Source organism: Polaromonas sp. P3_A5, from assembly GCF_056403055.1.
Window position 1 is genome coordinate 500,563 of sequence record NZ_JBFUGF010000001.1, and the last position, 55,859, is coordinate 556,421.

Below are 55,859 nucleotides of genomic sequence, written 5' to 3' on the forward strand. Positions count from 1 at the left end.
GTGTCCGCAACGACCGAATTGGCGAACGAGTCGAAGCCTTCAAGACGAAGCCGCTGGCTGCTGACATCCCACAGTCCCTTGCGATTAATGACCAAGTTGTTCAGATCATTTAGCGCAACATTTCTTGCGAGCATTCCTGATTGTTCGGGACTGGGCTCAAAACAATGAACCTGACGGTCTTCTTTCTGCAGTTGGCGAGCCAATAAAATGGCATGATCGCCAAAATATGCGCCACCGATCAGAACATCGCCGTCACTGTGGGCGGACAGGTGTTGCAGTAATCTTGTCGTTTGAGGTTCCCAGACATGAGTAGGATTTTCCCGCTCCGAAAGCATGAAATCCCTCGCAATTTTTGTTCGGTAGAGAAACTCAAAGCGTGTTCCATCCTGCAGTGTCTTTTCATATCGGTCGTCTTCGGTGTGAAGCGCATCGATAATCGGGCCCGTAATGTCATCGCGAACCGAACCTTGATAGGCGAAGGTTTTTTCTGCTTCCTTCAACCAGTCAATCAGACGTCTGCGCAACAAGGCATCGCGTCCAAGCGTCGAAAGTGCTCGTTGCAATTTTTGACCGTTTAGGTCACGAGGGTCGTTTGACATTGTTTTCTCCAGAGACGAAAGATTTTGGCAAAAGCCGAATTGGTGTTGACGCGCTACGCACGCATTAAGGTACTAATTTTCAGTGTGAATTGCGAACTGGATCGAACGGTTGAAGCATGCTTAATTCACGCCATGATTTTCAGTTCGGGAACCGCAACCACAAAATTGCCGCCCCAAGTTCGCACGTGGGCTTGCTGTTGCATGACTTCGGCAGCGATATTCCACGGCAGGATCACCACCACGTCCGGGCGGTGTTCGGCCATTGCCGATGGTGGGAGGATTGGAATGTGATTGCCAGGCAGGTATTTGCCCTGCTTGGATGGAGCGGCGTCGCAAACATATGCCAGCAGGTCTGGCCTGACACCCGCATAGTTCAACAGGGTATTTCCCTTGGCAGCCGCGCCGTAGGCCGCGACCTTTTTGCCGGCGTTCTTTTGCTCGATCAGAAAGGTAAGTAACTTGTTTTTGACCCGGTCGGCCTTCGGCTGAAAATTCAGATATGTGTTCAAGTCACGGAGACCGTGGCGCTGTTCGTCTTCGAGAATACGCGCGACCGCGCCGGTACTCTCGCGCGTGTCCTCGCGGTGGCAACCGTAGACGCGCAGGCTGCCACCATGGGTGCTGAGTTCCTCAACGTCCCACACACGCAGGCCGGCCTGGTCGAAGATACGGCTGACGCTTTGCAGCGACAGGTAAGAGAAATGCTCGTGGTAAACCGTATCGAACTGGTTGTGCTCGATCAGTTGCATAAGGTGCGGGAATTCGAGCGTGATCACGCCAGTAGGCTTGAGTACCGACTTGAGGCCACGTGTGAAGTCGTTGATATCCGGTACGTGCGCATAGACGTTGTTACCGATGATGAGATCGGCCTGCTTGCCCTCAGCTGTCAGGCGTTTGGCCAACGCATCACCGAAAAACTCGCGTAGTACCGGAATGCCGAGATTCTCTGCGGCTTTGGCCGTACCTTCTGTGGGTTCGATGCCGAGGCAGGGGATTCCGGGCGGTAGAAAGTTGCGAAGCAGATAACCGTCATTGGAGGCAACTTCGATCACGAAACTCTCGGAACCGAGTCCGAAGCGTTTGGTGATCGCTGTGGTGTAGCGTGCGGCGTGATCGAGCCAACTGATCGAGGTCGACGAGTAGTACGCATAGTCATAGCGGAACAGCTCGTCGGCTTGCGTGAAGTCCTCGGTTTGCACCAGCCAGCAGTGGTCACAGACAAACAGTTTCAGCGGGAGGTGAACCTCGGGCTGCGTGAGCTGCGCCTTGGTCAGATATGCATTGGAGGGCGGCGCAAACCCCAAATCGAGAAATACATGCTGCAGGGGAGTGTTGCAATGGCGGCAGTTCATGCGGCAAGTCCTGTGAAATCGTGATTAATGTGCTGGCGGCCACGATCACCTTCCGAGACATCGGTCGCGGGAAGGGGCCAAGTGATAGCCAGTTTTGGGTCGTTATAGGCAAGGCCGCCTTCGGCCTCAGGTTTGTAAAAGGCGGTATGCAGATACAACATTTCGCTGTTTTCTTCGAGCACCTGAAAACCGTGTGCGCAGCCCTCGGGAACGACCAGCATGCGGCCATTTTCAGGTGTAAGTTCTTCGGCATGCCAGTGTAAAAAGGTCGGTGAGCCTTGCCTTAGATCGACCGCGACATCCCACACCTTGCCCCGGATGCAGCGTATGAGCTTCATTTCGGCGTGTGGCGGGCGCTGGTAATGCAAACCGCGAATCGCACCTTTTGACTGTGTGCGCGAGTGATTGATCTGCAAGATGCGGCGCTCTCCGGTCACCCCGGCAAGCTCACGCTCGCAGAAGAGGCGGCTGAAGGCGCCCCGCAGGTCCGAGAATCGCGTGGTTTCAACCACCAGCACATCAGGCAGGGTGGTATTGTGGATGGTCATCGTGCTCATGGAGAAGCCTGCGCGAGTTGTCGGAAGCTCGCGCTGTGTGTCAGCAGCTCGTCGTAGCTGCCTTGCGCAGCGACTTTTCCGTGTTCTAGTTCAATGATGACGTCACAATTCATGACGGTCGTCAGGCGGTGTGCGATAAGAAGGATCGTGAGGCCGCGATCCAGTCCATCAATCGCCGTCATGACCGATTGCTCGGTCGCGTTGTCGAGGGCACTTGTCGCTTCGTCGAATATCAGCACACTGGCCCTCTTGTAGAGGGCTCGCGCGATGCCGATGCGCTGGCGTTGACCGCCCGATAACTGGATGCCGCGTTCACCGACATGCGCGTTGTAGCCGCCGGTACGGCTCTCGATGAACTCGGCAATCTGTGCCTGTTGCGCGGCTTCGCGGACGCGCGACATATCGATCAGCTGCCTTGGCACGCCAAAGGCGATGTTTTCAGCGAGACTGGTGTCGGCCAGATAGATGCTCTGCGGTACATGGGCGATGGTGCGCTGCCAAGCACGCAGATGGTCGCCGCGAACCGGCTTGCCATCCACCAGCAGTTGTCCCTCGGTTGGCAGCAACAAGCCCATCATGAGGTCGAGTGTTGTACTTTTACCGCTACCCGTGCTGCCGACAAAACCGACGCGGGTTCCCTTGGTGATTGTCAGATCGAGACCATCAAGCACCCACGGCGTTGTGTCCGAATAGCGAAAGCGCACCTGGTCAAAATGAATATGGTTTTTGAAATCCAGCGGTGCAGCCGGTGGTTGGAATGCTTCGGGTGGGAGCGGCTGATCGAGCAGCGCCAGCGTTTCGGCGAGCGAGGCCTGACAGCTCACGATCGTGGCCCAGGCCCCGAAACTTTGTTGCAAGGCCGGGAGCAGGCGCTGCGCGCCGAGCGCGAGTGCGCCGAGCACCGGTAATGCGCCCGCAACGCCGCCGTTTTGCTGGCTGAGTGCATAAGCCAGCGCAGCGATCAGCACCATGCCGACCGCTTCCATCGCGTAGCGCGGGCTGATATTGATGAATTGGCTGTCGCTTTGGGCGCGGCGCAGCGGATGATCGGCCTTGCGGTAGATCTCGCAATACAGCGGCTGCGCATTGTCTAACAGCACATCGCGGATGCCACCGAGACCTTCTTGCAGCGCCTTGACGACCTGCGTCTGTTCGCGTGCCACCAGCTCACTGTTGTGCCGGAGCCTGCTTCTGGTTATGGCGGCAATGATCGTGTAGCTAGCGCCGAAGCCCAGCGCAGCGACGATCGCGGCAAATGGGTCGATGGCGACAAGAACGGCAACAACGGACGCGAGCAGGATGACGGAGCTCAGCAGCACAAGTACCGGCTGCAGCACGCCGAAAGCTATGCTGTTGACCTTTTGCGTGATGCCGGCGATGACCTCACTGCTGTTGCGTGAGACATGTACCTGATAGGGCTGGTAGAGGGTGCGCCGATAGAGTTCGGTGCTGAGATCGGAACCGCTGGTCAAACCCAGGCGCATGCCAGCCCAGAGTAGCAACATGCGCAAGGCCCCGGCCAGAAGCGCTGCTGCCGCAAAAATAATCGTCAGCGGCAGGATTAATCCTTGTGCTGAAGCGATACCCCATGCCTGCGCGACCTGCGTAACGAGTGGGTAGGCCAACAGCCGTTCCGGTGCGGTCAGCACCGCGAGAAAAGGCAGTACGGCGCCCAAACTCATCACCTCGGCGAACGCACTGACCAGCGTCAGGGCCAGCAAACCCGCGAACTGGCGCCGACGGCGCAGGCTCAAATGCAGCCAGAGCCGACGCAACAGTTGTGGGAGTTCCTGCTTCAAGGCCATAACTCAGTGTTTGGACGGCTTGCCAGCGAGAAAGGTCTCGACGCTTTGTCGCACGCTCGGCAAGTCGAGCCCATGCTCATGCAGCAGGTAATCCCAGGTGCCGCAGAGCGACGAGAAGCGGTCCTTGATGCCAATGCGGAAGACCGGCAGCGCCCGGTAGGCGGTAACTTCTTCGGTGATGCAGGCACCTAGCCCGCCCATGACCGAATGTTCCTCCAGGGTCACGATGGCGTCGACCCTGTCGATAATCGAGTGCAGGCACTCGCGATCCAGCGGTTTGATCGACGGCACGCTCCAGGCTTCTGCGTCGAGGCCCTGCTTGATGAGTTCGAGTGCGGTCTTCACCATGGATCCGGTTGCAAGCAGGGCGATGCGTTTCCCTCTCGGACTCACCGGTAGCATGTCGCCAGCTTGCAGTTTGACTGGACCGTCGTGCACGTCACCGCGATCACTTTTGCCGACGCGCATATAGACCGGCGATTCGAGCCGCAGTGCAAGCTGCATGGTTGCGGTCATTTCAAAGCGGTCAGCTGGAGACAACACGGTCAATGCCGGTACCGCGCGCGTGCAGGCGATGTCTTCGGTGCACTGGTGGCTGCTGCCGAGATGGCTGTAAACGAGCCCGGCGCCATCACCTATCAGGATCACAGGCAGGTTTTCGTAGCAGACGTCGATCTTGATCTGCTCAAGCACACGCATCGGTACAAATGCCGCGAGGCCATAAACGATGGGCTTGAAGCCGGCTTTGGCCAGACCCGCTGCCACGCCCACCATATTTTGCTCAGCGATGCCGCAGTTGATGTATTGGTTCGGCCTGGCCTTGCGGAAAGCGTCGAACAGTGCATAGCCGTGGTCGCCTGTGAGAAGCAATACCTTTGGGTCGGCCAGCGCTGCAGCGACCAGCGCGTCGGAGAATGCGTTTCTCATGCTGTGCCTCTGAGTTCGGCGATCGCAGCCGCGTGGGTCTCGGCGGTCAGCCGTGTGTAGTGCCAGATGTTGTTGTGCTCCATGAACGAGACGCCCTTGCCCTTGATGCTGGTCGCGACGATTGCTTTCGGCTTTCCGTTGCGGCCGGCGCGCGCGTCGCGGTAGGCCGCGTCAATAGCGGCTTCATCATGGCCGTCAATGGTGACTGCGTCGAAACCGAAGGCCCGGAATTTCTCCTCGATGTTGCCGAGTGCAATGACCTCGTCGGTCGGCCCCATTGCCTGAAAGCCGTTTTTGTCAACGATCACGACGAGATTGTCGAGCTTGAAATGCGTGGCGAACAGCGCTGCTTCCCAGATCGCGCCTTCGTTGAGCTCGCCATCCCCGACCAGCGCATAGCAGATTTGGTCTGTCTGGCTGAGCTTTGCACCCATGGCCAGACCTGTTGCTACCGAAAGCCCGTGCCCCAAAGAGCCGGCCGTTGCTTCGACGCCGGGAACATGTGCGTCGGCCAATCCCTTAAGCCGGCTGCCGTCCTTGAAGTACTGGCTGATGTCGTTATCGTCAAGCCAGCCGATTTCGTGCAGGCAGGCATACTGCGCCATCACGCCGTGGCCTTTGCTGAGCACCATGTAGTCCCGATCGGGCGACTCAGGATTCGCGGGATCAAACCTGAGATGACTCCGGTAAAGCACGGCGAGCAGTTCGACGATCGAAAATGCGCAGCCGATATGCACAGTCGCGCCCGAATAGGCCATATCAAGGACAGTTTTGCGGATGCGGGTGGCGTTGAATTTGTTCATGATGTGATCGATGAACGACTCCAGTTGAATGTTTTGCGCAGCGCCGCGTCAAGCCCCGTGATTTCCGCAAGACCGAGTTCTTCCCGCGCCTTGCGCGTGTCGGGCAGGTAGCGTGGCGCCGGTTCGGCGGCAGGCGGTGCTTCGATCTTCACTTCAAGCCCGGCCCCCGAGGCTCGAACGATATGCTGCGCGAGCTCGGCGATACTTATCGCACTTTCCGAGCCCACGTTATAGGCTTGGCCCGGCTTGCCGGTGCCGAGAATGCGTAATAGCCAGACGCAGAGGTCCGCCATGTACAAAAATGATCGCAGAGGCCGGCCGTCACCCCTGACTTCAATGGGCCGTCCAGCGAGCGCGTCGCGGATGAAATTCCCGGCTGCGAATGGCCCGTTCAGCGGCAGGCCTGGGCCGATCAGCGCATAAATGCGTGCGATGCAGGCACCAAGCCCGAACTGCGCGGCATAGGTGCACGCGAGCCATTCGGCCGCGCGTTTACCGTTGCCGTACGCAGCAGCCGGTTGCAGCAGATCGGGCGCGCATGCATAGGTCTCTGGCATTCGTTCGATTGAAGCAGGTTGGGCACCATAAATCGCGCCGCTGGACGTCAACAAAAAGCGCGATGCACCGCTTGCATCGGCGAGGTCGAGCGCGCGCCGCGTTCCCTGCATGATCGAATCAAATACCGCCAGCGGGTCGGCCGCCCGGTGCGGATCGCCGACATCAGCGGCTGCGTGAACCATCAGGTCAAGCTTGCCGGCCGGTACGGTGAAATCGAGCATGCTCCCCGCGACCAGCCGGGTGTCGCGGCGATTGAACATGTGCGGTGACTCTTTCTGTGCGCGTTCGGGATCTCGGCTCAGCACAATGAGTTCAAGACGGCTGCCGAGCGTGTCGTTCGCCCGCTGCAGCGACTGCAGCAGCCAGCTGCCGATGAAACCGGTGCCACCTGTCATGAACAGCCTGGCCCCGCCAAAGCGTGACCAGAACTCCGGTGTCAGAGACAACACCAGATCCAGATCATCGGCAGGAAAGGCAGCTTGCATGATGGTTTTTAGAAATTCACACCGAGATATGTCTCAATCTTGCGTGCGGCGAATTCAAGCATCGCCGGTGTCAGCGAGGGCTGCACACCGATCCAGAAGGTGTTGTTCATCACGTTGTCGGTGTTGGTCAGATCACCACTGATGCGGTAGTTGCAGCCGCTCATGTAGGGCTGGCGCGTCAGGTTGCCGGCAAACAGCAGCCGCGTGCCGACCTTGTTCTGGTCGAGGTAGGTCAGCAGATCGAGCCGGGTGACCGGGCAATTTTCTTTCAGCGTGATCGGGAAGCCAAACCATGACGGATCAGAGTGCTCAGTCGGCTCGGGCAGGTTGACGAATTCCTCGCAGGCCTTCAGGCGCTCCTTGAGAAACGCGAAGTTGTCCTTGCGCGCCTGGATGAACTGCGGAGCCTTGTCGAGTTGCGCCAAACCGCAGGCCGCCTGCATATCGGTGATCTTGAGGTTGTAGCCGAGGTGGCTGTAGGTGTATTTATGGTCGTAACCTTCGGGCAGTTCACCGAGCTTCCAGCAGAAACGTTTACCGCAGGTGTTGTCCTTGCCGGGCGGGCAATAGCAGTCGCGGCCCCAATCGCGGAAGCTTTCGGCGATGACTTTGAGTTCGTCATTGTTGGTGAAGACCGCGCCGCCTTCGCCCATTGTGATGTGGTGGGCCGGGTAAAAGCTCAACGTGGCAATGTCGCCGAAGGTGCCGACCATCTGGCCACGGTAGGTGGTACCGAGTGCATCGCAGCAGTCTTCAACGAGCCACAGGTTGTGCTTTTTGCAAAGCGCAGTCACGACGTCAAGATTGAATGCGTTGCCGAGCGAATGTGCCAGCATGATCGCTTTGGTCTTGGGGCCAATCGCCGCTTCAATCTTGCCCGCATCAATGTTGTGCGTGAGGCGGTCGACATCAACGAAAACCGGGATCGCACCGAACTGGATGATCGGATTAACGGTAGTCGGAAAACCCGCGGCCACGCCAATGACTTCATCGCCACGCTTGATTGCACGCTCGCCGAGTTTCGGCGAGGTCAAGGTGCTGAATGCTACGAGGTTCGCCGACGAGCCCGAGTTGACCGTGATGAGGTGCTTGACGCCAATGAACGCAGCGAGCTTCTTCTCAAATTCGGCGTTGAAGCGTCCGGTCGTTAGCCAGCCGTCGAGAGACGCTTCAACCATGTTCTTGAGTTCAGCGGCATCGAGTAATTTGCCGGACGGCGGCACCACGCTCACACCGGGCAAGAAGGGTTCGGGAGCCAATGCGACTGCGGCGTACTGTTCTACCAGCGCAGAGATTTGCTCGCGAAGGGCTTGGGTTTTGGCGTTTTGCATAACTTGAAATCTGCCGATTCTGATGTTGTATAAAGCGGGGCTGATCAACGTTCGCGGGTCAATCGAGCCGACGTCAGCGAGCACTTTCTTTGACTTGCGCGAGGTAATCTGCAACCGCTGGTAGCGTGTCGCGGAAATTCAGGCCGTCCAGCGCCGGCGTACGCTCGAACAAAAATTCATAGTTGTCGTTGACTGGTCCGGGCAAGGCGCCGATTTTCAGCAGATCGAGACGATCTTGCGCCTCAAAAATGTAGGTGGCCAGGTTTTTCAGCATGACCGGCATGCCATGGCTTAGCTCGACCGAGCCGCTGGCGTGCGAATCTGCGAGCCGGAAGATTGCCGCAACTTCGTCATCAATATGATGGTACTCCCGTAACTGCATGCCGGGCGTCATCCTGAATTCGGCGTTCCTGTCGATAGCCTGCAGGATTTGACCGAGAAACATGAAGGGGTCCGGCGCCCGCCCCCCAAACAAGGTATGCAGGCGTATGTGCAAGCCGAACCGGCTCGTCGCGCAAAATTCCTCGACAAAACGACCTAGTTTCGTTTTACTCCAATAGTAGGGATTAAGCCCTTTGTCGTCGACCACTTTTTCCATGACCGTACCGAAGGTAATGACTCGCGCCCCGGTTCGTGTTGCACCCTGAACCACATTTTTCGCCAGTGAAAAATTGATGCGTTCGTGCTCGTCATGTGGGCGACCAGGATCAATGATGCCTGTGGCAACGTAGACCACGCTGTCTTCGGCGGCGTGCCGGCTTTCGAAAAAGCGCGCGGCCTCGTCAGCGCCGTCGTCGCGCCACCACTCCGAGTAAATCGAATGATCGGGCGCTTCGACGCGGGCCGGGTCTTGCGAGGCGTGTATAGCGTGGCCAAGGCGACCCCGGGCTCCCAGGATAAAAATCATCGGATTTGCGCTTCCTGACATCGCATGTTGGTTTTGAGATTTCGCATCGTTCGATCAGTGCCGGATCATTGTTTGATAGTGGTCGATTTGCGCCAGAGTGGTTTCGCGGATGTCCGCGCCTTCACCGCGCCGCCGGGCCCAGACGACAATCATGTGCAGGGCCGTCTCGAGATTGAGCAATGGACGCCAGCTCAGCCGACCGACTGCTTTGGAAATGTCGAGCTTGAGATAATTGGCTTCGTGAGGCTGCTCGGTTGCGTCAATCTTCCAACGTGCGTTGCCACCCCAGAGTTCGGCCATGCAGCTTACGATCACGCCGACCGGCCGCGCGTCTTCATCTTTCGGGCCAAAATTCCAGGCCTCGGCGCAGGCGGGACCGTTGTCGTAAAGACGTTCGGCGAGCGTTAGGTAGCCGCGCAGCGGTTCAAGCACGTGCTGCCACGGACGTATGGCGTTCGGGTTGCGGATATCGACGACCCGGCCCTGTTCGAACGCAGCAAGAATGTCGGGAATCAGGCGATCCTTGGCCCAGTCACCGCCGCCAATGACATTGCCGGCGCGCGCTGTGGCCAGCGCAACGCCATGCTGGGCATGGGTCTGCGCGCTGAAGAACGATGCCCGATAGGACGCGCTGACAAGTTCAGCGCAACCCTTGCTGTTGCTATAGGGGTCATGCCCACCCATCGGCTCGTTCTCACGGTAGCCCCAGAGCCATTCCCTGTTCTCGTAGCATTTGTCGGTCGTTATGTTGACGACGGCCTTGACGCCAGGCGTGTGGCGCACGGCTTCAAGCAGATTCACGGTTCCCATCACATTGACAGCGTAGGTTTCGACGGGTTCAACGTACGAGTGACGCACCAGCGACTGTGCCGCCATGTGGATCACGATCTGCGGGGCGGCCAGACGCATTGCCTCGCGTAGCGCGACGAGGTCGCGCACGTCACCGTGCAACGATGTCATGCCGTCGGCAACGCGAGCCGCCTCAAACAGGCTTGGCTCGGTCGGCGGCGCCAGTGAATAGCCAGTGACTTCGGCGCCCAGGCGCTGTAGCCACAAGGACAGCCAGCTCCCCTTGAAGCCGGTATGACCGGTCAGAAAGACACGCTTGCCGCGCCAGAATTCGGGCGTCATTTCCACACCTTCCAGGGAGCCTTGCCTGAGGCCCAGAGTTCCTCAAGGTAATTCTTGTCGCGAAGGGTGTCCATTGGCTGCCAGAAGCCGCCATGCTGGAACGCTGCAAGTTGCCCTTCGTCAGCAAGCGACTCGAGCGGCTGCCGCTCCCAGGTGCAATTGTCGCCGTCGAGATAGTCGAGAACGGCTGGCGACAGCACAAAAAAGCCGCCGTTAATCATGCCACCGTCGCCCTTGGGCTTTTCCTTGAAGCTGCGCACCTTGTCGCCCTCGAAGTCAAGCGCGCCGAACCGTCCTGGCGGCAGGGTTGCGGTCAGGGTCGCCTTGACGCCTTGCTCCTTATGAAACGCGAGCAGCGCGGTGATGTCGACATCGCCGACACCGTCGCCGTAGGTGAAGCAGAAGGCTTCTTCGTCCTTGACATACGATGCGACCCGGCCGAGCCGGCCGCCGGTCATGGTGTCTTCGCCGGTGTCGATCAGGGTAACGCGCCAGGGTTCGGCACTGCGCTGATGCACTTCCATGCTGTTCTTGCTCATGTCGAAGGTGACGTCGGACATGTGCAGGAAGTAATTCGCGAAGTACTCCTTGATCATGTAGCCTTTGTAACCGCAGCAGATCACGAAATCGTTCACGCCATGGGCGGAATAAATCTTCAGGATGTGCCAGAGGATGGGTTTGCCGCCGATCTCGATCATGGGTTTCGGCCGCGAAGATGTTTCCTCGGAAATGCGCGTTCCTAGGCCGCCGGCAAGAATGACTGCTTTCATGTTTTTCCTTGGGTTCGGTTATCCAAAGGCGCCATCTTGGAAGTGACGTCGTTTGCGAAAAAAGCGATCAAGACAGCCGGACCGTGCGAAGGGTCTCCGGCTTGCACGGACGGCCACTCTGAGTGGCACAAGATTTGAAGATCACACAAAGTTCAATCCTTTCGGCTCCAGCTTTCCCAGACGAACTCGTAGTTCCAGGCTTCGTCGTGGGTTTTTGCCAGATCGTTGCGGATGAGCTCACGACGGGACACCGCTTTGTCTATGAAATTGTGGAACTGGACCTGCAGGTGGCGAATCCGACGAATGTCTTCGGAGGCGATCAACGCAGGAATCACATCAAACTCGCCGCCCTCGATATTGATCTTCATCAAATCGATCTGCGCAATTTCCAGTTCTTTGATGCAATTGACCACCGACCTGACTTCCACCCGCTGAACGGCGCCGGTCGCATGCGGTGAATCGAAGCTTGACGCATTGTCGGCCAAGCCAATATTGAAGAATCCGTCGCTGGAAGACAGTCCATAGTTCAAACAGACGATTTTGGGATTACCCAGAAAGCGTGCTACGCACTGCTGATGAAACTCCGCAACAGGCTCAAAAATATAGACGGTGCAGCCGTAGCGTTTGTGGATTTCGGCGGCGAAATCGCCCAGGTATCCTCCAATATCGAAAACGACACTTTGCGCATTCAGTGCGTAGTTCAGGCGCAAGGTCTCATCCCCCCGGTCGCTGAACCAACGTTCAACTTCAATCAAGAATGGTTCCCGTTTGATGTGGCGACGGTACATCAGCCCCAGACGGGTTTTGATTTTGGAAACCAATGACATTGGTGTTCTCATGCGTTAGAGGTTTTTGAGCGTTGTGACTGCGTCGGCAATCGAGTAGTGATGGTTGCCAACAAACAGGCCGTTACTGTCGATATGCTCGGCGTTCTTCAGCTCACCGAAGACTTCCGAGTCGAAATATTTGACGACTTCATTCTTGGCGAAATTGCCTGCAACGATAGGTCGTACTTCGAACCCAAGGTCGTTAAGCTTGGCGACCAGTGCTTCGCGTGTGAGGTCGACACCAGGCCGGATCACGAGGCTGAAACCGAACCAGCTGCTATTGCCAATCTCCTTCTGGATCAGCACGGTAGGGTGGTCGCGCATAACCGATTGCAGCAATGCTGCGTTTTTACGTCGTTCGGCAACGAGCATTGGCAATTTTTTGACCTGCTCGATGCCGAGTGCACCCGACATTTCGAGTGGCCGTACGTTGTAGCCGGGCAGGACGAAGCGAAACGACTCTTTGAACGGATCGTCGCTTTTTTCGCCGCAGACATGGTTGAACTTCGGGAGATTGCGGGTCCAGCCGTGCGCGCGCAACGACAGCAAAATGTGGTGCAACTCCTCGTCATCGGTGCTGATCAGGCCACCTTCCATCGTCGAGATGTGATGTGAAAAGAATGAGCTGTAACTGCCCATCAGGCCGAAAGTGCCGGCTTGCTTGCCTTCGAAGGTTGCGCCGAGCGACTCGCAGTTGTCTTCGATCAGCGTGATCTTCTTGTCGCCGATGATGGATTTGATGCGCGCGAAGTTGTTCGGGTTGCCGAGCAGGTTGACGGCCATGATCAGGCGGGTGTTACCGGTGACGGCTTTTTCCAGTGCATCGAGGTCGTAGTTCAAGGTTTCGAGATCGATATCGACGAATTTGATCTTCAGGCCGTACTGGTATAGCGGGTAATAGGTTGTGCTCCAGGATACGGCGGGCACGATCACTTCGTCGCCCGGTTTGAGAGCAATCGCGTCATTCTTGGAATAGAAAAGCGCCGCGACCATTAACAGGTTGGCCGACGAACCGGAATTCACCATCACGCAATGCTTGACACCGAGGTAGCTTGCGAATTGTTTTTCGAATTCGAACACCTTGGGTCCCATGGTGAACATGCCCGAGGTGATGACCTCTTGCAGTGCAGCGTATTCAGCCTGGTCCCAGGTGGCGGTGGCGAGAGGGTATTTGTGGCTCATGCTTGGCTATCCTGCAAATAAAATTGATAAGTTTTTTCAATGCCTTGATTCAACAACGTCGACGCTCGCCAACCCCAGGCGCGCTGCCTCTCAATGTCGACAAGTTTTTGTTTCATGCCGACCGGCTTGCTTGTGTCATGTACAAACTCGCCGCTCCAGCCAACGACTTCGGCGGCAGCACGGTAGTAGTCGTTGATGCTGTGGTCGTGGCCGAGGCCGACATTGAGCAGCCCCGGTAGCTTGTCGAAATCGGACAGCGCATGCAGCACGGCGTCGGCCAGATCACCTGCATACATGAACTCGCGGCGTGCCGTGCCGTCACCCCATATCTCGACGCTCGGCAGGCCGCCAGCCTTGGCCTGATGGACCTTGTGGATGATCGCAGGGATCAGGTGGGAGTGCTTCGGGTCGAATTTGTCGTGCCGGCCGTACAGGTTGCACGGAATCAGCGTCTTGTACTGGTTGACCGGTGTTTCGCGGGTGATGTATTCGCACAGCCGGGTCGCGAAGATCTTGGCGATCGCATAGCCCTCGTTGGTCGGCTCTAGTTCGCCGCGCAGAATCAATTCCTCGCCGAGCGGGTTCTGCGCTTCGCGTGGGTACATGCAGGAGCTCGCGAGGTTCAGCAGCCTGGTAACGCCGGCCTCGCGCGCCGCCATGATCACATTGCGACCGAGGTCTACGTTCACCACGAGAAAATCGACAGGGTGCGCGATATTCGCCTGAATGCCGCCGACCAGTCCGGCGCAGTGAATTACAGCATCGGGCCGGACATCTGCGACGAAGCGGCGCGTCGCCTCGAAGTCGGCCAGGTTCAGTTCCCGACTGCCAGGCGCGACAAAATCCCAGTTGCCCGCGAGCGGGTGCTCGAGGATATTGCGGCCGACCATGCCGCCGCCGCCGGTCAGGAAAACACGGGGTTTGGCCACGTTTAGCCCTGGTTGCGCAAGGCCTTGTGGCCGTGCGCCTTGACCTGCAAATCGAACTCGGCCTGTGTCATGTCGACTTTGGCCATTTCGGCGACCAGTTCTGCGAAGCTGATTTTCGGAACCCAGCCGAGTTTTTCGCGTGCCTTGGTCGCATCACCGAGCAGCGTTTCAACCTCGGTCGGACGGAAGTAACGCGGATCGACCGACACGATGCATTTGCCGGTGGCAGCGTCATAGCCTTTCTCGTTCTCGTCGTGGCCTTCCCAGCGGATCTGCATGCCGTATTCCCGGGCAGTCGCCTCGACGAAATCACGCACGCTGTATTGCACACCGGTGGCAATCACGAAGTCTTCGGGTTTGTCCTGCTGAAGCATGAGCCATTGCATTTCGACATAGTCCTTGGCGTGGCCCCAGTCCCGTTTGGCATCCATGTTGCCCAGATAGAGGCAGTCCTGGATGCCCAGCTTGATGCGGGCGAGTGCGCGCGTGATCTTGCGCGTCACAAAGGTTTCGCCGCGGACCGGGCTTTCGTGGTTGAACAGGATGCCGTTGCAGGCATAGATGCCGTAGGCTTCCCGGTAGTTGATTGTGATCCAGTAGGCGTAGAGCTTGGCAACCGCATAGGGGCTGCGGGGGTAGAACGGCGTAGTTTCTTTTTGCGGGATTTCCTGCACCAAGCCATAGAGTTCGGAAGTCGAAGCCTGGTAGAAGCGGGTGGTCTTCTCAAGTCCGAGAATGCGCATTGCTTCGAGGACGCGCAAGGCGCCCAGGCCATCGCTGTTGGCTGTGTACTCCGGCTCTTCAAAACTCACGGCGACATGGCTTTGCGCGGCCAGGTTGTAGATTTCGTCCGGCTGGGTTTGCTGGATGATGCGGGTCAGGCTCGACGAGTCGGTCATGTCGCCGTGGTGCAGCACAAAGCGCTGGTTGGCTTCGTGCGGGTCCTGGAACAAATGGTCGATGCGATCCGTATTGAAGAGCGACGTGCGGCGTTTGATGCCGTGCACGATATAGCCCTTGTTCAGCAGAAACTCCGCCAGGTAGGAACCGTCCTGGCCGGTGATGCCGGTGATGAGTGCTGTTTTCATTGTTTATGCCCTGCCATAGTTGTCGGTAAATCGCACGATATCGTCCTCGCCCAGATAGCTGCCGGACTGGACTTCGATCATTTCCAGATCGGTTTTTCCTGGATTTTCCAGGCGATGAGTTTCGCCGATCGGAATGTAAGTGGACTGGTTTTCAGTGAGGAGAAAGGTGGCCTCGCCTTTGGTGACCAGCGCGGTGCCGGAAACCACGATCCAGTGTTCGGCCCGATGATGGTGTTTTTGCAGACTCAACGACGCGCCGGGCTTGACCATGATGCGTTTGACCTGGAATCGGGCGCCGCGGTCAATGCTGTCATACCAGCCCCAGGGCCTCGCTACCTTGCGGTGCAGACTCGCTTCCGGGCTTTGGCGCGTTTCGAGCTGGGAAACCACGCTCTTGACCTGCTCCACGTGGCTGCTCGCGGCGACAAGCAACGCGTCGGGCGTGTCAATCACCAGAAGGTCCTCGGTGCCAAGTGTCACCACGGTGCGATGCGGCGCGTGAATATAGGTGCGTTTGCTGTGCAGCGCCATGCCGTTGCCGTCGATGCGATTGCCGTCGTCGTCCGGCGCCGTGAGCCCGGCGACGGCATTCCAGCTGCCGACGTCACTCCAGGCTCCCGCAAATGGCACGACAGCGACAGCGCCGTGGCGCTCGAGCACTGCGTAGTCGATACTTTCGGCGCGCACAGCACCGAATGCCGCTGCGTCGGGCCGCACGAACTGCTGGTCCTCTCCGACCGCTGACACAGCCAGCCGGCAGCCTTGCAGAATGTCGGGCGCGTGTTGTTCCAGGGCCGCGATCAGTGTGTCGGCGCGCGTCAGGAAGATACCGGCGTTCCAGAGCGTGTCACCCTGCAATATCAGTGCCTGGGCTTTTTCTGCGTCGGGTTTTTCAATAAAACGCGCGACTTTGGCGCTACCGTCGCCGCGCGCCGCGCCTTGCTGGATATAACCGTAGGCTGTTGCCGGAAAAGCCGGCACCACGCCAAAAGTCACGATCTCACCGCTCAGCGCCGCCGCCAGGCCCTGGCCCACCATGGCTGAAAAGGCCCCAACATCGGGGATATGGTGATCCGAAGGGCAAAACAGCAGGACTTGACCGGGTTTGGCGAGCAGCGCCGCGAGCGCCATCGCAGGCGCAGTGTTGCGCCCGGTGGGTTCCAGCACAATCCGGCCCTTGACGCGTGCTGCCTGCATGGCTTCACTGACGAGGAATCGGTGTTCTTCCGAGGCGACGCAGATCACATCGGGCGTGGTTGCGCTGTCTCCGTTGACGTGTGCCACCCGCTCCAGGGTCAGCTGCAGCAGGCTTTTACCGCCGATCAGCGGGACGAACTGTTTCGGGAAGCTTTTCCGCGACAGCGGCCAAAGCCGTGTGCCTGCGCCGCCGCAGAGGATGACAGGCGTGATGGTGACGGTTTCAGTCATGGTTGTGATCAGTGCTGGTTTTTGCCTGGGTGACTTCGACTTTGAGGTTTTCGATTTCAACCTTGAGGTTTTCGTACTCCGCCAACTTGCGTTCGAGAAAGCGCAAGGTCAGGCCGGCCTTCTCGGAAATGCCGTTCGGCGTCAACAAATAGGCGTAAGCCAGCTTCTTTTCGCTGCGGCTGAAGCTTTGCATCTTGATGAAGCCCTTGTCGAGCAGCGCTTTCAGGCAATAGTTGGTTTTGCCCAGGCTAACGCCCAGCGCATTGGCGAGATCGCGCTGGTTCATATGAGGATTGGCCTCCAGCAGGCGCAGTACCCGCAGGTGGTTTTCTTCCTGAAGTGAAGAATTCAGCAAATGGATGATTCAGCTGTTCAATGAGTGAACAGGATATTACCACTGCTGCCGCATGGGCAGAACACCGGCGTGAGGGATTATTTACACCCGTTGCGGTAGGTCCTGTCAGGGCTGTGAGGAAAGTGCAAGGGGCGGGCCGGGGGTATGCGCTGATAATTGCGGCAAATAAAGCGGGGGCCCCATGGTATTTCTGGTTTGTCTGAGTTTCACTGTGTCGCTAATCGCCTCCATGCTGGTTATCCGCATGGCGCGTGAGCATGCCAGCCGATACGACGTGAGCAAACCGCAGCGGTTCCATGCGGGAAACATACCGCGCGTCGGCGGCATCGGGATACTGCTGGGCTTATTGGCTGGCTTGCTTGCCGGCGTGATAGCCGAAACGACCGCCAGCCGGGTAAATGTGCCCATGACCTGGCATACCGCCTTGCAATTGGTGGTGGTCCTGTTGCCAGCCGTGCTGGGCGGCGTTTATGAAGATCTCACGCAGCGGCTGACGGTGCGTTACCGCCTGTTGCTGACGGGGCTGTCCGCAGCGCTGGCGTGCAGCCTGTTCGGGCTGGCGTTACCGCGGCTCGGCGTGCCTGGGATCGACATGCTGCTGCTGTCTTTTCCCTGGGTCGGCGTTGCCTTGGCTTTTTTCGCGTTCTGCGGCTTGCCGCACGCGTTCAATATCATTGATGGCTACAACGGCCTGGCGGGTACCGTCGCGTCGCTCATCTGCCTGGCAATCGCCTATGTCGCGCTTCAGCTTGGTGACCGTCAGCTGGCTGCCATCGTTGTATGCCTGGCAGGTGCGACCATGGGTTTTCTCATGTGGAATTACCCCCGTGGCCTGATTTTTGCGGGGGATGGGGGTGCCTATCTCTGGGGTGTTGTGATCGCGCTCGCCTGCATACTGCTGGTGCAGCGCCACCAGATGGTTTCGCCGTGGTTTCCGATGCTGTTGATCATTTATCCGGTCTGGGAGACTGTTTTTTCGATCTACCGAAAGCTGGCGCGCGGCGGATCGCCCGGGGTGGCTGATGCGCTGCATTTCCATCAGCTGATCTACCGCCGCCTGGTGCGTGGTGTGTTCCACGATGACGAGTCGCGGCGCATGTTGATGCGCAACAACCGGACGTCACCTTATCTCTGGAGCTTTACCTTGCTGACGGTGGTGCCGGCAGTGCTGTTCTGGCGTGAGACCTCGATCCTCATGATGTTTTGCGCGCTGTTTGTGTTGACGTATGTCGGTTTTTATATCGCGATCATCCGTTTCAAGGTTCCGCGCTGGCTGCGTCGCTAAGGCCGGCACGCTGGCCGCAGTGATGCGGCACAATTCGGGCAATATTTCCCGGCAATACCTGCTCCCTGTTTCTGCCCCCTGTTTCATCCCGACAAGGCCCCGCGAATGACCACCAATACCGCCAACGACCCAGACCTCTCCCATGTAGGCCCGCGCGACAAGGCCGAGATCCTGGCCCAGGCGCTGCCTTACATCCGCAAGTTTCACGGCAAGACCATGGTCATCAAATATGGCGGCAACGCCATGACGGACCCGGCCCTGCAGGCTGATTTTGCGGAAGACGTGGTGCTGCTCAAGCTGGTGGGCATGAACCCGGTGGTGGTTCACGGCGGGGGCCCGCAAATCGAGGCGGCGCTGAACCGCCTGGGCAAAAAGGGGCATTTCATCCAGGGTATGCGCGTCACCGACGAAGAGACCATGGAAGTCGTGGAGTGGGTGCTGGCCGGCCAGGTGCAGCAGGACATCGTCGGCCTGATCAACCAGGCCGGGGGCAAGGCCGTGGGCCTGACGGGCCGCGATGGCGGATTGATCCGTGCGCAAAAGCTCAAGATGGTCGACAAGGATGACCCGACGAAGGAGCACGACATCGGCTTTGTGGGTGACATCGTCAGCATTGACCCGAGCGTGGTCAAGGCGCTGCAGGACGATGCCTTCATTCCGGTGATCAGCCCGATCGGGTTTGGCGAGGAAAACGAGAGCTACAACATCAATGCCGACGTGGTGGCGGGCAAGCTGGCCACTGTGCTGAAGGCCGAGAAACTGGTGCTGCTCACCAACACCCCCGGCGTGCTGAACAAGGCCGGGGAGCTGCTGACTGACCTGAGCGCCCGCGAAATCGACGAGCTGTTTGCCGACGGAACGATTTCCGGCGGCATGCTGCCCAAAATCGAAGGCGCGCTGGACGCGGCCAAAAGCGGCGTGAATTCTGTCCACATCATCGACGGCCGGGTGCCGCATGCCATGCTGCTGGAAATCCTGACCGACCAGGCCTACGGGACCATGATCCGCTCGCACTGATCCAGGCGTTCCTGGCGGCCCAAGGCTGTCCGGATGGGCGGCGCCCTTATTTTGATGAAATTGGTCGCCAGGGTATAAGGGGTGTGCGCAAGCTGCTATAAAAAATATAGCAAATATGGGCATTTCCTTTGCCGTCAGGGTGGCGACAGTGCCGGTCTGGCAGACTGGCAGCCGATACCGGGCCAAAAACAAGACCAAAAACCAAAACAGGCAGCGGCACCGGTTTTTTCCTGAATTGACACTCCTCAGGCGGGGTCAATTGGCATTGGCGACGAAACGGACAATTCGTTATGCGACTCCTGTTGGTTGAAGACGACGTGATGGTGGCCAGCGGCATCAAGCTGGGGCTCAGTGACGCCGGCTACGCCGTCGACTGGGTCGGCAGTGCCGAACGCGCGGAGGAAGTGTTACAGGGTGAGACCTTCGATGCGGCGATCATCGACATCGGGCTGCCGCGCATTGACGGGCTGGAACTGACGCGCCGCCTGCGCCGCGGCGGAATGGCCATGCCAGTGCTCATCCTGACGGCCCGCGACGCGCTGCAGGACCGTGTCCAGGGGCTGGATCTGGGGGCGGATGACTACATGGTCAAGCCGTTTGAGCTGCCCGAGTTGCTGGCGCGCCTGCGCGCACTGCTGCGCCGCTCCCAGGCCGCCACCAGCGCCACACTGAGTTTTGGAGCGCTGGAACTGGACACGGCCAACCGCGAGGCGCGCGCCAACGGCCAGCTGATAGAGCTCGGACCGCGCGAATGGACGGTGATGGAGTATTTGCTGATCCACGCGCCCAAGCCGGCCAGCAAAGACAAGCTGCTGCAGGCCATGACGGGGTGGGACAAGGAAATCACGCCCAATGCCATTGAGGTGTACATCTCGCGTTTGCGCGGCAAGCTGGAGCCGCACGGCATAGCCGTACGCTCCATTCGCGGCTTTGGCTACCGGCTGGAGCTGGTGGAAGTTTCCCCGGGGATGCCGTCCAGCGCTGGCGCTGAATAGGCAGCGCAGGCATGAACCCTTTCGGCCAGTCCTGGGCCGTCCGCCTGAAAAACCGCCTGCGTACGCTGGCTGCGCGCACGGGCGGCAACGCGTTCGTGCCTGCCGCCATGAAGTCCGGCCTGCAGCGCCGGCTGCTCCTGCTGCTGCTTTTCCCGCTGGGGACTTTTGCGCTGGTGAGTATTTATTTTGACTACCAGACGGCCGGCGATGTCGCCCTGCAAAAAGATCAGCAGCTGCTCCGGCTGATTCCCCTGCTGGCCGATTCGGTTGTGGCGCCGGGCGCCACCCCGGAAAGTGCGCCGGTGCTGCTGATGGCCCCCGCCGTGGATGATTTCCTCAAGGGCCGGCCTGGCTTTGCCGGCTTTCGCCTCGCCGATGCCGAAGGCGACTTTCTGGCCGGTGAGCCCTGGATTCCCGAACTGCTGCCGGCCACGCACGAGCCGGAATTCCACAGCATCGAATACAACGGCGTGACCTACCGGATTGCCGCGCAGCGCATGAAGACTGCGGTGGGTGAGCTGATCGTCCAGCTGGCGGATGGATCCGACCCGCGCCAGCAATGGGTACGCTCCGTGCTGTTCAAGGTGCTGCTGCCCAATCTGATCCTGGTTGTGGCGGCTGGTTTTGCCGTCAACTGGGCCGTCACGCGGGCACTCAAGCCGTTGATTGAGCTCAAGGACGCGGTGGAGCGCCGCAACCCGCGCGACTTGAGTGCCATCGACCCGATGGCTACGCCGGCCGAGGTGCAGCCGCTGGTGAGTGCCTTGAACCGCCTTTTTGGCCTGGTGAACGACCAGGCGGAGGGGCAGCGGCGGTTTGTGGCTGATGCCGCGCACCAACTGCGCACGCCTCTGGCCGGGCTGCAGGCCCAGGTCGAGGCCTGGGCGCAAGCGGCCAAGGTGGCCCAGGCAGCAGGCTCGGACGGGGCGGTGACCTTGTCGGCCGAAAAAATCATCAAGCTGCGCAATGCCACACGCCGGACGTCGCAGCTGGCCAACCAGCTGCTGGCGCTCTCGCGCGCCGACGCGTCAGCCGCCGGCGCCCAGCCCATGCAACGGGTAGACCTGAAAGACCTCTGCGAATCCATCCTGCCCCTGCATCTGGATGCCGCCATGCGCAAGGGCATTGACCTGGGGCTGGAAACCCAGCCTGCACAGGTCAGTGGTTACGAGTGGCTGCTGCGCGAGCTGCTGGGTAATCTGGTGGACAACGCCGTCAAATACACACCGCCCGGCGGCACGGTCACGATCCGCTGTGGCCCGACGGCAGGCTTCGAAGCGCCGGACACGCCAAAACAGCCGGGTCCTGGTGGCGCTGCCGCCGAACACCGGCGCTGGGGCGTTTTCCTGGAAGTCGAAGACGACGGCCCCGGCATAGCCCCGGACGAGCGCAGCATGGCGTTGCAGCGCTTTTACCGGGTGCAGGGGACGGCGGGCGAGGGCAATGGCCTGGGCCTGGCCATTGCCAGCGAAATCGCGCGGGTTCACCATTCGCAGCTGGAGCTGGACCACACCGGGACTGGCCCAGCCGGACCGTACGGATTACGGGTTCGATTGAGTTTGTAGCTCGCCCACCACAGTAAGCGCTTGCTGTTACGGAACAGAACGTTGCGCCTTCGCCTCATGGGCGAAAACCCGGGCATGGTGAGAGACGAACTGTCACTTGGCTGTGCGAGAATCAATTGCAACGATTCCCGGTTTTTTGAAACATTTCCTACTTCATCGCCTATGTCCGACTTAGCGTCTGAATCCGAACTGAGCCCGCACGCCACGCCAGCCGAGCCTGCGGTGCGCAAGCGCCCCAAACCGGGTGAGCGCCGGGTCCAGATTCTGCAGGCGCTGGCCACCATGCTGGAGCAGCCGGGCGCCGAGCGCATCACGACGTCCGCCCTGGCAGCCAAGCTGGATGTGAGCGAAGCCGCCCTTTACCGCCATTTCGCCAGCAAGGCGCAGATGTTCGAAGGCCTGATCGAATTCATCGAGCAAAGCGTCTTCACACTGATCAATCAGATTGGTGAACGTGAATCCGACCATTCAGCCCGCACCCGCAAGCTGGTGGTCATGATCCTGCAGTTCGCCGAAAAGAACCCCGGCATGACGCGCGTCATGGTCGGCGATGCGCTGGTATTTGAAAACGACCGCCTGCAAGAGCGCATGAACCAGTTCTTCGACAAGCTCGAGTCCAGCCTCAAGCAAAGCCTGCGCGACGCTGCGGCCGCCAGCGGCGCGGCGACCCCCACGGTGGACGCCCAGGTGCGCGCCTCGGTCATCGTTGCCTTCATGGTCGGCCGCCTGCAGCGTTTTGCCCGCTCAGGCTTTAAACGCCTGCCATCAGAGCACCTAGAAGCCAGCTTAGCGACGATCTTGGCCTAAGCCCCCGGCTTCCCTCCGAAGGCCAGCAGGCGCCGCGGAACGGGCTTTGCCCGGCCGCAGGTGCCGTCCCCTGGAAGGGGAAAAGGCGCGACACGAAGTGCGCGTCCGATAGGGGTAAGTCAGTCCCTACCAATTCCAGAGGGTGCCGTCGTGCTGCAACCGGTTCACCGGCAGGTAGGCGCGCTGGTACGGGTATTTCGCGGCGAGCTTCTCGTCGATTTCCACGCCATGGCCCGGCGTTTCGCCGCAGTGCATAAAGCCTTTGTCAAAACGATAGCTGTGCGGAAACACCTCATCGGTCTGCTCGGTGTGGCGCATGTATTCCTGCACGCCGAAATTGGGCACCCATGTATCGAAGTGCAGCGCTGCGCCCATGCAGACCGGTGACAAATCGGTCGCGCCGTGGCAGCCCGTGCGTACCTGGTACATCGCCGCAAAGTCGGCAATGCGCCGCAGGTGGGTGATGCCGCCGGCATGCACCACCGTCGCGCGGATGTAGTCGATCAGCTGGTTCTGAATCAGGTCCTTGCAGTCCCAGATGGTGTTGAAAATCTCGCCCACGGCCAGCGGTGTGGTCGTGTGCTGGCGGATCAGGCGAAAAGCCTCCTGGTTTTCGGCCGGCGTCGCGTCTTCGATCCAGAACAGGTGATAGGGCTCCAGTGATTTCCCCAGCCGGCCCGCCTCGATCGGCGTCAGGCGGTGATGCACGTCGTGCAGCAAATGAATGTCCGGCCCGGCGGCGGTACGCACTGCGTCGAACAACTTCGGGGTGTGCAGCAGGTATTTTTCGCTGCTCCAGTCGTGTTCGCTGGGCAGGTCAGCGTCAGCCGGTTCGTAAAACAGCGTGCCCTTGCCGACGCCATAAACCTTGTCCAGGCCCGGCACGCCGCTCTGCGCGCGTATGGCCTGATAGCCCATCTCCTTGTAACGCAACACCTCTTCCACGGTCTGCGCAATGTCTTTCCCATTGGCATGCCCATAGACCATCACACCGGTGCGGCTCTTTCCGCCCAGCAGCTGGTACAGCGGCATGTTGGCGGCCTTGGCCTTGATGTCCCAGAGGGCGGTGTCGACTGCGGCGATCGCGCTCATGGTGACCGGGCCGCGCCGCCAGTAAGCGCCCTTGTACAGGTACTGCCAGATGTCCTCGATCTGGTGTGCATCGCGTCCGATCAGGCAGGGGATGACATGCTCGGTCAGGTAGCTCACGACAGACAGCTCGCGCCCGTTGAGCGTTGCGTCGCCGATGCCGGTCAGGCCTTCGTCGGTTTCTATTTTCAGGGTAACGAAATTGCGGCCGGGGCTGCAGACGATGACGCGGGCGTTGGTGATTTTCATGGTGTTCAGATGGGGTGGGAGTGAAGTTGGTCCAGGGCGGCCAGCACGCCGCGCTGGTTGATCTGCGCCAGCCAGTGGGTCATGCGGGCCAGCCAGTGCGCTTGCTGCGGCAGGGCCTCACCCCAGATGGCCGGCAGCGTACCCAGGGCTTGCACTGTCGCTGCAGCGTCACCGGAATGGGCAAGCGCGAGAGCTTTCAGCGTTTCGGCCATCGGGTCGTTTATGGCGTAGGGCTGCCCCTGCTCGTCGATGCCGCGCAGATAACGCATCCAGGCCGCTGCCGCAAAGGCCAGCCGTTCCACGGGCTGGTTCGCGGCCAGGGCATCAATCACCGAAGGTACCCAGCGATATGGAATCTTCTGCGAGCTGTCAGTGGCGATCTGGTGCACCCTGTGCTGCAACTCGGGGTTGGCAAAACGTGCCAGCAGCGCGTCGCGGTAGGCGGGCCAGTCCGGGCGGCTGAGCTGCGGGCCGATCTCCTGCGTCATCAGGCCGTGGATGAAGCGATGCACCGCCGGCTGGGCGATGCAGTCGCTGACGACGGGCCAGCCCGCTACCGCGCCCATGCAGGCCATGGCCGTGTGGCTGCCGTTGAGCATGCGCAATTTGGCTTCTTCAAACGGCGCCACGTCGTCCACCACCGTGACGCCCGCAGCGGCCAGCACGTCGCCGTCCGCAGGATCGGCAAAGCGGCGTTCAATCACCCATTCCCAGAATGCTTCGGTGCCCAGTGCAGCCTGGTCGGTCACGCCGAGCGCCTGCCCGGCAGCCGCCAGGCGCTCGCCGGTTGCGGCCGGCACGATGCGGTCCACCATGCTGTTCGGGAAGGCGCAGGCGGTGCCGATCCATTGCGCCAGCGCCGGATTTTCCTTTTGTGCGGCATCGATGCACAAAGCCTGTAACTTGCGGCCGTTGTGTGCCAGGTTGTCGCAGGAAGCCAGCGTCAACCCGGGCAGGCCCGCTGTGCGGCGCGCCGTCAGGCCCTGCAGCAGCAGTCGGGCCAGTTCCGGGGCGTAGCCTTTTTCAGTGACCGTCAGCGTGACCCAGCGCGTGGATGGCGCGGCCAGTGCCTGCACCACCTGCGCCGGCTCGCGGGCGGCCACGCAGGTTTGCCAGATGGCGCCACCGACCTGCCACTGCACACCGGTGCTGCTGGCAACCTGCACGGCATGCAGGCCATCTTGCGCGGCCATGGCGTCGGCCAGCTCAGTACTGCGCATGGCGACACCCAGCACACCCCAGCGCGCATCACCGCGCTGCAGCAGGGTATCGAACACCAGTGCCTGGTGCGCACGGTGGAAGGCACCCAGGCCCAGGTGCACCACGCCCACAGTGCCGCGGCGTGAGTAAGTGGGGACGCCGATGCCGCGCGTGGCGATTTCCGGCAAAGCGCGGGTGTTCAGCATCGCGCGCTCAGTCAAACTGCAGGCCGCCATTGAGGTCCAGCACCTCGCCGGTGATGAAGCCGCTCATCGGGTGGGCCAGGAACAGCACGCAGTGAGCGAACTCTTCGAGCTCGCAGAAACGGCCCACCGGTATCTTCTGGCGCAGCTCGGCTTGCCGCTCGGCACTGACCTGCTCGGTCAGCATCTGGGTCTTCACGAAGGTCGGGGCCAGCGCGTTGCAGGTCACACCAAACGCGGCGTATTCGCGGGCAAAGCTGAAGGTCAGCGAGATCACGCCGCCCTTGCTGGCCGCATAGGCTGGCAGCGGCGACAGCCCCCCGGTTTTGGCGCCATAGGACGATACGTTCACGATGCGGCCGAAACCACGCGCCTTCATGCCTGGCGCCACGCGCTGGCTGACGTAGAAGACACCGTCGAGGTTGATGCGCAGGGTCTTGTGCCAGAGCTCCGGCGTGGTCTGTTCGCAGTTGGCGTATTGCAGGAAGCCGGCGTTGTTGACGCAGACGTCGATGCGGCCAAAATGCGTTTCAATGGCGTCGCAAGCGGCGTGCACCTGGGCCTGCTCGCTCACGTCCATGGTGAAGCAGGCCAAACGGTCACCATACGCGGCAAGCTCGGCGGCCACACGTTCGGTGCCGAGGTCGGTGGCCGCCACTTTGTAGCCGGCGGCCAGCAGGGCACGCACCGTGGCCAGGCCCATGCCGGCGTTGGCGCCAGTGACAAGCGCAACCTGGTCTTGAATCGGTGGAGTCATGGCTTTTTCGGTGAAATTGAGGATCATTTTGGCCGCTAGACCTTATAGGGACTGCGCGAGCAGCTACTGATTTGATAGCGTTCGGTGCTCAGCCCGGCACACTTACACCGACCTTCTGGCCGGCTGCGACGATTTCGCGCCAGGTTTCGCCGTCCATTTCAATGCCGCCCTGTTCGCGTTCAAGCCGCGCACGGCGTTCCGGTTCACCGGCAATCTGCACAGCGTCCACACCGTCGGCCGGCGGGCTTTTGCGCAGCCACTCGACGAATGCCAGCGCTTCCATTTCGAGGGCCGACTGGGTGCCCAGCTTGCCCGGGTCAATCAGGATCGTGAGCATGCTGTTGTAGACCGCACGCACGCTCACTGTGGGGTGGTGCCAGGTGCCGCCGCCGGTGAGCGCGCCGCCCAGCAGCTCGCATGCCACCGCCAGGCCGTAGCCCTTGTGCTCGCCGAATGGCATGAGCGCGCCAAAAAAACCGTTCGGCTGCGGCACCACCACCACGCCGGGGTTGGTGGTGGGCTGGCCGTGTTCGTCGATCAGCAGGCCCGGCTGGACGGATTTGCCCTGGTTGTGCGCCACGCGCATTTTTCCCTGGGCCACGCGGCTGGTGGCGAAGTCCAGCACAAAGGGCGGGCTGTCCTTGAGTGGTATGCCTATGCAGCAGGGGTTGGTGCCGTAGCGGCCATCCGCGCCGCCCCAGGGTGCCACCACGGGCCGCGTCATGACGTTGACGAAGTGCAGCGACACCAGTCCCTGGGCCACGGCCATCTCGGCGAAATGGCCGATGCGCCCCAGATGGTGCGACTCGGCCAGCGCCATGATGCAGCTGCCATGGGTTTTGGCACGTGCCATGCCGAGCGCCATCGCCTGCTCGCCGATCGCCTGACCGTAACCGCGCTGGCCGTTCAGGCTGAGCAGCGAGCCGGTATCGAGCAGGGTTTTGACCTGGGCGTTGGGCGTCAGGCCACCTTCGAGCACCGCATCGACGTAGCGCGGAAGCATGCCGATGCCGTGCGAGTCATGGCCGCTCAGGTTGGCCATCACCAGGTTGGCGGCGATTTTTTCCGCTTCAGCGGCCGTGCTGCCGGCTGCTATAAAAATAGTAGCTGCTTGCGCCCGTAGATATTGGGCTTGAAGCACTTTTTGCATGTGAAAAGCCTTTACATCACCGCGCCGACTTGCCAGGGCACAAATTCGTTTTGTCCGTAGCCGTGCTTTTCGCTCTTGCTCGGTTCACCCGATGCGGTGGCCAGCACCATCTCGAAAATGCGCTGTCCCATCTCCTGCACCGTCACGCCGCTGTCGATGATCTCGCCGCAATTGATGTCCATGTCCTCTTCCTGCCGCTGCCACAGTGCCGAATTGGTGGCGAGCTTGAGCGAAGGCGAGGGCGCGCAGCCGTAAGCCGAACCGCGGCCGGTGGTAAAGCAGATGATGTTGGCGCCGCCGGCCACCTGGCCCGTGGCGCTGACCGGGTCGTAGCCCGGCGTGTCCATGTAGACGAAGCCGTGGTCCTTCACGGGTTCGGCGTATTCATAGACAGCCTCCAGGTTGGAGGTGCCGCCCTTGGCCACCGCACCCAGCGACTTTTCCAGGATGGTCGTGAGGCCGCCGGCCTTGTTGCCGGGCGACGGGTTGTTGTTCATTTCGCCTTCGTTGATCTGGGTGTAGTGCTCCCACCACTTGATGCGCGAGATCAGCTTTTCGGCGATGTCGGGGCGCACGGCGCGCCGCGTGAGCAAATGCTCGGCGCCGTAAATCTCGGGGGTTTCGCTGAGGATGGCGGTGCCGCCATGGGCCACCAGCAAGTCCACCGCCGCGCCCAGCGCCGGGTTGGCGCTGATGCCCGAGTAACCGTCGGAGCCGCCGCACTGCAGGCCGATGGTGATGTGCGCGGCGCTGCAGGGTTCGCGCTTGACGGCATTGGCCTGCGGCAGCATCTCCTTGATCATGGCGATGCCCTTGGCCACCGTCTTGGCCGTGCCACCCGTGTCCTGGATGCTGAAGACGCGCAGGGTTTCACCTTCGCGCAGGCTGCCGTGGGCCAGCCAGGCATTGATCTGGTTGGACTCGCAGCCCAGGCCCACCACCAACACGCCCGCGAAGTTGGGGTGCGTGGCGTAGCCGGTCAGCGTACGCTGCAGGATCTGCAGGCCCAGGCCGTCGCTGTCCATGCCGCAGCCGGTGCCATGCGTCAACGCCACCACGCCGTCGACGTTGGGAAAATCTTTCAGCGCTGCAGGGTTGTTCTGCCGCGAGAAATGGTCGGAAATCGCCCGCGCGGCGGTGGCCGAGCAGTTGACGCTCGAGAGAATCCCGATGTAGTTGCGCGTGGCCACGCGTCCGTCAGGCCGCTTGATACCCATGAAAGTCGCCTCGCGCCTGGCCGGTGCCGGTTTCACATCGGCGCCGAATGCGTAGTCGCGCGTAAAGTCGCCCTTGTCGGGGCCCATGTTGAGGTTGTGCGTATGCACGTGCTCGCCGGGCGCGATGGGTTTGCTGGCAAAACCGATGATCTGGTTGTAGCGCCGCACGGGCTCGCCCACGGCCAGCGCGCGCGTGGCGATCTTGTGGCCGGCAGGGATCAGGCCGCGTACGGTGATGTTTTCGACCTCGGTGCCACCCACCAGCTGGGCTCGGGCAATCAGGACGTCATCGGAGGGGTGAAGGCGAATAAACGGTGTCATTGTTTGAAGTTAGAAGCTGAACGTCACTTGGTTAATTGGAGACCCCCAGTTAGTGAAGGAGGCTATGGCTTCTTTGATAGCCTCAATCACTTTTTCACGGGACATTTGAAGGTCATTCGGGAAATCAACAGGTTGGGCCAATTCCCAAGGGTAAAACTCTTTCCCATCTTTGATGTGGGTTTTACAGCTAAGTTGTAGTGACAACCTGACCCCCTTCACACCGAAGATGAACCACATCAAATGATGAGTATCTTCGCCACCGCGATAAGTCTGCAGAAAAAACATCTCTCGACCGCGATCAATGGTCCACTTATATGGCCGTAGGGGACGCCCAATCGGGTCTCGCATCTGATCGTGCCCAATTAGTTGCTGATCCTCTACAGAAATCAGTTCTGTTACGAAAGCCATTTAATACTTCTGTGTTTATCGGGGGGCCATCGCGGAACCGGCTTCGCCGGGCCGCAGGTGGCGCCCCCTCGAGGGGGAGGCGCCGAAGGCGTCTCAGGGTGATTGTTTCACTTTCAATAAAACATCTTCGGCAACCAGAGTACCAATTTGGGGAAATAGGTGATGATGATCAGGCTGCCCAGCAGCGGGAACAGCCAGGGCAGGATGGCGATGGTGGTCCGTTCCACCGACAGCTTGGCCACGCGGGCCAGCACAAACAACACCATGCCCATGGGCGGATGCAGCAGGCCGATCATCAAATTGAGCACCATCACCAGCCCGAAGTGGATCGGGTCCACGCCCAGCTGCGTGGCAATCGGCACCAGGATAGGTACCAGGATCGTGATGGCTGCGGTCGGCTCCAGGAAGCAGCCTACAAACAGCATCAACAGGTTGGCCAGCAGCAGGAAGACCCAGGCTTCCTTGGTGAAGTCCAGCACCCATTTGGCGATGTCGGTGGTCACGCCGGTGGCAGTGAGCATCCAGCCGAAGATCGATGCCGCGGCCACAATGAACAGCACGGTGGAGGTGGTCTCGACCGTGTCAAGGCAGACCTTCACAAAGCTCTTGAAGGTCAGCGTGCGGTACCAGGCAAACCCGAGGATCAGCGCCCAGACGCAGGCGGCAATCGCGCCTTCCGTGGGGGTGAAGATGCCGGTGGTCATGCCGCCTATCAGCAGCACGGGCGTCATGATGGGCAACACGGCCTGGAAATTGAAGGCTTTGTCGGCCGCAAACAGCGCTACCAGTGCGACGGCCACGGTGATCTGCGGCGGAAAGTTCAGTTTGCCGATCAGCAGCCACAGCAGCAGCGGCCAGCCGATGACCACGGCGGTTTCCACCAGCGCCTTGTTCAGGCGGCTCCACGCGAAGGGGACATCGGCGCCCCAGTTGTTCTTGTGCGCGAAATAGGCCACTGTCAGCATCATCAGGATGGCCATCAGCAGGCCCGGGAGGATGCCCGCCAGAAACAGCGCACCGACGCTGACATTGGCCATCATGCCGTAGATCACAAAGGGCAGGCTGGGCGGAATGATGGGGCCCAGCGTGGCCGAGGCCGCCGTCACGCCCACGGCAAACTCGGTGCTGTAGCCGTGGTCCTTCATGGCCTTGATCTCGATGGTGCCGAGGCCGGCGGCATCGGCAATGGCGGTGCCGCTCATGCCGGCAAACACCACCGAGCCGACGACGTTGACGTGGCCCAGTCCGCCCTTCATCCAGCCGACCAGCGCCAGCGCGTAGTTGTAGATGCGGTTGGTGATGCCGGCGTTGTTCATCAGGTTGCCGGCCAGGATGAAGAACGGCACGGCCAGCAGCGGAAAACTGTCGATGCCGCTGACCATGCGGTGAACCACCACAAAGGGCGGCGAGCTGTTGGTGAACAGGATGTAGACCAGCGACGCCCCGGCCATGGCCATGGCCACCGGCAGGCCGCCGCTCATCAGGAAGAGAAAAATAACCTTCAACATTCAGCGGTCCTCCATCGTGGATTCAGGGCGTTCCAGCACGCTGTAGCCGCGCTGCAGGTGAATGCGCATGACCCAGACCGAGCGCACGGCCATGGCCGCAAACCCCACCAGGCAGACGCCGTACACCAGGTTCATCGGCAGGTCGATGATGGTCATCTTGTAGTTGCCCATCTTGTCCATCATTTGCCAGGTCAGCACGACCATGGCGCCCAGGAAGGCGATGCGCAGCACGTCGGTCAACAGGGCCATGCCCCGGGCCAGCCACGCGGGCATGAAGCGATAGAAGAAGTCGACCTGGATGTGGTTGTTCTTGGCCACGCCAATGGCGGCGCCGACGAAGACGGTGGCGATCAGCAGGTAGCGTGCGATTTCTTCCGTCCAGGCGGCGGAATCGTTCATTACATAACGCGTGAAGAACTGGTAGAAAACCGTCAGGCCCAACGCCCAGAAGAAAAACAGCGCCGCCCAGGCTTCAACGGGCGTGCCGGACAGGTCAACTGCTTCATCCGTGGCGTGGAACTCGCCGTCGTCGCCCATGACCTTGGGCAAGGCGTCAATGTCGGGAATGGAAGTCATGATGGTGGGGTAGTGGGTAATGAGGCCCTTCCCTCCGATGGAGGAAAGGGCGGGAAGCCTTGGCCGGATGGGCAAGACTTACTTGATGGCCTGGATGCGGTCCCAATCCTTCTTGTCGTAGCCCATTGACGCCATGTCCACGGCCTTGACGATGTGATCGCGGAACTCGTCCTTGTTGACCGTGATCAGGTTGATGCCTTTTTTCTTGAACTCGTCCACCAGCTCGCCTTCCCGCTTCTGGATGTCGGCCGTGGCTTTGGCGGCCGCTTCCTGCATCACATCCGTGAAGACTTTCTTGTCGGCATCGCTGAGCTTGGTCCAGACGTGAGGGCCGATCTGAGTGACCAGCGAATCGAGGATGTGGCCGGTCAGGATGATGTTCTTCTGGACCTCATAGAACTTCTTGGCTTCGATGGTGGGCAGCGGGTTCTCCTGTGCATCGACCGTGCCGTTTTGCAGCGCCAGGTAAACCTCGGCAAAAGCGATCGGCGTCGGGTTGGCGCCGCAGGCGCGCGGCAGGGCCATGTAGGCCGGCACGTCGGGCACCCGCATTTTCAGGCCCTTCATCTCTTCGCAGGTCTTGAAGGGTTTGTTGCTGGTGGAGTGGCGCGCGCCGTAGTAGGTGACCGCGACAGTTTGCACGCCGGTCTTCTGTTTGTAGCCTTCGGTCAGTTCCTTGAAGACATCGCTCTTCGCGTATTTCAGCAGGTGCTCCGGGTCGCGGAAGGTGTAGGGGTAGTAGGCCACGCCGATACGCGGAAAGCTCCGGGCCGCAAACGATGCGCCCGAGATGATGATGTCGACGGTGCCCAGCTGCAGGCCCTGGTTGATGTCGCTTTCCTTGCCCAGCGTGGAAGCCGGGAACACCTGAATCTCGTAGCGGCCGCTGGTGCGCTTCTTGATTTCGTCAGCCGCCCAGACCGACCACTTGTGGTAGGCCTCGGAAGTCTCGTAGACGTGCGCCCATTTCAGCTTGGTTTGCGCCGACGCAATGCCGGAAAAGCCCGCAGTGCCTGCCAATAGGGCGCAAGCAGCTATGGTTTTGATAGCGAATCTTTTTGTATTGAATGCGTTCATGTTGTCTCCTCGAAGGGTGGTTGCTGGCAGAAAGGAAATCGACGATGCGCGCCAGCGCGCACCGTCGTGAAGCCTGGGGTCTAAGAGCCTGTTCAATGTCTAAACGAGGCCTCGTTTAGACATTGAACAGGCTCATTGCTCAGTTCTTCAGGTTGAGCTTGGTCACGAGTTGTTTGAAGTTGTCGTTGTCGCGCACCATTTGCGCCTTGAAGGCAGGGCCGTCGGCATAGGCGTAGCCAAGGTTCAGTTTGTCCATCACTTCGCGCATGATGGGCTCTTCGGCCGCCTTTTTGCTGAAGGTCCGAATGGTTTCCACGACTTCAGGCGGTGTGCCTTTGGCCACGCCCAGGCCGCGCCAGGTGCCGATGGACAGGTCGATGTTGCGTTCCTTGAGGGTGGGCACGCTCTCAAAACCCTTGACGCGCTGGTCGGCCATCACACCCAAAATCTTCAGCTTGCCGGCCGCCACATGCACGGCAACCTCAGCCGGGCTCACGCCTACTGCGTCCACATGACCGCCCAGCAGGGCCAGCACGGCGGGGCCTGCGCCCTGGTAGGGGATGTGGTTGAACTTCGCGCCGGTTTTTTCTTCCAGCGAAGCGGCGGCCAGGTGCCAGATCGAGCCGTTGCCGGCGTTGCCGACCTTCACGTCGCTGCCGGTCTTTTTGGCGGCGGCGAGGAACTCTTCAATCGTGTTGTAGGGCGAGTCCGCTTTCACGGTGATGGCAGCCGGGTCGGCATTCAGGCGGGCAATCGGGATGAAGTCGTCCTGCGTGATCCTGGTGATGCCCATGTGCGGCAGGATGGTCACCTCCACAAACAGCATGGCAATCTTGTAGCCGTCGGGCCTGGCATTGACCACGTCGGCCAGGCCGATGGCGCCGCTGGCGCCGGGTTTGTTGTAGACCACCAGCGATTGCGTGGTGTATTTTTTGGCGGCTTCGGCATAGGCGCGCGCCAGCGAGTCGGTGCCGCCGCCAGGCTGGAAGGCCACCATCACTTCAATAGGCTTGTTCGGGTAGGCCTGCGCCCAGGCGTTGCCGCAGAGGCTGGTGAGCGCCATAAGGGCTGTTGCCAGCAATTTGCGCGGTGTCAGAAACTTCATGCTTGTCTCGCTTTCGCTTTTTGTTGGAAGGGAAATCCGGGGTGAGGTGAGCGCTGAAAGAAATCGTGACGGGTCATTTCTTTTGTACCTCCTGGCTTTTGGTCCGACTCCAGCTCACGCTGAAACGCTTGTGCGACTGGTCCATGTGCGCATGCATGGCCGCACGCGCGGCATCGGCGTCTCGGTTGCGCACCGCATCAAAAATGGCCTGGTGCTCGGCAATCGCCGAGCGCCACGATTCAACGGTTTCAAAATGCCCGCCCAACCGCTCGAACAACGGGCCGCGACGCGAGTCCCAGAAGCGCTGTATGGTTTCAATCAGCACTACGTTGCCGCAGGACTCGACAACGGCGGTATGAAAAGCGCGGTCGCCTTCCAGCGGCAGCACGCCGCGGTCGGCGTCAAACTGCATGCTGGCGATGGCCTTGTCCATCGCGTCTATGTGTTTGCGCTTGGCCTGGGTGGCGGCCATGGCGGCGACTTCGCCTTCCACCACGCGGCGGGCGCGTATCAATTCCAGGGGTCCCCATTCGTCGGGCGATATCTGCTCGGCCCGGCCACTTCCATTGCCGTCGTGGCTGGCGGGCTTGCTTCGGTCCAGAACATAGACACCCGAGCCGGTGCGTACTTCGACCCAGCCTTCAACCTCCATCGCGATCAGCGCTTCGCGCACCGAGGGCCGGCTCACGCCCAGCTGTCGCGCCAGGTCGCGCTCGGCGGGCAGCCGTGCGCCCACGGCCCATTCGCCGGCCGAGATCAGCGTGCGCAGCTGCTCGGCGATCTGGCGGTAGAGGCGCTGCGGTTCGACGGTTTGCAGGGGCATGGAGGGAAAAGGGTGAAAGGTGGGGCTTTAAGGGTTAGCCAGAATTGGACAAGTGGTAAGACCAATTGATAATCCCATGAAACCCCCGGGACAACATCCGGCAAAACCCTGTAGGAGTGAAGATGAGACTTGAAGGAAAAAAAGCGCTGGTGACCGCAGCCGGCCAGGGAATCGGCCATGCCACCGCACTGGCGCTGGCGGCCGAAGGCGCGCAGGTCTGGGCCACCGACCTGAAACCCGAGCTGCTGGAAAGCTACAAAGGGGCGGCCAACATCACGGCGCTGCCCCTGGACGTGCTGGACAAGGCGGCGATCCAGAAACTGGTAGGCGGCCTGCCGCCCATGGACATTCTTTTTAACTGCGCCGGTTTTGTCCACGGGGGCACAGCCCTGCAGGCCACCGATGCCGATCTTGAGTTCGCCTTCAACCTCAACGTGCGCGCCCAGTTCTGGATGATCCAGGCCGTGCTGCCCGGCATGCAGGCCAAAAAGGGCGGCAGCATTGTCAACATGGCCAGCGTCTGCAGCAGCATCAAAGGCCTGCCCAACCGATTTGTGTATGGCACCACCAAGGCGGCAGTGATTGGCCTCACCAAAAGCGTCGCGGCCGACTTTGTGGGTGACGGCGTGCGTTGCAATGCGATTTGCCCTGGTACGGTAGACACGCCTTCGCTACAGGACCGTATCAATGCCAACGAAGATCCCGTGGCGGCCCGCAAGGCCTTCATCGCACGCCAGCCGCTCGGGCGCCTGGCGCAGGCGCATGAGATTGCCCCGCTGGTGGTCTTTCTGGCCAGCGACGAGGCTGCTTTTGTGACCGGCCAGGCCTACAACGTGGACGGTGGCATCACCATATGAACCAGCTGGACCTGAAGGGGCGCCATGCGGTCATCACCGGTGGTGCGGTCGGCTTGGGTTTTGCGGTGGCTCAGCGCGTGCTGGCGTCGGGCGGCACGGTGACGCTTTGGGACATCAACCCCGAGGCACTGGCCACGGCCAGGGGCGCGCTGGGCGCCGGGGTGCATACGGTAGCCGTCGATGTGGCCAGCCATGCCAGCGTGGTGGAGGCGGTCAAACAAACTGTGGCCCACAACCCTGCTATTGACGCGCTTGTCAACTCGGCCGGCATCACCGGTCCCAACGTCAAGCTGTGGGACTACCCACCCGAGCAATGGATGCAGGTGCAGCAGGTCAACCTCAACGGCCTGTTCTTCTGCTGCCGTGAAATCGTGCCGCACATGCGTGCACGCAACTATGGCCGCATCGTCAATGTTGCCTCGGTGGCCGGCAAAGACGGCAACCCGAATGCCAGCGCCTACAGCGCGAGCAAGGCCGCGGTGATCGCCCTGACAAAATCCCTGGGCAAGGAACTCGCCGATACAGGTGTGCGCGTCAACTGCATCACACCGGCCGCGGTGAAAACGCCGATTTTTGAGCAAATGACGCCCGAGTTCATACAGTTCATGCTTTCTAAAATCCCCATGGGCCGCTTCGGCACGCCCGATGAGGTAGCCGCCATGGTCGGCTGGCTGTGCACCGAAGATTGCTCGTTCTCAACCGGCGCCGTTTTCGATCTCTCGGGCGGCCGCTCCACTTATTAATCTTTCATCCGATTTATCAAAAGGAAAAACCATGAAACTCGTTCGCTATGGCAACCCCGGCAAGGAAAAGCCCGGCCTTATTGATGCCAACGGCAAGCTGCGCGATCTGAGCGCTGTCATCAAGGACATCGGCCCGGATCAGCTTGGCGATGCTGCGATTGCCAAACTGCGCAAGCTCAAAGCCGACAAGCTGCCGCTGGTCAAAGGCTCGCCGCGTTATGGCAGCCCCGTCACCGGCGTGCCCAAGTTCATCGCCATCGGCCTGAACTACGCCGACCACGCGGCCGAATCGGGCTTGCCGATTCCCGCCGAGCCGGTCGTGTTCATGAAAGCCACCAGCTGCATCCAGGGCCCGAACGACCCCATCATGCTGCCCAAAGGCTCGGTCAAGACCGACTGGGAGGTCGAGCTCGGCGTGATCATCGGCAAGACGGCCCGCTACGTGTCGCAAAAGGAAGCGCTGGACTACGTGGCCGGCTACTGCACCATCAACGACGTGAGCGAGCGCGAATTCCAGATTGAGCGCGGCGGCACCTGGGACAAGGGCAAAGGTTGCGACACCTTCGGCCCGCTCGGCCCCTGGCTGGTCACGCGCGACGAAGTACCCAACCCGCAAAAGCTGGGCCTGTGGCTCGAGGTGAACGGCAAGCGCGTGCAAAAGGGCAACACCAAGACCATGATCTTCAGCGTCGCCAAAATCGTCAGCTACGTCAGCCAGTTCATGACGCTGGAGCCCGGCGACGTCATCACCACCGGCACACCGCCCGGCGTGGGCCTGGGCATGAAGCCGCCTGTGTACCTGAAGAAGGGCGACAAAATCTCCCTGGGCATCGAAGGCCTGGGCGAGCAGCATCAAACCGTTGTGCCCTACAAGAAGTAGCCCCCACGCTCTCTAGCCGCGTATCCAGGGTGGGGTATTCCACCAGTGGGTGCCGAGGGTCCGGCTTCGCCGGCCCCAGGCGCCGCCCCCTGGAGGGGGGAACAAGCCACACGCAGTGAGCTTGGACGGGGGTGAGCCAACATCCGAGGGTTTACCCGTGTTGGTCCTAGGCCGAATGCCCTAGAAAAGCCTATGGCCTTTGCATGGTCATCAAAGTGTTGCAAAATAGAACGACCGTTCGTTTTATTTTGTAGCACCTCATGGCCATCACAGAACTTCCCGCTAAAGCCTCCCGCGCCCCGGCAACGGGCAGCGCTGTGGCCAAAAGCCAGCAAAAAGGCCAGCAGACCAAGGCCGCCATTGTGGACGCCGCCCTGGGCCTGGCCACGCAGATCGGGCTGGAAGGCCTGAGCATAGGCGCGCTGGCCGAGGTCATGCGCATGAGCAAGTCGGGCGTGTTCGCCCATTTCGGCTCGCGCGAAGAGCTGCAGATCTCCGTTATCCGCGAATACCACGTGCGCTTTGAAGAAGAGGTCTTCTTTCCGGCGCTGCAGCAGCCGCGCGGCCTGCCTCGTCTGGCGGCACTGTTTCATAACTGGATGAAACGCACCTCGCTTGAAATCGACTCGGGCTGCCTTTACATCAGCGGCGCCGTCGAATTTGACGACAGGCCCGGCCCGGTGCGCGATGCGCTGGCGGGTTCGGTACGAACCTGGCTGGCCGCCATGTACCGCGCTGTGGTGCAGGCCAAAGAGGCTGGTCACCTGCATGCTGACGCTGACGAGCACCAGATGGCCTTTGAGATCCACGGCCTGATCCTGGCGCTGCACTACGAAGCCCGCTTCCTCAAGACGCCGGGCTCCATGGACCGCGCCAATACCGGCTTTGCCAACATCCTGGCGCGCTATGGCAGCGACGCCCCCCTTTCCACCTTGCCGAAGAAAGCTTCCGGCAAGGCATCCCCTTCCAAACCAGTTTAAGCAAAAGGAATCCACCATGCCTCAGTACAGCCCGCCCCTGCGCGACATGCAATTCGTCATGCACGAAGTGCTCAAGGTCACCGATGAATTCAAGGCCATCCCAAAGCATGCGGACGTCGATGTCGAGACCATCAACGCTGTACTCGAGGAGGCCGGAAAGTTTGCCGCTGAAGTGACTTTTCCGCTGAACATCAGCGGCGACGAAGAGGGTTGCAAGCTCGACAAAACGACACACGAAGTCACGCCGCCCAAAGGCTTCAAGGAAGCTTACGCGCAGTACGTCGAAGGTGGCTGGGCCGCGCTCAGCTGCGACCCGGAATATGGCGGCCAGGGCCTGCCTTTTGTGCTGAACCAGTGCCTCTATGAAATGCTGAACTCGGCCAACCAGGCCTGGACCATGTACCCGGGCCTGTCGCACGGCGCTTACGAAGCCCTGCATGCCCACGGCACCGACGAACAGAAAAAGCTCTACCTGCCCAAGCTCACCAGCGGCGAATGGACCGGCACCATGTGCCTGACCGAGCCGCACTGCGGCACCGACCTGGGCCTGTTGCGCACCAAGGCCGAACCGCAACCCGACGGCACCTACCGCCTGACCGGCAACAAGATCTTCATCAGCGCCGGTGAACACGACATGGCCGCCAACATCGTGCACCTGGTGCTGGCCCGCCTCCCTGATGCGCCCCAGGGCAGCAAGGGCATCAGCCTGTTCGCGGTGCCCAAGTTCAACATCGGCAAAGACGGCGCCATCGGCTCGCGCAACGGCATTTACTGTGGCGGCCTGGAGCACAAGATGGGCATCCACGGCAACGCCACCGCGCAGATGGTGCTCGAAGACGCTGTCGGCACCATGGTGGGCGCGCCCAACAAGGGTCTGGCCGCGATGTTCGTGATGATGAATGCCGCACGCCTGGGCGTGGGCAACCAGTCGCTGGGCCTGACCGAAGTAGCCTTTCAAAATGCGCTGGCCTACGCCAAGGACCGTATCCAGATGCGTTCACTGTCCGGCGTCAAAGCCAAAGACAAACCGGCCGACCCGATCATCGTGCACCCCGACGTGCGCAAGATGCTGTTGACGGCCAAGGCCTATGCCGAAGGCGGCCGGGCGCTGGCGATTTACTGCACGCTGCTACTCGACAAGGAACTGCATCACCCCGATGAAAAAGTGCGCAAGGACTCCGGCGAAATCGTTGCACTGCTCACGCCCATCGTCAAAGCCTTCCTGACCGACAACGGCCACATCTCCACCAACGCCTGCATGCAGGTTTTCGGCGGCCACGGCTTCATCAAAGAGTGGGGCATGGAGCAGTTTGTGCGCGACAACCGCATCAACATGATTTACGAAGGCACCAACACCGTCCAGTCGCTGGACTTGCTGGGCCGCAAGGTGCTGGGCAACAATGGCGCCACGCTGAAGAAATTCGGCAAGGTGATCGGTGCGCTGATCGCCGAAGAAGGCGTCAACGAGAAGATGGCCGAGTTCATCAACCCGCTGGCTTACCTGGCCGACCAGATGACCAAGTTCACCACCGAGCTGGGCTTCAAGGGCTTCCAGAACCCCGACGAAGTGGGCGCCGCCGCAGTGGACTACCTGCGCGTGGCCGGCCACCTGGTGTTTGGCTACTTCTGGGCATTGATGGCGCAAACCGCGCTGCGTGAAATTGCTGCCGGCAACACCGACAAGTTCTATGTCGCCAAACTGCAAACCGCACGCTTTTACTTCGCCAAGCTGTTCCCCGAAACCGCAACGCTGATGCGCACCGCACGCTCGGGCAGCAAGGCGCTCATGGAAACAGACGAAGCACTGGCCTGAACCATCTGAACAGATCAAGGGAGACACCACCATGAAACGCAATTTGTTGTTCCTGGCATTCAGTCTTTTCGCTATCCCCGCGCTTGCCCAGAACACGCCCGTAGGCTTGTGGCGCGGTTTCGATGAAAAAACCGGCGACCCCAAAGTCGAGGTGCGTATTGTCGACACAGGTGGCGTGTTGAGCGGAAAAGTCGAAAAGCGCCTGTCCCCGGGCGTCAAACCCGACGACATCTGCACCGAATGCACGGATGACCGCAAGGACAAGCCTCGGCTGGGCCTTGAGATCATTCGGGGCGCCAAGAAGTCATCCGATGGCGACGTTTGGGAAGGCGGCAAGATACTCGACCCCGAGAACGGCAAAAGCTATTCCCTCAAGATGACACCCGTTGAGGGTGGCAAGAAGATGGAAGTCCGCGGCTCCATCGGGCCTTTTGGCCGCACCCAAACCTGGGTGCGTGTGCAATGAGCATGCTGAAAGTGAGGACTCGCCATGGGTGAAGCCATTTCCCGTTTGCGGTCACTGCCTTTCGGCGCCGGTGGCAGCACTGTGCCGGCCGCGCGCCGCTGGTATGGCCACCATCTTCTCAAAAAGCCGTTTTTCGGCCGCTTCATGAAACCCTGGCGTTGGCCGGCGGACGTGCCGCAAGAAGGCTGGGAACGGGTGCAGATAGCCAGCCGAAGCACCAGCCAGCTTGAGGCCATCGTGGCGCGTACACCGCTGGCACCGCGCGGTGTGGTGGTGTGCGCCCATCCCATGGGTTTTGCCTGCAAGGGTTTTTGGCTGCGCCACGGCCATGCCCAGGCGCTGCTCGATGCGGGCTTTCATGTGGTGGCTTTCGACTTCAACGGTTTCGGTGAAAGCCCGTCGACCAACTTCGATTACCCCGGTGACGTGATATCGGTGGGCTCCTGGGCGCGTGGCGCTTTTGCCGGGCTGCCGGTGCATGCGCTGACGGCGTCTTTCGGCGCGATCAACACGCTGAGTGCGATTGACGAAGCGGATTTTCCTTACGACAAGGTGGTGGCTGAAGCTTGCGCGCCCTCGCTGCCCGATTTCTGGAAAGCTTATCCTTTTGCCCATGCCGTGCTCAACATCAGCCGGCGCATTAACCCGCAAGGCGAGTTGCGCCTGCGGCCCGTACACCACCTTGCCAACATGCGCGACGTAGACGTGCTGCTGATCCACAGCCAGGGCGACCGCTGGACGCCGGTGCATTTCGGCGATGCCTTGCAGCAGGCTGCTTCACGTCCTGAACGCATCCAGCGCCTGATCCTTGAACGCGCCGACCACACCCACGGCATGCGCGACGAGCCACAGCGCTACTGGAGCGCCGTGCTTGAATTTTTCAACCAGATTCCCTCAACCAGGTCTTAACCATGTCCCGATTCCAAGTCAAAAAAGTCGCCGTCCTCGGCGCCGGTGTCATGGGCGCGCAGATCGCCGCCCATCTGGTCAACGTCAAGGTGCCTGTGGTGCTGTTCGACCTTGCGGCCAAGGACGGCCCGAAGAACGGCATCGTCATCAAGGCGGTCGAAGGCCTCAAGAAGCTCAAGCCAGCGCCGCTGGGTGTGCCCGAAGACGCGGCGCTGATCCAGCAGGCCAACTACGAAGAGAACATGGAGCTGCTCAGGGAGTGCGACCTCATCATCGAGGCGATTGCCGAGCGCATGGACTGGAAGACCGACCTGTACCACAAGATCGCGCCCTTCATTGCTGAAGGCGCCATCGTGGCCAGCAATACCTCGGGCCTGTCCATCACCAAGCTCAGCGAGGCGCTGCCCGAATCCATCAAGCCGCGCTTTTGCGGCATTCACTTCTTCAACCCCCCGCGCTACATGACGCTGGTGGAGCTGATCAACACGCCGACCACCGAACCCAAGGTGCTGGACGACCTGGAGGCCTTTGTCACCAGCGCGCTGGGCAAGGGCGTGATCCGTGCCCATGACACACCCAACTTCATCGCCAACCGCGTCGGCATCGCCAGCATGCTGGCCACCATCAAGGAGGCCGACACCTTCAAGCTCAGCTACGACGTGGTCGACGACCTGACCGGCAAGAAGCTGGGCCGCGCGAGCTCGGGCACCTTCCGCACCGCCGACGTGGTGGGCCTGGACACCATGGCCCACGTCATCAAGACGCTGCAAGACAACCTGGGCCCCGGCAAGGTAGAAGACCCGTTTTCCGATGTCTATGGCACGCCGCCCGTGTTGGCCAAGCTGCTCGAATCCAAAAGCCTGGGCCAGAAGACCGGCGCCGGCTTCTATAAAAAGCAAGGCCGCGACATCCTGCGCCTGGACCCGGAGAGCATGGAATACGTGCCCGCCGGCGCCAAGGCCAATGAAGTCGTCGGTCGCATGCTGAAGAAGCCCGCGGGCGAACGCCTCAAGCTCTTGCGCGAGGCCGAAGGCGCTGAAGCGCGTTTTCTCTGGGCCATCCTGCGCGACCAGTTTCACTATGCTGCGGTGCACCTGGAAAGCATCGCCGAAACCGCACGCGACATCGACTTCGCCATGCGCTGGGGCTTTGGCGCCAAGCAAGGCCCCTTCGAGTTGTGGCAGCAAGCCGGCTGGAAGCAGGTCGCTACCTGGATCCAGGAAGACATTGATGCAGGCAAGGCGCTGTCCAAGGCGCCGCTGCCCGAGTGGGTGTTCAAGGGCCCGGTGGCCGACGCCGGTGGCGTGCACACGGCCGAAGGCTCGTGGAGCGCCTCGGCCAAAAAATTCATCCCTCGCCGCAAGCTGCCGGTCTATGAGCGCCAGTTCTTCCCCGAAGACGTGCTCGGTGCCAAGGCACCTGCTTTTGAGACGGCAGGCACCACGCTGCATGAAGACGACGCGATCCGCCTCTGGACGCTGGACGGTGCGGATGGCGACGTGCTGATCGCCAGCATCAAGACCAAGATGCACGCCATCAGCCCGGACGTGGCCGAAGGTCTGGCGATGGGTGTGGACCTGGCCGAGAAAAGCTACAAGGGCATGGTCATCTGGTCGAATGACGAGATGTTCTCTGCCGGCGCCGACCTGCAAGCCATGCTGCCCGCCTTCATGATGGGCGGCGCCAAGGCGATTGAAGGGGCCGAGGCCGAACTGCAGAACGTGATGCTCAAGCTGCGCTACGCGGCGGTTCCCGTGGTGTCGGCGATTCGCGGCCTGGCGCTGGGCGGCGGTTGCGAAATGGCAGTGTATTCGGCCAAACGTGTCGCCGCGATGGAAAGCTATATCGGCCTCGTCGAAGTCGGTGTGGGCCTGGTGCCCGGCGCCGGTGGCCTGGCCTACATCGCCCGCCGTGCCGCGGAAAACGCCGGCACCTCGACCAACAAGGACATCCTGCCTTTCCTCACCGAAGGCTTCACGGCCGCCGCGATGGCCAAGGTGGGCACCAGTGCCATCGAAAGCCGCAAGATCGGTTACCTGCTCGACAGCGACGTGATCGTGCCGAACAAGGACGAGCTGCTGTTCGTCGCGCTGAATGAAGCGCGCGCGCTGTTCAACTCCGGCTACCGCGCACCGCACAAGCGCCAGTTCCCGGTGGTGGGCCGCAGCGGCCTGGCCACCATCAAGGGCCAGCTGGTCAATATGCGCGACGGCGGCTTCATCAGCGCGCACGACTTCCATATTGCGAGCCTGATCGCGAATGTGGTCTGCGGCGGGGACGTCGATGCCGGCACGCTGGTGACGGAAGAGTATTTGATGACCCTGGAGCGCAAAGCTTTCTGCTCTCTTCTTGAGCATCCAAAAACCCAGGAGCGAATCATGGGAATGATGAGCACTGGCAAACCTGTTCGTAACTGATGACCAGCCAAACCGCCATGAGCGATCACAAGCCCAACCGCCTGGCACGGCAACTGCAGCGGCTCGAGGAAGTGCCGGCCTTTGCGCGCGGCTGGTTTCGCAGCGTGGTGCTGCGCCGCGCTGTGCCTTTTACCGGAACCGCCGGTCTGGACTTCCTCGAGATGGGCACAGGCCGGGTCGAGATCGGCATCAGGAATGAGAAGAAGGTACAGAACCACATTGGCGGCGTGCACGCCTCTGCGATGAACCTGCTGGCGGAAACCGCCACCGGCATGGTGGTCGGCATGAATGTGCGCGACGACTGCATCCCGCTGGCCAAGGAACTGAAGATGGCGTTTAAAAAGCGCGCCACCGGCGCCTTGCGCGCCGTGGCCACGCTGAGCGATGAACAGCGCGCCGCCATGCAGGCCAGCGACAAGGGTGAAGTCACTGTACCGGTCATCGTGACCGATGAAGCCGGCGTCAACCCGGTCGAATGCGAATTTGTCTGGGCCTGGATTCCCTCCGGCCCGCGGAAAAGTTAACCGAGAAATTGAAGGAAACCATCATGGCCAAACAAGTCCAGGAAGCCTATATCGTCGCCGCCACCCGCACGCCCATCGGGCGCTCGGGCCGCGGCTATTTCCGCAATATGCGGCCCGACGACCTGCTGGTCAAGGCGCTGCAGGCCGCGCTGGCGCAAGTGCCTTCGCTCGATCCGAAGGCAATTGAAGACATCATCTGCGGCTGCGCGATCCCCGAAGGCCCGCAAGGCCTGAACGTGGCGCGCATAGGCGCGGTGCTGGCCGGCCTGCCCACCAGCGTGGGCGGCATCACCGTCAACCGCTTTTGCGCCTCCGGCCTCTCGGCGATCCAGATGGCGGCCGACCGCATCCGCGTGGGCGAGGCCGACGTGATGATCGCCGCCGGCACCGAGAGTATGAGCATGGTGCCCATGTCCGGCAATTCTCCTTCGCTGTCACCCAATATGTTCATGAACGACGAGAACGTCGGCATCGCCTACGGCATGGGCCTGACGGCCGAAAAGGTGGCGCAGCAATGGAAAGTTTCGCGCGAGGCGCAGGACCAGTTCGCGCTCGAGTCGCACCTCAAGGCCATCAAGGCGCAGCAGGCCGGCGAGTTCAGCAACGAGATCACGCCGGTTGAAGTGACCGACCGCACGGCCAACCTGGAAACCGGTGAAGTTATCAGCAAGACCCGCACCGTGAGCCTTGACGAAGGCCCGCGCCCCGACACCTCGCTCGAAGGCCTGGCCAAACTCAAGACGGTGTTTGCCGCGCGCGGCTCGGTCACGGCCGGGAACAGCTCGCAGACGTCCGACGGCGCGGGTGCGCTGGTGCTGGCCAGCGAAAAAGCGGTCAAGGACTTCGGCTTGAAGCCGCTGGCCCGCTTTGTCAGCTATGCCGCCAAGGGCGTGCCGCCCGAGATCATGGGCATAGGCCCGATCGAAGCCATTCCTGCTGCCTTGCGCTACGCCGGCCTCAAGCAGGAAGACATCGACTGGTTTGAACTGAACGAAGCGTTTGCCGCGCAGTCGCTGGCGGTGATCAACACACTCAAGCTCGATGCCAGCAAGGTCAACCGCATGGGCGGCGCCATCGCGCTGGGCCATCCCCTGGGCGCGACCGGTGCGATCCGCGCCGCGACCGTGATCCATGCGCTGCATCGCCATCAGCTCAAGTACGGCATGGTGACCATGTGCGTAGGTATGGGTCAGGGCGCTGCGGGTATTTTCGAACGCGTGTAAGGCCGTCGGCGGCGGCCCCGCTGTCGCGCTTGCGGCAGCGGTTATGGCAGCTGCGGGGCAGACTGGGCTTTTCCTGACTGGAGACAGAAGATGGAGCGAATCACGGTTCTGACCCAGGACTCCTGGGCGCTGGCAGCGACGGTATTTGCAGCAGACCCCGCGGACGGTCTGGCCCGCGGCGGCGTACTGCTGGCCGGTGCCATGGCCACACCGCAGCAGCACTATGAGCCTTTTGCCCGCTGGCTGGCCGCGCAAGGCTTTACCGTGCTGACGCTCGACTACCGCGGCACTTTTGCCTCCGGCGGTGAGCGCGTGGCGTCCACCGATGCCACCTTCGACACCTGGGGCCAGCAGGATGTGAGCGCCGCTGCCCGGTTCTTGCGGCAACGTGTGCCGGACCTCCCGCTTTACTACTTGGGGCACAGCCTGGGCGGGCAATTGTTTGCCAGTTCCGAAACCACTCACCTCTTTCAGCGTGCCGTCCTGGTTGCCAGCGGCAGCGGTTACTGGCCGCGCCTGCGCAACGCCGTGCCGCGTTGGGGCCTGTTTGCCGCCACCCAGATCTGGGCGCCCTTGCTGGTACCGTTGTTCGGTTATTTCCCGGGCAGAAAACTGCGCAAGGTTGGCAACATTCCCGCAGGTGTGATGCGGCAATGGACGCGCTGGTGCCGCCATCCGGACTACCTGGCGCGCGATGCCCACCAGCGTGAACGTTTTGAACGCGTAGAGACGCCCATCACCTACTTCAACTCAAGCGACGACGAGGTTTTTTCACAGTGGTCGTCAGACCGGTTTGTGGCCTTGTTCGGTGTGCGGCGTGAACCGGTGCAATGCATGACCCTTGATCCGGAAAATCTGGGTGTCAGGCATATAGGGCACTTTGGCTATTTCCGTGACAAGCTGCGTGTCAGCTTCTGGCCCCAGCTGGTGCAACACCTTCACGCCTGATGCGTGTGCCCGAGTTCAGTTCATCCATTTCCAGGAGCATGTGATGCAGATGCAGATCCTCAGTTCAGGGACGGCGCAACTGTCCACTCGCGTTTATGCGCCTTCTTCGCCTGCGCGTGCCAGCGTGGTCATCGGTGGCGCCATGGGGGTGCGGCAAGACTATTACGCACCGTTTGCGCAGTGGCTTTCTGCCCAGGGCTTTTGCGTCGTGACTTTTGACTACCGGGGTTCGGGCGAGTCCTTGCCCAACACCGCCAGCGGCAGCCTGCGTGGTTTCAAGGCCGACCTGCTCGACTGGGCCGCCGACTATGAGGCTGTGGTGGATGCCGCCAAGGCAGCCTTGCCGGATGCACCGCTTTACCTGCTGGGTCACAGCCTGGGCGCGCAGCTGCCGGGTTTCCTGAAGAATCAGGACAAGATCGATGGCCTCGTCAGCATCGCGGCAGGAAGCGGGTACTGGCGCGACAACGCACCGCAGCTCAGGCGCCTGATTTTGTACTTCTGGTATGTGCTGGTGCCTTTGGCCACGCGTCTTTGTGGTTATTTCCCCGGGCGCAGGTTAAAGAAAGTTGGCGACCTGCCAGCCGGCGTGATGCTGCAGTGGCGCAAGTGGTGCCTGGATCCGCACTACAGCGTGGGGGCCGAGGGAGAAAGCGCACGGCTCAGTTATGGGCGGGTCAGTTTTCCGGTGACCGCGCTGTCCATGACCGACGACGAGCTGATGACCTGGCGCGGCACGCAAAACCTCATCAACCTGTACAGCAATGCACCGCGCAGCTTTGAACGCATCGCGCCGGCAGATCTCAAGGTCAGGCGCATCGGGCATTTTGGCTTCTTCCGGGAACAGTTCAACCAGACCTTGTGGCCCCGTGCCCAGCAGATCATCGACGGCATGACCGGTGCCGCCAAAGTCCCGGTTTGAACCGGAAAGCTCCATCACACCTGCCGACATGACAAGCACGCATTCTTTTGACGACGCGCTCAGGCTGGAAGCCGCCGGCAGCGACAGGCCCCACACCTGGCTGGGTCACAGCAGCCCCGCATACTGGAATATGGTGGGGCCCTTCGGCGGAACCACAGCGGCCACAGCCTTGCGTGCCATCCTGTTGCACCCGGCCCTGCTGGGCGAGCCGGTGGCGTTGACGGTGAACTACGCGGCGGCCATGTCCGAAGGTCCATTCACTGTCACGGCCAGGCCGGCCCGCACCAACCGCTCCACCCAGCACTGGGTGGTGGAGCTTTCGCAGGACGGCGATGCCGGAGGCGCTGTGATGACCGCCACAGCCGTTACGGCTGCGCGCCGCGAGACCTGGAGTGCCAACGACACACCCATGCCCGCGGTCACGCTTGCCGACGCTTCAGGCAGGCTGCGGTTTTCGACCTCCGCATGGACGAATCGCTACGACATGCGGCCGGTGCGCGGCGCGATTCCGCAGGTTTGGGACGGCAGCGGCACGGGCAGCCTCACGCAGCTGTGGGTGCGCGACGATCCACCGCGGCCGCTCGACTTCCCGGCGCTGGCGGCCATGTCCGACGTGTTCTATCCGCGGGTCTGGCTGCGCCGTGCCACACGTGTACCCGCCGGTACGGTGTCGATCACCACGTACTTCCACGCCGACGGCCGGCAACTGGCTGAATGCGGTGAAGGCTATTTGCTGGGGCAAGCCAGGGCCCAGGCCTTTCGCAATGGTTTCTTTGACCAGACCGCGCAGCTGTGGAGCGAAGCGGGAGTACTGCTGGCTACCAGTACGCAGGTTGTTTATTACAAAGAATAGGCCCGCGGGGGCAGCATGCATGGCTGGCCCCTACACTTGCGTCTTAACGGAAAACACATGAACACTCCCACCCCTATTTCCACCGGCAGCATTCCCGAAATCCTGAGCCACGTCGACGCGGGCGTGATGACCATCACGCTCAACCGTGTGGACAAAAAAAATTCCATCACCTCCGCCATGTATGGCGCCATGGCCGACGCACTGGAGTCGGCCCACCACGATGCAGCCGTGCGTGTGGTGGTGATCCAGGGACATGAAACCATTTTTTCCGCCGGCAACGATATCGGCGATTTCCTGAACAAACCGCCTTCAACGCCCGACTCGCCGGTCTTCCGTTTCCTGCGCGGCATCAGCAGCTTTCCCAAACCGCTGATAGCCGCTGTGTGCGGCCCCGCGGTCGGCATAGGCACCACGCTGCTGCTGCATTGCGACCTGGTCTATGCCGGAGACAACGCTGCGTTCTCCATGCCTTTTGTCAATCTGGGCCTGTGCCCTGAAGCCGCGTCGAGCTTTCTGGTGCCGCAGCTCATGGGTTACCCACGTGCCGCCGAAGCACTGCTGCTGGGCGAACCCTTCATGGCCGAGACCGCACTGGAGATCGGCCTGATCAACCGCATCGTGCCGCCCGCCGAAGCCAATGCACTGGCCCAGCGCCAGGCGCAAAAGCTGGTCGCCAAACCGCTCAGCGCGCTGATGGAAACCAAGCGTCTCATGAAAAAAGGCAACGCCACCCTCGTGGCAGAGCGTATGGCCGAAGAAGGCGTGAGTTTCGGCCGCATGCTGGGTGAGCCCGCGGCGCGCGAAGCCTTCTCTGCCTTCATGGAGAAGCGCAAGCCGGATTTCAGCGCCGTCTGAGTTTCTCGCTCCTTCCCCCGCTGGGGGAAAGAGAGGGGACTCGCGACTTTTAGATATCGAACCGGATCCCTTGTGCCAAAGGCAGGCTGCTGCCGTAGTTGACCGTGTTGGTCGCGCGGCGCATATAGGCCTTCCACGAATCGGAGCCCGACTCGCGTCCACCGCCGGTTTCTTTCTCACCACCAAAGGCACCACCGATTTCCGCACCGCTGGTGCCGATATTGACGTTGGCAATGCCGCAGTCGGAACCGCGCGCTGAGGTGAACTGTTCGGCTTCCCGCAAGTCCTGCGTGAAGACGGCCGACGACAGGCCGTGCGCCACGGCGTTGTTCAGTGCGATGGCTTCGTCAAAATTGTCGTAGGGAACCACATACAAAATCGGCGCGAAGGTCTCGTGCAGCATGGGGCCGGCCTGCTCCTTCAGTTCCACGATGGCGGGGCGCACATAGTGGGCTGATCCGTCGCCCGGTTGGCGCTCGCCGAAATGCACCGTGGCGCCCAGCTTCTTCGCTTCGCCCAGGGCCAACTGCATGACGTCAAATGCGCGGCCATCGATCAAGGGGCCGACCAGCGTGCCGTCTTTGAGCGGGTTGCCGATGGGAAGGCGTTCAAAGACGGCCACCAGGCGTTTGACCAGCTCCGGGTAGATCGAGCGGTGAACGATCAGGCGGCGCAGGCTGGTGCAGCGCTGGCCTGCGGTGCCCGCTGCGGCAAAAGCCGCGCCGCGCACCACCAGTTCCAGGTTGGCCGACGGGCAGACGATGGCGGCGTTGTTGCCGCCCAGCTCCAGCAGCGAGCGCTTGAAAAGACCTGCGCAGGTAATCGCCACGTTCTTGCCCATGGCGGTGGAGCCGGTGGCGCTCACCAGCTTCACATGCGGGTGCTTGACCAGCACCTCGCCGGTGGCGCGCTCGCCGATCAGCAGCTCGCTCAGTCCTTCGGTGGCCAGGCCGAGGTCTTTCGCCGTTTGCAGCAGGAGGCCGTTGAGGGCGATGGCCGACAGCGGTGTTTTCTCTGACGGCTTCCAGGCCAGCGTGTTGCCGCATACCAGCGCCAGCGCGGCGTTCCAGGCAAACACCGCCATCGGGAAGTTGAAGGCCGAGATGATGCCGACCACGCCCACGGGGTGCCAGGTTTCCAGCAGCTTGTGGTCGGGCCGCTCGCTGGCAATCGTGAGGCCGTAGAGCTGGCGCGAAAGGCCCACGGCGAACTCGCAGATGTCGATGACTTCCTGCACCTCGCCCAGGCCTTCCTGCAAAATCTTGCCGGTCTCCAGCGAGATCAGCCGGCCCAGCTCGGTCTTGTGGCGGCGCACGGTTTCGCCAAAAGCGCGCACCAGTCCACCGCGTTTGGGTGCGGGCACATTGCGCCAGGCTATGAAACGCTGGTGTGCGCCGTTCAGTGCGCTGTCGACTTCGTTGGCGCTGTGGATGGCTACGCGCGCCAGGAGGCTGCCGTCGATAGGGGTGACCACTTCGATGGCCGCGGACGCCTTGCTGCCGAGGTCGGCGTTGACGCCCAGGGTTTTAAAGAGGGATGAAACGTCGCTGGAGTGACTCATGCGGAAGTCCTTTCGTGGGTTGTCCTGAAATCGGAAGCTGTGTGGGTGGCGAGGCTTTGCAGCCCGCGGCCCAGGCGCTCGGCGCCTTGCTGCAGCGCGGCCTGTGATGGGTTGGCAAAACTCAAACGCAACCAGGGTTGTGCGGCGTTGCTGATGCTGAAGGCGGCGCCTGGTACTACCAGCACTCGATGCCGAAGCCCGAAGTCCACCCAATCTTTTGTCGGCAACAGGGGCAAGTCCCTGCGCAGTCGTGCCCAGACAAACATGCCGCCTTGCGGCGCATCGAATTCGAGCAACCCGCCGGCATGCGCGCGCAAGGCGTTGGCCAGCGTGGCGCCTTTGGCCGCGTAGGCTGTGCGCAGCGAGGCCAGGTGCGACGCGAGGCGGTAGGAGCCCAGCATGGTCGCCAGCGTGAGCTGCTCCAGCGAACCGCTGTGCACGTCGGCCGCCTGCTTGGCCAGCACCACCGCGCGCAGAATGTCCGCCGGTGCGAGGAGCACACCCAGGCGAAGGGCAGGGGCCACCACTTTGGAGTAGCTGGTCATGTAGGCGACCTGCGCGGGCGAGCCGGCCTGCTGGTTGAGTTGTGCGAGCGGAGGTGGCGGCGCCTCGCCAAACCACAACTCACCATACGGGTCGTCTTCCATCAAGGTCACGCCGTATTGCGCGGCCAGTTCGAGCAGGCGCACGCGCCGCGCCAGCGGCATCACGGCGCCGGTCGGGTTGGCAAAGTTGGGCACCACATACAGCACGCGCGGGCGTTCGGCCTGCAGAATGGATTCGAGCCGGTCGATATCCATGCCCTGTGCGTCGGTTGGGACTTCAATCAGCCGCGCGCCCGCAAAACGAAAAGCCTGCAGTGCCGCAGGATAGTTAAACGACTCGACCGCGATGCCTTCGCCCGGTTCGATGAGTACGCGGGCCAACAAATCGATGGCCTGCTGCGAACCGGTGGTAATGAGCAACTCGCTCGCCTTGGCCGCCAGTCCGCGGTGTGTGAGCAGGGCCGCGCTGGCTTCACGCAGCTCGGGCAGGCCTTCGGTAGCGCCGTACTGCAGGTTGCGGCCTTGCAGTTTGCCGGTCACGTCCTGCAGCGATTCACGCAGCCAGTCGGCAGGCAGCAGGGCCGGATCGGGGTGCCCGCCGGCCAGCGAAATCATGCCCTCCTGGCCGGCCAGTGCCAGCATGGCGCGTATCGGTGAGCCGCTGGCCTGCGCGTACAGCGCACGCACAGCGCTCATGCGCGTGCAGCCGTCATGCCGAAAATGCCGGTGGCGTTGCCGGCGTCAAAGGCCAGGTCCAGCCGCGGCGCCTGCACGGGGTCGTTTGCTGCGATGGGTATCAGTGCATCACGTGTGATGAATTCATAGAAGGATCCCGGCACGTCGCGCGTGACGCGGCCCTGCGCGGTGATGAACTCGCGCTGCACCGTGGCCGCACGGAAGGCCGTCTGCCGCACACGCCCGCTGGCCGACACCTCGACCTTGTCCTTGATGGGCCGGCCCAGCGCGCGCTGGCGTTCGGCCACCGCGTCCACGTCACTTACACGGTCGGTGGCATGGTTGAAGGCATTGCCTTCGGTGGCAATCCACGCCATCTCGGCGGATTCGGCCAGCAGCAATTCATAGTCGTCCATGCCAAACACGCCGTGCTGGCGGTCAAAGCATTGCAGCAGCTGTGGCAGCAAGCGCAGTGCCAGTGCCAGGGGCAGCATGCCATCGCGTGTGAGCTGCTCCAGGTCGGCCACGTCCTGCGGGCCCAGTGGATCGCGCGAGGTCGACAGCACGCGTGTCACGGCCGACTGGAAGGGCGTGGAGAACTGCTCGGGGTGCAGTTCAGACACAAAAAACTGCGCGATGTCCTCAGGAAAATCGCGGTGGCTGTAGGCGCGGCCGGTCATCTTCAGGCGCGGCAGCGGGTAGGTGCCCTGCAGTTCAAAACCCAGCGGGCGCAGCACGCGGGTGAAGGCCGCTTCGCCCGCGGGCAGGGCGCCGCTGGCCCAGCGCACGGTACGCAGCGCGCCGTGGTCAAACACCACCTGGCGCTTTTGCGCCACCACGTCGCTGGCGATATAGTCCTGCCCGGCCGGCACACGCTGCACCAGGCCGTGAAACAGCGCCATGTTCAGCGCCTGGGCCAACTCGGCCCGGGTGACGATGCCCGAAGCGGCTTGCTGTAGCGACGGGTGAACGTACATCTGTTCATGGATATTTTTGACGGCTTCGGCTGGCAGGCAGCAGGCGAGGAGCTTCTTAAGATGGGTCATATCAGTCGTGTAATTGGCAGGTGAAAGCCGGATTTTCGGCAGTTTCAGCGCCACGCACAAAGGATGTATTTCGATGGAGCCATGAGATATATTCATGCGATGCGCCGAAAAATCCCATCCACCCAGGCCCTGCTGGCCTTTGAAGCGGCGGCCCATCGCGGCAGCTTTACGCTGGCGGCACAAGACCTCTCGGTGAGCCAGAGCGCGGTCAGCCACCAGATTCTGGGCCTCGAGCAGGATCTGGACGTGAGCCTTTTCCTGCGCCTGCCTCGCCAGCTGGAACTGACGGACGCCGGCCGCTCGTTGCTGGCGCGTGTCAGCCCCGCGCTGGATTCACTCGAGGCCGCCATGCTGGACCTGGTGTCCTCCAAAGGCGAGGGCGGCACGCTGGAGCTGGGCGTGGTGCCCACCTTTGCCACCAAGTGGCTGATCCCGCGCATGCCGTCTTTTTTGAAAGCGCACCCGCATGTGACGCTGAACCTGGCCACGCGCCTGCAGCCTTTTGATTTTTCACTGACGGGGCTGGACGCTGCCATCCATTACGGCCGGCCCGACTGGCCCGGTACCGAGTCTGAATACCTGATGGGTGAAGACAGCGTGGTGGTGTGCAGCCCGGCGCTCATGAAAAAGCGGCAACTGCGCCGCCCCGCCGATGTTCTGAAGTTCACCCTCATCCACCAGAGCACGCGCCCGCATGCCTGGCGCGACTGGTTCCAGCTGGCCGGCATTGACGACGCGCAAGGCGCAGGCACGGGCCCCAAATACGAACTCTTTTCCATGATCGCGCAGGCAGTGAAGGCCGGGCTGGGGCTGGCGGTGCTGCCGCGCTTTCTGGTGGCCGACGACATCGCCGACGGCACGCTGGCTGTGCCCTTTGATCTTTCGCTGAGCTCTGACTTTGCCTACTACCTGGTCTGGCCTTCACAGAAAACCAGTTGGCGGCCGTTGGTGCAGCTGCGCGGCTGGTTGCGCGAGCAGGCGATTTCTTTGCCTTGATCCCGCGTGCCTCAGTCGACGCTTTTTCCTGAGTTCCATAGCTGTACAAGGCCCAGAGCCAGCATGAGCGTCCCCAGTGCCATCCAGATGCCGATAATTCCGCGCGGCCCCATCACTTCGAAGGCCCAGATCTTTGTCCAGGCCCACTTGCCGGTAAAGGGCGGAACGGAAGGCGTGAGCCATTCCATCCAGGCCAGGCAAAACGAAATCGCTGCGATTCCCAGTTTTGCAATGGCGCGCTCTTTGACCGAAAAGCCCGCGCGTTGCTTCTTGGCGAGTTCGTTGTCCATGGGGCTCCTTCTTTTAAGCCTGGCAGAAAAATTGTCGTTGTGTGAGTGTCTCAGGTGCTGTCCGCTGGAGCCAGGCTCTGCGCCGGCCGCCGCAGCGTGCTGTCAAACGGATTGATCTGCGCACTGATGGCCGTGGCTTCGCGCTTGAGCAGCTCCACCACCGTGGGCAGGCGATCGGGGCTCAGGCGTGACGAGATCGTGCCCACGCTGAGCGCGGCGACGGCGCGGCCTTCGCGGTCCAGCACCGGCACACCGACGCCGGCCATGCCGTCGAGCAGGTTGGTGTTGCGCCCGGCGTAGCCAAGCTCGCGCACGCGCTCAATCTCGGTGCGCAGATACACCTCGTCGTACACACCGAACTCGCGCACACGCGGCAGGTTGTAGCGGATCACTTCTTCACGCTCTGTCTCGGGCAAGAAAGCCAGGATGGCCAGACCGCCCTGGCCCATGCCCAGCGCCACGCGACCGCCGATGTCGCCGGTGAAAGAGCGGATGGGAAACGGGCCTTCGCTGCGATCCAGGCAGACGGCGTCAAAGCCGCTGCGCACCAGCAAAAAGATGGTGTCACCCAGGCTGGCGCACAGCCGCAGCATTGAAGGCCGGCACAGGCTGCGCAGGTCCATGGTGTTACCTGCCTGCGCGGCCAGTGCAAAAAAATCAATGCTCAGGCGATACAGCTTTGAGCCTGTTTCCTGCTCCACCACACGCTCGGCCACCAGGCTTTGCAGGATGCGGTGCGTGGTGGCCTGCGTGAGACCCGTGGCTTTGGCGATGTGTGTGATGCGCCCACCCTTGGCCTGCGTGGCCGCCAGTGCCCGGATGATGGAAAAGGCGCGCTGCACGCTGCTGGAGCTATTGTCTTCATCTTTCATGGCGTCTCCTTTGGCGGAATCAGTATGGCATTAAGTGTATATAAATTCCATTAAACGGAATAAATCAAATAAAGATATCTCTATACGGAATAACCTATTGACGATTTTTTATAGGATGCCATAGCATGAAGTCATCAGGGTGTCATCGTTTTGCACGTCGTTTGTCTGTGCGGCGCTGGTCATTCCCTTTGTTGCAGAGGTGCTCCCCATGTCTTTTTTGACCCTGGCGAATGTGAACAAGTCTTACGGCGCTACCCGCGCCGTGGCCGACATGAACCTGTCGGTGGAAAAGGGCGAATTCGTCTCGCTGCTCGGTCCTTCGGGCTGCGGCAAGACCACCACCTTGCAGATGATTGCGGGCTTTTGTGAGGTGACGTCGGGTCAGGTCACGCTGGACGGCCGCGACATCACCCACGCCAAACCCAATTCGCGCGGCCTGGGCATCGTGTTCCAGAGCTATGCGCTCTTCCCCCACATGAGCGTGTATGACAACGTCAGTTTCGGCCTGGAGATGCGCCGTGTGCCCAAAGAAGAACGTGCCGAGCGCGTGAAAGCCGCGCTGGCTCTGGTGCATCTTGAGGCGCACGCCACACGCTACCCGCGTGAGCTGTCGGGCGGCCAGCGCCAGCGCGTGGCCCTGGCGCGTGCGTTGGTCATTTCGCCGCCGGTGCTGCTGCTGGATGAGCCGCTGTCCAATCTCGACGCCAAGTTGCGTGAAGAGATGCAGTTTGAGCTGCGGCAGATCCAGCGCAAGGTCGGCACCACCACCGTGATGGTCACGCACGACCAGACCGAGGCGATGTCTATCAGCGACCGCGTGGTGGTGATGGAAGCCGGCCGCGTGACGCAGATCGACGAACCGCACCGGCTGTATGAACATCCGCAGACCCGTTTTATCTCCAGTTTTGTCGGCAAGGCCAATTTGCTGGAAGGCCGTGTGATGGCCACCGGCCCCTGGGCCACGGTGAATGTAGGCGGCAATGTGCCGCTGGAAGTCGAGGCGCCCGGTGTGTCAGAGGGCGATGCCGTGGTGCTGAGCCTGCGTCCCGAAAAAATCCGCCTGGTGCCTGAAGCCCAGGGTCGCATTGGCGGCACGGT

The 55,859-nt window shown here is 61.3% G+C and carries 54 protein-coding genes (2 of these 54 only partly in view); 21 read left to right on the plus strand and 33 right to left on the minus strand.

Annotated features, from left to right (window positions below):
* From AC1DU8_RS02420 to AC1DU8_RS02500, 17 genes are all read right to left on the minus strand, one after another.
* A protein-coding gene (locus AC1DU8_RS02420; RefSeq protein ID WP_457281213.1) for an FkbM family methyltransferase crosses the window boundary here: on the minus strand, window positions 1–599 show its 5' portion. The gene continues 481 nt to the left of window position 1, outside the view; only the first 599 of its 1,080 coding nucleotides appear in the window; its start codon is at window positions 597–599; its stop codon lies beyond the left edge, outside the window.
* A 125-nt stretch (window positions 600–724) separates the two neighbouring features.
* Complete coding sequence (locus AC1DU8_RS02425; protein WP_477689615.1) at window positions 725–1,951, minus strand: methyltransferase domain-containing protein; 1,227 nt, start codon at window positions 1,949–1,951, stop codon at window positions 725–727.
* Window positions 1,948–2,508 (minus strand): dTDP-4-dehydrorhamnose 3,5-epimerase, encoded by a 561-nt coding sequence (gene rfbC / locus AC1DU8_RS02430; protein ID WP_477689616.1) that lies wholly within the window; start codon window positions 2,506–2,508, stop codon window positions 1,948–1,950. Before rfbC ends, AC1DU8_RS02425 begins: the two co-directional genes overlap by 4 nt.
* The gene (locus AC1DU8_RS02435; protein WP_477726411.1) at window positions 2,505–4,313 is read right to left on the minus strand and encodes an ABC transporter ATP-binding protein; all 1,809 of its coding nucleotides are present in this window, start codon (window positions 4,311–4,313) and stop codon (window positions 2,505–2,507) included. Before AC1DU8_RS02435 ends, rfbC begins: the two co-directional genes overlap by 4 nt.
* 3 nt (window positions 4,314–4,316) lie before the next feature.
* Window positions 4,317–5,240 carry a transketolase family protein gene (locus AC1DU8_RS02440; RefSeq protein WP_477726412.1) on the minus strand — a complete coding sequence of 308 codons (924 nt, stop codon included), beginning with the start codon at window positions 5,238–5,240 and terminating at the stop codon, window positions 4,317–4,319.
* A complete protein-coding gene (locus AC1DU8_RS02445) occupies window positions 5,237–6,043 on the minus strand; it encodes a transketolase (RefSeq protein WP_477689619.1) in 807 nt (268 codons plus the stop codon). The genes AC1DU8_RS02440 and AC1DU8_RS02445 overlap by 4 nt, the downstream gene beginning before the upstream one ends.
* Window positions 6,040–7,086 carry an NAD-dependent epimerase/dehydratase family protein gene (locus AC1DU8_RS02450; protein ID WP_477689620.1) on the minus strand — a complete coding sequence of 349 codons (1,047 nt, stop codon included), beginning with the start codon at window positions 7,084–7,086 and terminating at the stop codon, window positions 6,040–6,042. The genes AC1DU8_RS02445 and AC1DU8_RS02450 overlap by 4 nt, the downstream gene beginning before the upstream one ends.
* Before the next feature lie 8 nt (window positions 7,087–7,094).
* Window positions 7,095–8,417, minus strand: coding sequence for a lipopolysaccharide biosynthesis protein RfbH (gene rfbH / locus AC1DU8_RS02455; RefSeq protein WP_477689621.1), 1,323 nt, complete (start codon window positions 8,415–8,417; stop codon window positions 7,095–7,097).
* Between the two features lie 73 nt (window positions 8,418–8,490).
* Complete coding sequence (locus tag AC1DU8_RS02460; RefSeq protein ID WP_477689622.1) at window positions 8,491–9,324, minus strand: NAD-dependent epimerase/dehydratase family protein; 834 nt, start codon at window positions 9,322–9,324, stop codon at window positions 8,491–8,493.
* Window positions 9,325–9,378: 54 nt separating this feature from the next.
* Entirely contained in the window at window positions 9,379–10,455 is a 1,077-nt protein-coding gene (rfbG, locus tag AC1DU8_RS02465; protein ID WP_477689623.1) for a CDP-glucose 4,6-dehydratase, read from the minus strand.
* Window positions 10,452–11,225 carry a glucose-1-phosphate cytidylyltransferase gene (gene rfbF, locus AC1DU8_RS02470; protein ID WP_457281204.1) on the minus strand — a complete coding sequence of 258 codons (774 nt, stop codon included), beginning with the start codon at window positions 11,223–11,225 and terminating at the stop codon, window positions 10,452–10,454. The genes rfbG and rfbF overlap by 4 nt, the downstream gene beginning before the upstream one ends.
* Window positions 11,226–11,377: 152 nt before the next feature.
* Window positions 11,378–12,052 carry an FkbM family methyltransferase gene (locus tag AC1DU8_RS02475; protein WP_477689624.1) on the minus strand — a complete coding sequence of 225 codons (675 nt, stop codon included), beginning with the start codon at window positions 12,050–12,052 and terminating at the stop codon, window positions 11,378–11,380.
* Between the two features lie 15 nt (window positions 12,053–12,067).
* On the minus strand, window positions 12,068–13,234 hold the full coding sequence (locus AC1DU8_RS02480; protein WP_477689625.1) for a DegT/DnrJ/EryC1/StrS family aminotransferase: 1,167 nt from the start codon (window positions 13,232–13,234) through the stop codon (window positions 12,068–12,070).
* Window positions 13,231–14,163, minus strand: a complete 933-nt coding sequence (locus tag AC1DU8_RS02485; protein WP_477689626.1) for a GDP-L-fucose synthase family protein — start codon at window positions 14,161–14,163, stop codon at window positions 13,231–13,233. The genes AC1DU8_RS02480 and AC1DU8_RS02485 overlap by 4 nt, the downstream gene beginning before the upstream one ends.
* A gap of 2 nt (window positions 14,164–14,165) precedes the next feature.
* On the minus strand, window positions 14,166–15,251 hold the full coding sequence (gene gmd, locus AC1DU8_RS02490) for a GDP-mannose 4,6-dehydratase (protein WP_457281199.1): 1,086 nt from the start codon (window positions 15,249–15,251) through the stop codon (window positions 14,166–14,168).
* Window positions 15,252–15,254: 3 nt separating this feature from the next.
* Window positions 15,255–16,679 carry a mannose-1-phosphate guanylyltransferase/mannose-6-phosphate isomerase gene (locus tag AC1DU8_RS02495; protein WP_477666574.1) on the minus strand — a complete coding sequence of 475 codons (1,425 nt, stop codon included), beginning with the start codon at window positions 16,677–16,679 and terminating at the stop codon, window positions 15,255–15,257.
* Window positions 16,672–17,034 (minus strand): MarR family EPS-associated transcriptional regulator, encoded by a 363-nt coding sequence (locus tag AC1DU8_RS02500; protein WP_457281197.1) that lies wholly within the window; start codon window positions 17,032–17,034, stop codon window positions 16,672–16,674. Before AC1DU8_RS02500 ends, AC1DU8_RS02495 begins: the two co-directional genes overlap by 8 nt.
* Window positions 17,035–17,215: 181 nt before the next feature.
* Between AC1DU8_RS02500 and AC1DU8_RS02505 the strand changes: the two genes are divergently transcribed.
* The 5 genes from AC1DU8_RS02505 (at window position 17,216) to slmA (ending at window position 22,703) form a co-directional block, all read left to right on the plus strand.
* Window positions 17,216–18,319, plus strand: a complete 1,104-nt coding sequence (locus AC1DU8_RS02505) for an MraY family glycosyltransferase (protein WP_457281196.1) — start codon at window positions 17,216–17,218, stop codon at window positions 18,317–18,319.
* Between the two features lie 105 nt (window positions 18,320–18,424).
* Entirely contained in the window at window positions 18,425–19,336 is a 912-nt protein-coding gene (gene argB / locus AC1DU8_RS02510; RefSeq protein WP_457281195.1) for an acetylglutamate kinase, read from the plus strand.
* Between the two features lie 290 nt (window positions 19,337–19,626).
* Window positions 19,627–20,331: a response regulator gene (locus AC1DU8_RS02515; RefSeq protein WP_457281194.1), complete on the plus strand. Its 705-nt coding sequence runs from the start codon at window positions 19,627–19,629 to the stop codon at window positions 20,329–20,331.
* A 107-nt stretch (window positions 20,332–20,438) separates the two neighbouring features.
* Window positions 20,439–21,896, plus strand: a complete 1,458-nt coding sequence (locus tag AC1DU8_RS02520; protein WP_457281646.1) for a sensor histidine kinase — start codon at window positions 20,439–20,441, stop codon at window positions 21,894–21,896.
* Window positions 21,897–22,058: 162 nt separating this feature from the next.
* The gene (gene slmA, locus AC1DU8_RS02525) at window positions 22,059–22,703 is read left to right on the plus strand and encodes a nucleoid occlusion factor SlmA (RefSeq protein ID WP_477726413.1); all 645 of its coding nucleotides are present in this window, start codon (window positions 22,059–22,061) and stop codon (window positions 22,701–22,703) included.
* 126 nt (window positions 22,704–22,829) lie between these two features.
* On the opposite strand, the gene manD is transcribed toward slmA, so the two are convergent.
* From manD to AC1DU8_RS02580, 11 genes are all read right to left on the minus strand, one after another.
* On the minus strand, window positions 22,830–24,041 hold the full coding sequence (gene manD, locus AC1DU8_RS02530; RefSeq protein WP_477672193.1) for a D-mannonate dehydratase ManD: 1,212 nt from the start codon (window positions 24,039–24,041) through the stop codon (window positions 22,830–22,832).
* A 5-nt stretch (window positions 24,042–24,046) separates the two neighbouring features.
* On the minus strand, window positions 24,047–25,447 hold the full coding sequence (locus AC1DU8_RS02535; RefSeq protein WP_477726414.1) for a mannitol dehydrogenase family protein: 1,401 nt from the start codon (window positions 25,445–25,447) through the stop codon (window positions 24,047–24,049).
* A 7-nt stretch (window positions 25,448–25,454) separates the two neighbouring features.
* Entirely contained in the window at window positions 25,455–26,201 is a 747-nt protein-coding gene (locus AC1DU8_RS02540) for an SDR family NAD(P)-dependent oxidoreductase (protein ID WP_457281190.1), read from the minus strand.
* A gap of 88 nt (window positions 26,202–26,289) precedes the next feature.
* Window positions 26,290–27,351 carry a malate/lactate/ureidoglycolate dehydrogenase gene (locus AC1DU8_RS02545; RefSeq protein WP_457281189.1) on the minus strand — a complete coding sequence of 354 codons (1,062 nt, stop codon included), beginning with the start codon at window positions 27,349–27,351 and terminating at the stop codon, window positions 26,290–26,292.
* A gap of 11 nt (window positions 27,352–27,362) precedes the next feature.
* Window positions 27,363–28,889 (minus strand): UxaA family hydrolase, encoded by a 1,527-nt coding sequence (locus AC1DU8_RS02550; protein WP_477726415.1) that lies wholly within the window; start codon window positions 28,887–28,889, stop codon window positions 27,363–27,365.
* Between the two features lie 9 nt (window positions 28,890–28,898).
* Window positions 28,899–29,297: a hypothetical protein gene (locus AC1DU8_RS02555; protein WP_477726416.1), complete on the minus strand. Its 399-nt coding sequence runs from the start codon at window positions 29,295–29,297 to the stop codon at window positions 28,899–28,901.
* A gap of 113 nt (window positions 29,298–29,410) precedes the next feature.
* Window positions 29,411–30,805, minus strand: coding sequence for a TRAP transporter large permease (locus tag AC1DU8_RS02560; protein ID WP_457281187.1), 1,395 nt, complete (start codon window positions 30,803–30,805; stop codon window positions 29,411–29,413).
* Window positions 30,806–31,381 carry a TRAP transporter small permease gene (locus tag AC1DU8_RS02565; RefSeq protein ID WP_477666580.1) on the minus strand — a complete coding sequence of 192 codons (576 nt, stop codon included), beginning with the start codon at window positions 31,379–31,381 and terminating at the stop codon, window positions 30,806–30,808.
* 78 nt (window positions 31,382–31,459) lie between these two features.
* The gene (locus AC1DU8_RS02570) at window positions 31,460–32,458 is read right to left on the minus strand and encodes a sialic acid TRAP transporter substrate-binding protein SiaP (protein WP_477726417.1); all 999 of its coding nucleotides are present in this window, start codon (window positions 32,456–32,458) and stop codon (window positions 31,460–31,462) included.
* Between the two features lie 139 nt (window positions 32,459–32,597).
* The gene (locus AC1DU8_RS02575; RefSeq protein WP_477689629.1) at window positions 32,598–33,563 is read right to left on the minus strand and encodes a Bug family tripartite tricarboxylate transporter substrate binding protein; all 966 of its coding nucleotides are present in this window, start codon (window positions 33,561–33,563) and stop codon (window positions 32,598–32,600) included.
* Between the two features lie 73 nt (window positions 33,564–33,636).
* Complete coding sequence (locus AC1DU8_RS02580; RefSeq protein ID WP_457281183.1) at window positions 33,637–34,386, minus strand: FadR/GntR family transcriptional regulator; 750 nt, start codon at window positions 34,384–34,386, stop codon at window positions 33,637–33,639.
* A 122-nt stretch (window positions 34,387–34,508) separates the two neighbouring features.
* Between AC1DU8_RS02580 and AC1DU8_RS02585 the strand changes: the two genes are divergently transcribed.
* From AC1DU8_RS02585 to AC1DU8_RS02650, 14 genes are all read left to right on the plus strand, one after another.
* A complete protein-coding gene (locus AC1DU8_RS02585) occupies window positions 34,509–35,243 on the plus strand; it encodes an SDR family oxidoreductase (RefSeq protein ID WP_457281182.1) in 735 nt (244 codons plus the stop codon).
* Entirely contained in the window at window positions 35,240–35,986 is a 747-nt protein-coding gene (locus AC1DU8_RS02590; RefSeq protein ID WP_477666583.1) for an SDR family NAD(P)-dependent oxidoreductase, read from the plus strand. The genes AC1DU8_RS02585 and AC1DU8_RS02590 overlap by 4 nt, the downstream gene beginning before the upstream one ends.
* Before the next feature lie 31 nt (window positions 35,987–36,017).
* A complete protein-coding gene (locus AC1DU8_RS02595; protein ID WP_457281180.1) occupies window positions 36,018–36,866 on the plus strand; it encodes a fumarylacetoacetate hydrolase family protein in 849 nt (282 codons plus the stop codon).
* A gap of 260 nt (window positions 36,867–37,126) precedes the next feature.
* Complete coding sequence (locus AC1DU8_RS02600) at window positions 37,127–37,846, plus strand: TetR/AcrR family transcriptional regulator (RefSeq protein WP_457281179.1); 720 nt, start codon at window positions 37,127–37,129, stop codon at window positions 37,844–37,846.
* A 16-nt stretch (window positions 37,847–37,862) separates the two neighbouring features.
* Window positions 37,863–39,659 (plus strand): acyl-CoA dehydrogenase C-terminal domain-containing protein, encoded by a 1,797-nt coding sequence (locus AC1DU8_RS02605; RefSeq protein WP_457281178.1) that lies wholly within the window; start codon window positions 37,863–37,865, stop codon window positions 39,657–39,659.
* Window positions 39,660–39,690: 31 nt separating this feature from the next.
* On the plus strand, window positions 39,691–40,125 hold the full coding sequence (locus AC1DU8_RS02610; RefSeq protein ID WP_477666584.1) for a DUF2147 domain-containing protein: 435 nt from the start codon (window positions 39,691–39,693) through the stop codon (window positions 40,123–40,125).
* 24 nt (window positions 40,126–40,149) lie between these two features.
* Window positions 40,150–41,034, plus strand: coding sequence for an alpha/beta hydrolase family protein (locus AC1DU8_RS02615; protein WP_457281176.1), 885 nt, complete (start codon window positions 40,150–40,152; stop codon window positions 41,032–41,034).
* Between the two features lie 2 nt (window positions 41,035–41,036).
* Window positions 41,037–43,451, plus strand: coding sequence for a 3-hydroxyacyl-CoA dehydrogenase/enoyl-CoA hydratase family protein (locus AC1DU8_RS02620; RefSeq protein WP_477666585.1), 2,415 nt, complete (start codon window positions 41,037–41,039; stop codon window positions 43,449–43,451).
* A gap of 17 nt (window positions 43,452–43,468) precedes the next feature.
* A complete protein-coding gene (locus AC1DU8_RS02625; RefSeq protein ID WP_457281645.1) occupies window positions 43,469–43,975 on the plus strand; it encodes a DUF4442 domain-containing protein in 507 nt (168 codons plus the stop codon).
* Window positions 43,976–43,998: 23 nt separating this feature from the next.
* A complete protein-coding gene (locus AC1DU8_RS02630; protein WP_457281174.1) occupies window positions 43,999–45,198 on the plus strand; it encodes an acetyl-CoA C-acyltransferase in 1,200 nt (399 codons plus the stop codon).
* Window positions 45,199–45,288: 90 nt separating this feature from the next.
* On the plus strand, window positions 45,289–46,146 hold the full coding sequence (locus AC1DU8_RS02635; protein ID WP_477666586.1) for an alpha/beta hydrolase family protein: 858 nt from the start codon (window positions 45,289–45,291) through the stop codon (window positions 46,144–46,146).
* 43 nt (window positions 46,147–46,189) lie between these two features.
* Window positions 46,190–47,068 carry an alpha/beta hydrolase family protein gene (locus tag AC1DU8_RS02640; protein WP_477666587.1) on the plus strand — a complete coding sequence of 293 codons (879 nt, stop codon included), beginning with the start codon at window positions 46,190–46,192 and terminating at the stop codon, window positions 47,066–47,068.
* A 28-nt stretch (window positions 47,069–47,096) separates the two neighbouring features.
* Window positions 47,097–47,921: an acyl-CoA thioesterase gene (locus tag AC1DU8_RS02645; protein ID WP_477666588.1), complete on the plus strand. Its 825-nt coding sequence runs from the start codon at window positions 47,097–47,099 to the stop codon at window positions 47,919–47,921.
* A 57-nt stretch (window positions 47,922–47,978) separates the two neighbouring features.
* Window positions 47,979–48,776 carry an enoyl-CoA hydratase gene (locus AC1DU8_RS02650; protein ID WP_477666589.1) on the plus strand — a complete coding sequence of 266 codons (798 nt, stop codon included), beginning with the start codon at window positions 47,979–47,981 and terminating at the stop codon, window positions 48,774–48,776.
* Window positions 48,777–48,825: 49 nt separating this feature from the next.
* Here the strand turns inward: AC1DU8_RS02650 and amaB are convergent, their stop codons facing one another.
* From amaB to AC1DU8_RS02665, 3 genes are read right to left on the minus strand one after another with little or no spacing between them, the layout of a single operon-like run.
* On the minus strand, window positions 48,826–50,337 hold the full coding sequence (gene amaB / locus AC1DU8_RS02655; RefSeq protein ID WP_477726418.1) for an L-piperidine-6-carboxylate dehydrogenase: 1,512 nt from the start codon (window positions 50,335–50,337) through the stop codon (window positions 48,826–48,828).
* Window positions 50,334–51,578, minus strand: coding sequence for an aminotransferase-like domain-containing protein (locus AC1DU8_RS02660; protein ID WP_457281168.1), 1,245 nt, complete (start codon window positions 51,576–51,578; stop codon window positions 50,334–50,336). The genes amaB and AC1DU8_RS02660 overlap by 4 nt, the downstream gene beginning before the upstream one ends.
* A complete protein-coding gene (locus AC1DU8_RS02665) occupies window positions 51,575–52,603 on the minus strand; it encodes a DUF1338 domain-containing protein (RefSeq protein ID WP_457281167.1) in 1,029 nt (342 codons plus the stop codon). Before AC1DU8_RS02665 ends, AC1DU8_RS02660 begins: the two co-directional genes overlap by 4 nt.
* Before the next feature lie 81 nt (window positions 52,604–52,684).
* Between AC1DU8_RS02665 and AC1DU8_RS02670 the strand changes: the two genes are divergently transcribed.
* Window positions 52,685–53,599, plus strand: coding sequence for a LysR family transcriptional regulator (locus AC1DU8_RS02670; protein ID WP_457281166.1), 915 nt, complete (start codon window positions 52,685–52,687; stop codon window positions 53,597–53,599).
* 11 nt (window positions 53,600–53,610) lie between these two features.
* Here AC1DU8_RS02670 and AC1DU8_RS02675 read toward each other — a convergent pair whose 3' ends face one another.
* Complete coding sequence (locus AC1DU8_RS02675) at window positions 53,611–53,889, minus strand: hypothetical protein (RefSeq protein ID WP_457281165.1); 279 nt, start codon at window positions 53,887–53,889, stop codon at window positions 53,611–53,613.
* Between the two features lie 50 nt (window positions 53,890–53,939).
* Complete coding sequence (locus AC1DU8_RS02680; protein WP_457281164.1) at window positions 53,940–54,761, minus strand: IclR family transcriptional regulator; 822 nt, start codon at window positions 54,759–54,761, stop codon at window positions 53,940–53,942.
* Between the two features lie 208 nt (window positions 54,762–54,969).
* Here AC1DU8_RS02680 and AC1DU8_RS02685 point away from each other — a divergent pair, with 208 nt between their 5' ends.
* Window positions 54,970–55,859 carry the 5' portion of an ABC transporter ATP-binding protein gene (locus tag AC1DU8_RS02685; RefSeq protein WP_477726419.1) on the plus strand. 181 nt of this gene lie beyond the right edge of the window, so the window shows 890 of its 1,071 coding nt (coding positions 1–890); the start codon lies at window positions 54,970–54,972; its stop codon lies beyond the right edge, outside the window.

Bases quoted from the DNA above. Each gene is read 5' to 3' on its own strand.
- AC1DU8_RS02425 (WP_477689615.1), bottom strand. From the start codon at position 1,951: ATGAACTGCCGCCATTGCAACACTCCCCTGCAGCATGTATTTCTCGAT.
- rfbC (WP_477689616.1), bottom strand. From the start codon at position 2,508: ATGAGCACGATGACCATCCACAATACCACCCTGCCTGATGTGCTGGTG.
- AC1DU8_RS02435 (WP_477726411.1), bottom strand. From the start codon at position 4,313: ATGGCCTTGAAGCAGGAACTCCCACAACTGTTGCGTCGGCTCTGGCTG.
- AC1DU8_RS02440 (WP_477726412.1), bottom strand. From the start codon at position 5,240: ATGAGAAACGCATTCTCCGACGCGCTGGTCGCTGCAGCGCTGGCCGAC.
- AC1DU8_RS02445 (WP_477689619.1), bottom strand. From the start codon at position 6,043: ATGAACAAATTCAACGCCACCCGCATCCGCAAAACTGTCCTTGATATG.
- AC1DU8_RS02450 (WP_477689620.1), bottom strand. From the start codon at position 7,086: ATGCAAGCTGCCTTTCCTGCCGATGATCTGGATCTGGTGTTGTCTCTG.
- rfbH (WP_477689621.1), bottom strand. From the start codon at position 8,417: ATGCAAAACGCCAAAACCCAAGCCCTTCGCGAGCAAATCTCTGCGCTG.
- AC1DU8_RS02460 (WP_477689622.1), bottom strand. From the start codon at position 9,324: ATGATTTTTATCCTGGGAGCCCGGGGTCGCCTTGGCCACGCTATACAC.
- rfbG (WP_477689623.1), bottom strand. From the start codon at position 10,455: ATGACGCCCGAATTCTGGCGCGGCAAGCGTGTCTTTCTGACCGGTCAT.
- rfbF (WP_457281204.1), bottom strand. From the start codon at position 11,225: ATGAAAGCAGTCATTCTTGCCGGCGGCCTAGGAACGCGCATTTCCGAG.
- AC1DU8_RS02475 (WP_477689624.1), bottom strand. From the start codon at position 12,052: ATGTCATTGGTTTCCAAAATCAAAACCCGTCTGGGGCTGATGTACCGT.
- AC1DU8_RS02480 (WP_477689625.1), bottom strand. From the start codon at position 13,234: ATGAGCCACAAATACCCTCTCGCCACCGCCACCTGGGACCAGGCTGAA.
- gmd (WP_457281199.1), bottom strand. From the start codon at position 15,251: ATGAAAACAGCACTCATCACCGGCATCACCGGCCAGGACGGTTCCTAC.
- AC1DU8_RS02495 (WP_477666574.1), bottom strand. From the start codon at position 16,679: ATGACTGAAACCGTCACCATCACGCCTGTCATCCTCTGCGGCGGCGCA.
- AC1DU8_RS02505 (WP_457281196.1), top strand. From the start codon at position 17,216: ATGGTATTTCTGGTTTGTCTGAGTTTCACTGTGTCGCTAATCGCCTCC.
- argB (WP_457281195.1), top strand. From the start codon at position 18,425: ATGACCACCAATACCGCCAACGACCCAGACCTCTCCCATGTAGGCCCG.
- AC1DU8_RS02515 (WP_457281194.1), top strand. From the start codon at position 19,627: ATGCGACTCCTGTTGGTTGAAGACGACGTGATGGTGGCCAGCGGCATC.
- AC1DU8_RS02520 (WP_457281646.1), top strand. From the start codon at position 20,439: ATGAAGTCCGGCCTGCAGCGCCGGCTGCTCCTGCTGCTGCTTTTCCCG.
- slmA (WP_477726413.1), top strand. From the start codon at position 22,059: ATGTCCGACTTAGCGTCTGAATCCGAACTGAGCCCGCACGCCACGCCA.
- manD (WP_477672193.1), bottom strand. From the start codon at position 24,041: ATGAAAATCACCAACGCCCGCGTCATCGTCTGCAGCCCCGGCCGCAAT.
- AC1DU8_RS02535 (WP_477726414.1), bottom strand. From the start codon at position 25,447: ATGCTGAACACCCGCGCTTTGCCGGAAATCGCCACGCGCGGCATCGGC.
- AC1DU8_RS02540 (WP_457281190.1), bottom strand. From the start codon at position 26,201: ATGACTCCACCGATTCAAGACCAGGTTGCGCTTGTCACTGGCGCCAAC.
- AC1DU8_RS02545 (WP_457281189.1), bottom strand. From the start codon at position 27,351: ATGCAAAAAGTGCTTCAAGCCCAATATCTACGGGCGCAAGCAGCTACT.
- AC1DU8_RS02550 (WP_477726415.1), bottom strand. From the start codon at position 28,889: ATGACACCGTTTATTCGCCTTCACCCCTCCGATGACGTCCTGATTGCC.
- AC1DU8_RS02555 (WP_477726416.1), bottom strand. From the start codon at position 29,297: ATGGCTTTCGTAACAGAACTGATTTCTGTAGAGGATCAGCAACTAATT.
- AC1DU8_RS02560 (WP_457281187.1), bottom strand. From the start codon at position 30,805: ATGTTGAAGGTTATTTTTCTCTTCCTGATGAGCGGCGGCCTGCCGGTG.
- AC1DU8_RS02565 (WP_477666580.1), bottom strand. From the start codon at position 31,381: ATGACTTCCATTCCCGACATTGACGCCTTGCCCAAGGTCATGGGCGAC.
- AC1DU8_RS02570 (WP_477726417.1), bottom strand. From the start codon at position 32,458: ATGAACGCATTCAATACAAAAAGATTCGCTATCAAAACCATAGCTGCT.
- AC1DU8_RS02575 (WP_477689629.1), bottom strand. From the start codon at position 33,563: ATGAAGTTTCTGACACCGCGCAAATTGCTGGCAACAGCCCTTATGGCG.
- AC1DU8_RS02580 (WP_457281183.1), bottom strand. From the start codon at position 34,386: ATGCCCCTGCAAACCGTCGAACCGCAGCGCCTCTACCGCCAGATCGCC.
- AC1DU8_RS02585 (WP_457281182.1), top strand. From the start codon at position 34,509: ATGAGACTTGAAGGAAAAAAAGCGCTGGTGACCGCAGCCGGCCAGGGA.
- AC1DU8_RS02590 (WP_477666583.1), top strand. From the start codon at position 35,240: ATGAACCAGCTGGACCTGAAGGGGCGCCATGCGGTCATCACCGGTGGT.
- AC1DU8_RS02595 (WP_457281180.1), top strand. From the start codon at position 36,018: ATGAAACTCGTTCGCTATGGCAACCCCGGCAAGGAAAAGCCCGGCCTT.
- AC1DU8_RS02600 (WP_457281179.1), top strand. From the start codon at position 37,127: ATGGCCATCACAGAACTTCCCGCTAAAGCCTCCCGCGCCCCGGCAACG.
- AC1DU8_RS02605 (WP_457281178.1), top strand. From the start codon at position 37,863: ATGCCTCAGTACAGCCCGCCCCTGCGCGACATGCAATTCGTCATGCAC.
- AC1DU8_RS02610 (WP_477666584.1), top strand. From the start codon at position 39,691: ATGAAACGCAATTTGTTGTTCCTGGCATTCAGTCTTTTCGCTATCCCC.
- AC1DU8_RS02615 (WP_457281176.1), top strand. From the start codon at position 40,150: ATGGGTGAAGCCATTTCCCGTTTGCGGTCACTGCCTTTCGGCGCCGGT.
- AC1DU8_RS02620 (WP_477666585.1), top strand. From the start codon at position 41,037: ATGTCCCGATTCCAAGTCAAAAAAGTCGCCGTCCTCGGCGCCGGTGTC.
- AC1DU8_RS02625 (WP_457281645.1), top strand. From the start codon at position 43,469: ATGAGCGATCACAAGCCCAACCGCCTGGCACGGCAACTGCAGCGGCTC.
- AC1DU8_RS02630 (WP_457281174.1), top strand. From the start codon at position 43,999: ATGGCCAAACAAGTCCAGGAAGCCTATATCGTCGCCGCCACCCGCACG.
- AC1DU8_RS02635 (WP_477666586.1), top strand. From the start codon at position 45,289: ATGGAGCGAATCACGGTTCTGACCCAGGACTCCTGGGCGCTGGCAGCG.
- AC1DU8_RS02640 (WP_477666587.1), top strand. From the start codon at position 46,190: ATGCAGATGCAGATCCTCAGTTCAGGGACGGCGCAACTGTCCACTCGC.
- AC1DU8_RS02645 (WP_477666588.1), top strand. From the start codon at position 47,097: ATGACAAGCACGCATTCTTTTGACGACGCGCTCAGGCTGGAAGCCGCC.
- AC1DU8_RS02650 (WP_477666589.1), top strand. From the start codon at position 47,979: ATGAACACTCCCACCCCTATTTCCACCGGCAGCATTCCCGAAATCCTG.
- amaB (WP_477726418.1), bottom strand. From the start codon at position 50,337: ATGAGTCACTCCAGCGACGTTTCATCCCTCTTTAAAACCCTGGGCGTC.
- AC1DU8_RS02660 (WP_457281168.1), bottom strand. From the start codon at position 51,578: ATGAGCGCTGTGCGTGCGCTGTACGCGCAGGCCAGCGGCTCACCGATA.
- AC1DU8_RS02665 (WP_457281167.1), bottom strand. From the start codon at position 52,603: ATGACCCATCTTAAGAAGCTCCTCGCCTGCTGCCTGCCAGCCGAAGCC.
- AC1DU8_RS02670 (WP_457281166.1), top strand. From the start codon at position 52,685: ATGAGATATATTCATGCGATGCGCCGAAAAATCCCATCCACCCAGGCC.
- AC1DU8_RS02675 (WP_457281165.1), bottom strand. From the start codon at position 53,889: ATGGACAACGAACTCGCCAAGAAGCAACGCGCGGGCTTTTCGGTCAAA.
- AC1DU8_RS02680 (WP_457281164.1), bottom strand. From the start codon at position 54,761: ATGAAAGATGAAGACAATAGCTCCAGCAGCGTGCAGCGCGCCTTTTCC.